Below are 57,671 nucleotides of genomic sequence, written 5' to 3' on the forward strand. Positions count from 1 at the left end.
TTTCTCAAATTGTTGCCACATCTCATCTTCAACTGCCTTGTCACCCGTTAAGGTCGGTTGCAGTTGTGAAGATTTATATGATATTGTTAAGCTTATCAAGTAATTTTTTAATTTTACGCTAATTACTTTCATGCAAGTAATTATCAAAATATAGTGCAATGTTCAGGTCTAAAAAAACTTCACTCAATCTCTGTCAATGCAATATTCCACCTTAGCATCAGTTGATTGGGATTAGTGTTCAATTATATTAATGTTAGCAGCATCGTGTTTTAGATGTAGTTTGAAGCAAATAGACAATCTGCAATACATTGGCGAAGAATAGCAACATTGTTTTTAGTAACTAGTTGTTCTTTCATTAATTCTATTTGTTTATCTAACCGATGAATAGTGGCAGAAAGTAGACGTTACAAAAGCCCAGAAAACCTAGTTAAATGATATACATTTAACGACTGCAATTAAGTGTAATTTTGATAGTTGGGGTCATCAGAATTAAGTTGAGGAAAAGCGTCAGCTATCTTTGTCATTTGCACACAGCAAAGGCAAGATGAAAGAAGTTTTTCTGTGTAGTTTCTTGTCTCCTCAATTAAATCTGAAGCGGAGGATAATTTGAACACAAAAGTTTTGCAAAGAGAATGGTTCTCTAATGTCAAAGCAGACATATTGGCAGGGACTTTAGTGGCGCTAGCCCTAATTCCAGAAGCGATCGCCTTTTCGCTAATTGCAGGTGTTGACCCAAAAGTGGGACTGTATGCCTCGTTTTTGATTGCCATAATTACATCCTTTCTCGGTGGTAGACCAGGCTTAATCTCTGCCGCTACAGCACCGATGGCACTGTTGATGATTAATTTAGTTAGAGATCACGGCATAGAATATCTGTTTGCAGCTACAATTCTCACCGGAATTTTCCAAATTATATGTGGCTGGCTGAAGTTAGGCCGCCAGATGAAATACGTGCCTCGGGCTGTAATGATTGGCTTTGTTAATGCCTTGGGGATTTCCATTTTTAGGGCGCAGTTACCACAGGTGATTGGTGAAACAATTCCTTGGCAAGTTTACCCATTGGTGGCGTTAACTTTGGCGATTATCTATATATTGCCTAGGTTTACCAAAGCTGTGCCGTCCCCCTTGGTGGCAATCATTATCGTGACAATAATTTCCATTTTCGGTGGGATCACAGTTCCTACAGTTGGTGACATGGGTGAAATTCCCTCAACTTTACCCTTTTTCCAGTTACCCCAAGTCCCTTTCAACCTGGAAACATTGGGAATTATTTTTCCTTATGTACTCAGTATGACTTTTGTCGCCTTGGTAAATACCTGGTTGGTGGTATCCTTAGTTGACGAGTTTACTGATACTCCTAGTAATAAAAACAGAGAAGCAGTAGGTCAAGGTATTGCCAACATCGCCACAGGATTTCTCGGCGGTATGGCGGGTTGTGCTATGGCTGGTCAATCGGTGATTAACATTAAGTCCGGCGGACGCACTCGACTATCAACTTTTTGTGCAGGACTGGTTTTAATTTTGCTGATTTTGGTAGCAGGCGACTGGGTAAGGCAAATCCCGATGGCGGCCCTAGTAGGGGTGATGGTGATGGTGTCCATTGGTACTTTTAACTGGAATTCTCTGCGGACGATAAATTTAGTGCCAAGAACGGAAACAGCCGTCATGGTAACTACGGTTTTTGTCACATTACTCACCCGCAACTTAGGGATGGGAGTGTTAGTAGGTATCGTTCTCAGCGCCGTTTTCTTTTCGCGCGACATTGCCAGAGTCGTATTTGTAGACTCAGTAATTAGTGCCGATCAAACCTACCGGACATATAGTATTGCCGGGCAACTGTTCTTTTTATCGGTAGATGAATTTCTCGAAGCATTCAATTTTCAAGAAAGCTTGCACCGTGTCAAGATTGATTTAACCCATGCCCATATTTGGGATCAATCGGCTGTGAATGCTATTGACAAGGTAGTGATTAAGTTTCGCCGTAACGGTGCAGAGGTAGATGTGGTAGGTATGAACGAAGCTAGTGCCACGTTACTGAATAAATTGGCAGTTTACGATAAGTCGGCCACCGCAGACAATTAAATTATCCCAGGGATTCCATTCCAATGAAAAGAATTTTGCTCTGCACAGATGGTTCTACCTTTTCTCAGAATAGTTATCAATATGCCGCTTGGTTAGCTTCCCGGTTACAAGCATCCATTGAAGTGCTGCATGTTAGTGATGTACGTTCCCAAAAAGTTGTTTCTAAAGACTACAGTTCTAGTTTGGGTTTTGATGCCTCTCGTGAACTTTTAAATCGCTTAGTGGAGTTAGAACACGAAAAAGCTAAAATCAACAATCAAAGAGCTAAATTAATCCTGGAAACTGCCGGAAAGTTCTTTGCTGAACAAGGGATTAGTGAAGTAAAACTCACGCATCACATTGGCTTTTTGGTGGATAGTTTCCAAGAATTTGAAGCCCAGGCTGACTTAATTATGATGGGTAAACGCGGCGAAAATGCTGAATTTGCCTCAGGACATTTGGGTGCAAATGTGGAACGAGTGTTGCGTTCTACTAAAAAGCCTTGCTTTGTGACATCACGCAAATATCAGCCAATTAACCGAATTTTATTAGCTGATGATGGCAGTAAGAGTTGCCAAAGGGCAATAGAGTTTTTAGTCAACTCCCCGGCTTTTAAAGGACTGGAGTTGCATGTGCTAAGTGTAGCTAAAAAACTACATGATGAAGCTGCCCAAGCCTCCTTAAAAGCTACCCAACATCAATTAATTCTAGGTGGTTTTACGCCAGTATGCCAGTTGTTACAAGGGGAAGCAGAACAGGCAATTATTAACTATATGGAAACTCAAAAAATCAACTTACTCATTATGGGGGCTTATGGACATAGCCGGATTCGACGTTTGGTCATTGGCAGTACAACATTACATATACTGCGAAATACTCATGTTCCTGTTTTAGTATTTAGGTAATCGCTTTTTTAAACCCTAATCAGCGTCTGCGGTTGTCGAAGCCGATGCAGGTGCATCTGACGAAATCAATGCTAAGGCAGATTCTAAAGCCTGGAAACGATTTTCCACTTGGTAAACTTGGGGAAATCGCCTTACAAGTTCCAACTTTTCTATGCGGCGTTGTGTTTTTCCTTGCGCCCCAACTAGAAAAACATGGCGACGTTGAGTGGCGGCATCTTCTACAATTGTTTCAATGGCCAATGCAGCCGTTACTCCCAATAGGGGGACATCACTCATATCTAACAGCAGCACTGTATAGTCTTTAACAATTGTCATGCGTTGGGAAATGACTTTTGCCGCCCCAAAACTCATTGGCCCGCCTAACTGAAACAGTAATATGCGGCCTCTAGCTTGGCTTAATAAAGTCTGTTCTTCTGGAGTCAGTCTCAGTTCATTTGTCGGTTCGGTACTCGCCTTGACGCGATCGCTTTGCAAATCTGTTAAATTTTTGACTGTGAGCAAGTTAGCCACAAAAACTCCCACAGCAACGGCTGTAATTAGATCGACTAATACCGTCAAAAGCATTACCGCATACATCAAACCTGTTGTCTTCAGGGAAATGCGATGCGCTCGTTTAATAAATCCCCAGTCAATAATATCAATACCAACTTTGAGTAAAATTCCTGCCAGTACTGCATGGGGAATTACTGTAGTTAAGGGACTTGCCCACAATGTAATGATTAACAGTACGAAGGCATGAGATATGCCTGATAAAGCAGAACGTCCCCCGGCTTGCACATTAGTTACTGTCCGCATGGTGGCCCCTGCACCTGGTAAGCCCCCAAATAACCCAGATATACAGTTACCAATACCTTGACCAATTAATTCTTTATTGGAATCATGCTGAGTGCGGGTAATATTGTCTGCTACTAGAGAAGTTAACAATGAGTCAATCGATCCCAACACCCCCAGCATTAGCCCATAAACCACCATATCCCTCAAATCGCTCAAGACAAATACTGGCATTTGGAGGGTGGGTAATCCTCTAGGGATGGCCCCAATGCGGCTAATATCGCCATTATTGCCCAGAAATATTACTGATACCAAAGTCCCCACAACTAAGGCTAATAAGGGAGCCGGGAGGATACGGTTGAGCTTAGGTGGTGCGGTAAACACAATTACCAATGACAGCAAACCCAAACCTAACGCTGCTGGTTTAGGATCACTGAAATAAGTAGGTAACTGCCCAATTATACCCCACACTCCGCCTCGACTCTGGTAACCAACCAAAGGGCCAATTTGCAATAAAATAATAATGATGCCAATGCCAGACATGAAACCTGAGATTACGGTGTAGGGCATCAGGGTGATGTATTGTCCTAGCCGTAGCACCCCAAAAAGAATTTGAAACAGACCACCTAAAATTACCACTGTAAAAGATATGGCTAGACCAGTTTCAGGATGTCTAGCGACTAACATCGTAAAAACTGTGGCCATGACTACAGTCATGGGGCCTGTGGGGCCGGAGACTTGGGAGGGTGTACCACCAAAAAGGGCAGCAAAAAAGCCCACAAAAATGGCACCATAGAGTCCGGCGATCGCTCCAGCACCTGATGAAACCCCAAAGGCTAAGGCCAAAGGTAGTGCCACAATTGCGGCGGTTAAACCGCCAAATAGATCGCCCCGGAGATTCCTGAAATGAATTTTATTCACAAGTTTCATGACTTGAATGCTGGAATACGATGAGTTATGGTCAGATGTTTTTTGACTTTTTGGTCAGTTATAAGGGCTTTTACTGTCACCCTGTCGAACAATACATATCATCTAAAACAGAAAAATGACTGCTATTTAAAGAGCATCAAACTTGAGTAATCCCATCTCACTTAATCCTTGGCGTAGTCTGTGCGCTTCTTCTGGGTTTTGCTGTTCGTGGAGTAGAATGGCATTTTTAAAAGCTGTTAAACTAGCTGGAACATTACCCACCTTCAGCTGTACTACTCCTAAATTTTGATAAGCTTGGGCATAATTGGGATTTAACTTAATGGCTCTTTGATAAGAGGCGATCGCATCGGTAAACAAACCCAATGTTTTGAAGATCATTCCCAAGTTATAATGTCCAGTGGCAAAATTCGGGTCTATCTTCAAAGCTGTTTCGTAGGCTATTTTTGCCCCATTAATATCGCCATTAGCCTTCAGTAAGCTACCCAAATTGTTGTATGCTCCTAACTTGAGTATGGGGTAAATTGGTAGCTTGATAGCAGCTTGATAATGCCAAATAGCTTGTGGGGTATCTTGTAAATGGTTGTGGGCAATGCCTAGATGATAGTGCAGTTCGTACAGCATCTCGTAGTTTTCCGCACTACCTTTAATGCCTCTTTGCAATAACTTCATGCCTTGGTTAATTTTGCCAGTTTCCACATATAAGGCCCCCAACTTACTGCAAACATAGGGATCATCCGGATGGGTAGCCAGAAAAGCTTCCATTGTTGTTTGGGCTTTGGCATATTTATTATTTTGGGCGATCGCAATTTTTTGATATCCTTTATGTAATATGGCCACCCCTTGTAAATAACCTATCTGCCAATTAGGTTCCTGGGTTAAAATATTGGCTACGCTGTCATCTACTAAAGCATGGTAAGGACGTTCAAAGCGAATATCGGGATGGTTGCGAAACAGTCTAGACACCAGAGAATAAGGAGATTGTTCTGCACCCACTTCTTGACGGACAAGGTTAAGTAAGAGATATTCTTCACTTTCGATGACTGACTTAATTTGCGGCACAATACTGGGGGTCAAAGTTTCATCAGCATCCAATACCAGAACCCAATCACCAGTAACATACTTTAAAGCGGCATTACGAGCAGCACTGAAGTCATTGCACCATTGAAAGTGATATAATTCTGCACCGAATTGTTGGGCAATATAAACAGTGCGATCGCTTGAGCCAGTATCTAGGATTACCATCTCATCGACCACATTTTGCACACTGCTGAGGCATTTAGGTAGTGTGGTTTCCTCATTTTTAACAATCATGCATAGACTAAGTTTCATATTGCCGAAAGACTATAGTTTCAGGTTGATGGTATATAGTAAACAAATTTAATTATGTGACAATATCAGCATCAGGTCATCGCTGTCACTTTTTTAAGTCAAAATATGACATTAATTAAAATTCTTATAAGATATTAAATCTACTTTTTTCATGTAACATAAAAACCCCAAACCTATTAATTTACCGTGACTAATTATTCAATTTTTGTAATGCATAACAGGAAAATCAGTAAATTATTTAATATATTTATTTTTGAAATATGATTTTTTTTTACGTAACACCTAATTATTAATTATTAATTATTAATATTTGCCTTGTGGAGAGAGATTAAATTTAATTGTGTAGTAAATATATCTCAGTTCGTAGTGAGTGCTTTAGCGCTCAAAATTAGGTTTTAAGGGCTAGAGCTACTTACTACATACTTGTATTTATTGATGTATCACTACTTATTTGTTACTACTTTTAAATCAGTTAAAGCAGTTTTTTCACGGCATCACTAAACTGTTCATAAGGAGAAACTCCCACAATAGTTTCTACTAACTCACCATTGTGGAAAATTAAAACGGCTGGAATGCTACGAAGACCAAATTTTTTGAAAATTGGTTTATTTTCATCAATATCTACCTTTACCACCTGGGCGCGATCTTTGTATTCTTCAGCCAGTTGATCCATTAACGGACTGACAAGACGACAAGGGCCACACCAAGTAGCAGTAAAATCAACTACAACAACTTTTTCTTCACTTAAAAGGGTATCAAATTCACTTTCTTGAACGTAAGCAACTAAGTCGGTAGACATTCTTAAATTCTCCAGTATCAAACTAAAATTTTCGTCAAAGACTAACTGTAAAAACTATACTTCCTTGCGCGTGTCGAAAACTCAGCAAACAATTTTAATTGAATGTGAACTATGACAAAAAATTTCCATACCATCACTTACTCGCAGGTTATCCACCTAAGCCATGCAATTGACACGGATATTCCCCAATGGCCAGATGACCCTGGTGTAGAATTTGCCACCGTTGCTAATATCTCACAGAATGGCTATTACCTGAGGCGTTTCAGCCTGGGAGAACATAGTGCTACTCATATGAATGCTCCTAAAAGTTTTCATATTCATGGTATAGGAATTGACCAATATCCTGCTCAGTCGCTGGTATTACCTGGGATAGTGATAGATATCTGCGAACAGGCCACAATTAATCCTGATTACGCCCTGAATGTTGCTGATGTACTAGATTGGGAGCAAAAATTTGGTGAAATTACTGCTGGTAGTGTAGTGCTACTTCATACTGGCTGGCAAAATAAATGGTTAGATAAAAATGCCTTTTTTAACCAGGATGCTCAAGGAATTATGCACTTTCCCGGATTTGGTAGCGAGACAACTCAGTTTTTACTAAATGAACGGCAAATTGCGGGTGTAGGCATTGATACTCACGGTGTAGACCCTGGGCAGGAAAATAGTTTTACTACTAACAGTTTGGTATTGGCACAACCGCGCATTGTGTTAGAAAATCTCACTAACTTAGAACAGCTACCACCTAGAGGTACTACTTTGGTGATGGGGATTTTGCGGTTGCGGGATGGTTCGGGTTGTCCTGTGGGGGTGTTGGCGTTGGTACCGTAAATGTGTTGTGTGACGAACCGCCCGCGCGCAGCGATGCCCGCAAGGGCTGTAGTACGCCAAGTACGCCAAGTATGATTTTGAGATATATGTGGCGTTTCTCAATTGTGTTTATTACCCTGTAGGGACGTGATGTGTTGCGTCTTACAGAGAAATTGAATTATGAAAACTCCTTTAACTTGTCTGAATTACATTAATGGACAATGGGTAAATGCATCTGGGGAAAGCAGTCTAGAAAGTCGTAACCCATCTGTTACTGATGAAGTTGTGGCTACGTTTCCCCGTTCGCAAGCTGTTGATGTAGACACAGCTGTAGTTGCTGCGCGTCAAGCTTATCGTAGTTGGCGACAAGTTCCCGCCCCAGCTAGGGCAGAATATGTGTTTCGCATTGGGGAAATATTACTCCAGCACAAAGAAGAACTGGCCCAGTTAATTAGTCGAGAAATGGGTAAACCCCTGACAGAAGCTAGGGGAGATGTGCAAGAAGGTGTTGACTGCGCTTTTTATAGTGCGGGTGAAGGAAGGCGACTATTTGGGCAAACGACACCTTCGGAAATGCCAAATAAATTCGCCATGACTGTGAGAATGCCTATAGGTGTTTGTGCTTTAATTACTCCCTGGAATTTCCCGGTGGCTATTCCTTGTTGGAAAGCTATGCCGGCTTTGGTGTGTGGTAATACAGTTATTCTCAAACCAGCTGAAGATACTTCGGCTTGTGCGACGAAATTAATTGAAATTTTTGCCGCCGCAGGTTTACCCGATGGGGTAATTAATTTGGTGCATGGGGTGGGAGAAGAAGCAGGGAAAGCTTTAGTTGAACATCCCGATATTGATTTGGTGTCATTTACCGGTTCTTCCGATACAGGTGCTTTTGTTGGTGCTACTTGTGGAAGGACTCACAAACGAGTGTGTCTGGAAATGGGTGGTAAAAATGCTCAAGTGGTGATGGAAGATGCAGACTTAGAACTGGCTTTAGATGGGGCGGTTTGGGGCGCATTTGGCACCACAGGTCAACGATGTACGGCTACTAGTCGCTTGATTTTACATCGTGATATTAAAGAGAAATTTACTACCATGCTCTATGAGCGTACCAGCAAGTTACGCCTGGGGGCTGGCGATGACCCGAATACTGAGGTGGGGCCAATAATTAATGCTAAACAACTGCAACGGGTGAGTCAATATATGGATATTGCCCGTGAGGAAGGCGCAAAAATATTAATTGGTGGGGAAATTGCCAGTGAGGGGTTACTAAAAAACGGTTACTTTTTTCAGCCAACTATTTTAGATAACGTTACTCCTAAGATGCGTGTCGCCCGTGAAGAGATATTTGGGCCAGTGGTGGCATTAATCGAAGTTACCTCATTTGAGCAGGCGATCGCAATTCTCAATGACACCAATTACGGTCTTTCTTCTTCAGTCTACACCCGTGATATTAATCGAGCTTTTACAGCTATGCGCGATATCGAAGCTGGTATCACTTATATTAACGGCCCCACTATTGGTGCTGAAGTACACTTACCCTTTGGTGGTGTCAAACAAACAGGTAACGGTCACCGAGAAGCTGGTACTACTGCCTTAGATGTTTTCACAGAATGGAAAAGTGTCTATGTTGACTTTTCTGGCAGTTTACAACGCGCCCAAATAGATAATCGCAGTTAAAAGGGAGTGGGGAGTAGAGAGTAGGGAGTGGGGAGTAGGAAGATAAAATAGAGAAATACAGATATTTCATTGGTGTTTATAGTCCTCCAAGTAAACTTTAGGACAACAAGAGAGTTACAAAATCTGTATTTTCGCCAGAATCACACCCAAATAAAAATGTGAGGTGTAAGATGACAATTACCCTAGATCATACTATTGTGCCTGCACACGATAAAGAAGCATCAGCACGGTTTTTTGCCAAAATTTTTGGATTAAAAGTTGAGAATACTGGTGGTCATTTTGCGGCTGTTCATGTTAATGACAACCTAACTTTTGACTTTGCAGATAGAGAAAATTTTGAATCTCATCATTATGCATTTCATGTCAGTGATGAGGAATTTGATACTATTTTCGCACGGATAAAAGATGCAGGTCTAGAATATAGCAGCGACCCCATGCATCAAAATAAAGGTCAAATTAACCATAGAATGGGTGGTCGTGGTTTCTACTTTTATGACATCGATGGACATAATTTAGAACTATTGACTAGAGGATAGTCTTATTAAGTTTGTAGTGAGGGCTAAAGCCCTCATCTTCATTTTTTAACTAGAAAATAAGCATTAGCATATTCAGGTAATTGCCTAATATGCCGATTAAATTCTTGTCGATTACGAAAAGTCCCTGCCAAAAAATCAAGTTGATAAAGATTAGGTAAAAACGCTCCACCTGTATCTGCAATTACTCCCATTTGTAAGTTTTTGCGTCCACCCGTATTATGTTCAATTACCACTACTCTACCTAACCCAATATTGAGGATATCTCCAGCAAAAGTTACGCCTGGTTTCACAGATATTTTGGACTCTATATTATGTCCATAGCCTTTAATCGCATCCACCTGTCTAAAATACCAGTAACGCTTTTGTGCTGTTGCTTTTAATCCCCGCACATAAGATATGCCATTATTTCGATCTACATTAAAAAAGGCCTGTGACCCATCTGTAAAATTAATTAGTATGGTTCCCTGCATCAGTGCTTCTTCTAAAGCGTCGCGGGTGAGATATGCCAGGGGTTTAACTCTACCATACTCTTTTCCTCCTGGTTCATAAATGCCCGATAACACATCTTGTTTGGTGTATCTTGTGTAAAACTCATCATTAATATTATCTTCTTTTAAACTATAAATTGGTGTATTAAAAGTTGATGTTTTGGTACGAGAACCTGAATGAGTAAACACAGCATATTTGGTCAGTCTGACTTGCTTCTGCTTTTGATTGTTGGGATTATGAGCAGACCATTTAATCACTCGGAAGTTAGTATTAATAAAATCAGCATTTTGTAATCGCGTCGGTCGATTGTTAGAAATATCTTCCCGCAGCACAGTAATCATAAAGTCTAAGGTTTTGATAACATCTTCTACAGAGACTCCTTGAGTACCTAACAGCCCTTTACGAAGAATATCTGGGTTATCTGAAGTGTGGTCTTGGAAATATTTTCTGGTATTACTCAGAACAGTTAATAAATCGCCTTGATTAAAACTGAGATTAGTAGTTGGTAGTTTAGACTGACTTAAAATTTGATTACCCTGAATACTGAACTTATATTTTTTCCATTCATCAATCACAGGATAAGTTACAGGTATTGATGCTACCAAATTCTCTGATGAAGGTGTATTGATACTCTGGTCAATTATTTGTCGGGCAATAAAAGGATTTTGCCAAATAGTGGAGAATGTGCGCGTAAATTGCGGAGAAATTAGGGCAAGCTGCGTTTGCGGAAGGGCTGAATTTTCAGATTGGGTGAATGATAAATTTTGTTCAGCCTGATTTTCGGGGCTGTGTTGTTGATGTTTTGAGCGCGTATATATGTGGCTACTAGCTAAACTAACAAATAACAAAGCAGCTACACCCAATGTGAAGCGGAGTTTTTGGCTGAATAAAGTACGCATAAGCTAAAAAATCAATTTCTAATAATAAATAATAGTTGCAATTGCTCAGTATTTACAGAATGCTAACTTGACAATGGGTTAGCTGTGTATACAATTGGGGCATCATACCTCTTTTATTTCGGAAGGGCAACCTGTTTTTTATAGGGAGTGGAGAGTTGGGAGTTGGGGAAGAGTTTTTTATTTTTTTATCAATACGTAATTATGACACAAATGGCATCAAATGTTACTGTCAGCTAACGCCCTTGGCAGTTTAATCGTTAATAATTATCAAAAAAATCTAAAAAAAATGTTAAATATACCTGTTAACCAACCCTTACCTAGTGAACCGTGCTTGGTAACTTCCTTACCTGGGGCTAAGGCTAAAGCAATTATAGAACGCGATCGAGCTGTCACTTCTCCTTCTTACACCCGTGATTACCCTTTGGTTGTGGCCCGTGGTGCAGGTTGTATGGTAGAAGATGTAGACGGTAATGTCTTCCTGGATATGACTGCGGGTATTGCTGTCACCGCCACTGGACACGCCCACCCACAAGTAGTGAAAGCTATTCAAGAACAGTCAGCCCAGCTATTGCATATGTCGGGGACTGATTTTTATTATGAGCCGATGGTGGAACTCGCTGAACAATTAGCGGTTCGCGCCCCCTTTCCTGGTGGGACAAGTAAATTTCCCGCTAAGGTATTTTTTACTAATTCTGGGGCGGAGTCGAATGAAGGTGCTATAAAACTAGCTCGATATTACACCAAGCGATCGCTCATTGTGGCCTTTTTAGGAGCATTCCACGGTCGTACTTATGGGGCTATGTCTCTGACTGGTTCTAAAACAGTGCAACGGGCGCACTTTGGCCCTTTAGTTCCTGGGGTGACTCATATTCCCTACGGTACTCACGCCAGTCTAGATTACTTAGAAACAAAATTATTTAACACCATGCTACCGCCCCAAGAAGTAGCCGCAATTGTTGTGGAACCAATTCAAGGCGAAGGTGGCTATATTGTTCCAGAAGATGGTTTTTTAGCAAGGATTCGGGAAATATGCCATCGCTATGGCATTCTCATGGTAGTTGATGAAGTCCAAGCTGGTATGGGGCGTACTGGTCGCTTGTTTGCTATTGAGCATTGGCAGGTGATGCCTGATATCATTACTACCGCCAAAGGTATCGCTAGTGGAATGCCTTTAGGGGCTATTTTGGCTCGTCCGGAGTTAATGACTTGGCCGCCTGGTTCCCACGCTACCACCTTTGGGGGAAATCCTGTAGCTTGTGCTGCTGGTATTGCCACACTCAAACTACTAGAAAGCGACTTGATGAGCAATGCTACCCAAATGGGTGAATTATTACAAGCTCGTCTTACCCAATTGCACGAGAAGTTTCCCAGAATTTCGCCGCCGCGCGGTAAAGGTTTAATGGTGGCGGTAGATTTATGGGACGAAGAAGGTAATCTTGATGCTCAACTACGCGATCGCATTATTCAAGAAGCGTTCTTACGGGGTCTATTATTGCTGGGTTGTGGTAAAGCCGCAATTCGTTTTTGTCCCCCTCTGGTTATTAATAGCGACCAAATTCGGATTGCCATAGATATTATCTCAGATGTTGTGGCATCAATGTGATCAATCAGGCGATGGCATCTAAATAGTAATACACGGTAAAATCTTATTTACATTGTAACGTTTAATACACAATTTCCGCCAAAACTTTCCCAAGTATTACACGGTCTTATGTTGTTTCCTTGGACAGTAAGGCATTAATTCCTCTCACCTTTCAAAAATCAGCGCACGTACAGTATTGATGTCAGATTTTGGGAATAATTTCAGTATGTTTCTCAAATATACGTAATTCTCAGACATTTTTCTGACTCTGCCTATGTTTAAATTGAGCGTCGAACAAGTTTTAGCCAGCATTGCTGCACTGACATCTGAAGAAAAAGCCCAACTTCAGATGCAGCTACCCAAGGTTTTAGCTACTCAACCTACAGATACACAAGCAGAGCAAAACCAAGTGAATACCGTGAGTGGTATCAGTATGGGAGGAGAAAATAATGCTTTAAATTTCTCTCCTGTGCAGAATCGAGATGGTAATGTGTCACTTTCTCAAAGCTTTACTCAACAAACTTCGCCCCAAAAACAACAAGCTTTAGCATCCTTAACACAACTCAAGCAAGCGATTGATGAAAGTGAAACCCTCGACCCCCTGATGAAAGCTGGTGCTACAGCCCAAGTCACCCAGGTGGAAGCAGAACTAAAAAAACCCGAACCTAATCAAGGTATTGTAGGACAAGCGATCGCTTCTCTCAAGCAGGGATTAGAAGGTATCCAAACTCTAGCAGGCCCGACGTTAACTGTGGCTTCTTTGATCGCTAAAGCTTGGGGGATTCCTATCCTATGAATACAGCAGACTCACCCCAATCTCAAGATAATCTGCTGCAAAATGTCAGTATCAATGGACAAGGAAATGTCCTGACTTTTGCCCCTGTGCAGCATGTTACGCAAATTGCTACCCAAATTATTCAAGTTTCCCCGGAAAAAGTTACCCAACTTCCCCTGAAGCTAGCTTCACCCTACAAAGGATTGATGCGGTTTAACGCCACAGACCGCGATTACTTTTTTGGGCGAGATAAATTGATTGCTAGGTTATTAAATGCCGTCAACAATAGCAGCTTTAGTGTGGTGCTGGGTGCTTCCGGGAGTGGGAAATCTTCTGTTGTCCGCGCCGGAGTTATCCCCGAATTACAAAAATCGTTAACTGTTGAGCAAAGATTTTACAATTTTATTTTTACTCCCCGGCAGAACCCCTTTGAATCGCTTTATCAATGTTTGCAAAACGAAGAAAAAGATTACAAATTTACCGAATCTCAAGCTGCGATCGCCCGACAAGTAAATTCACAAACCCTGCAAGAATTAATTCACACGCTGAAAAAACCTCATGAACGCTGGCTATTTTTTATAGACCAGTTTGAAGAATTATTCACCAATGGTAATGATACCAAAATACGTCAGTGTTTTATTGATGGACTGGTACAAGTTGCCAATGCTGGGGATAGCATGGTGCGGATTGTTCTAGCAATGCGGGCGGATTTTTTAGAGGAATTTAGTTTTTATCCCACATTAGGTGCGCTGACGAATCAAAATAATATTCATTTAGTCACAGATATGCACCCGGATGAGTTGCGTTTGGCCGTTGAACAGCCAGCCGCTTTGCATGGTGTGGTGTTTGAAACTGGCTTAGTGGAACGCATTATTAAAGATGTCCAAGGGCAAAAAGGTTATTTACCTTTGCTGCAATATACCTTAGATTTGCTGTGGACGATGGAATGTCAATTGATGGGGGCTAATAATCGTCCTCACATTGCCGACCGACACTTGAATATTACGAGTTATAACGCTATCGGTGGAGTCAGAGGAGCGCTACAAAAACGCGTCAATGAAATTTACAATGATTTAAGAGCCAATCAACAAAAAGTTACCCAACAAATTTTCTTGGCATTGGTAAATATCTCTGAATCGGAGTCGGGACGTAAACCAGTCAGCCGTCCGGCTTATCGTCGGGAATTTGCCAAAGATACTGAGACAGTGGAGACACTGACAACATTTATTAATGCCAATTTGCTAGTTAGTAGTCACGAAGCCACCAATAGCGGTGATGTTTTATCCTTAAGTCAGCAAAATGCTACAGTAGCGATCGCTCATGAAATATTACTGTACTCTTGGGATAAACTCCAGCAGTGGATTCGAGATCAAGAAGAAGCAATTATCTTAAGAAATTGGTTGGCTGATGAAACTAATCGTTGGCATAAAGTTCGCCAAATTGATGCAGAGAAAGCTAGAGAAGAACTGTTGCGGGGGACTCGTCTAGAACAAATATTTACCTTACGCGAAAAACAGGTATTTGCTCAACTGCGAGACTTGAACACCGAAGAACATGAATACATAGATGTGAGTATAGCCGAGCGCGATCGCTTCCGTAAAATTTAGCCCAGATGGTAACTATATTATCAGTGGTTCCCAAAACAAAACCATCTGCCTCTGGAATTTACGAGGAAACTTGGTAGTCAAACCTTTCCGGGGTCATCAAGCAGCGATTACTTCCATTGCCATTAGTCCTAAACTCAGCATCGACAATAATTCTGAGGCGTGGTTTATTGTCAGTAGTTCAGAAGATAATACCATTCGCTTGTGGCGCATAGATGGTCTTGCTATTGCTCAACCTTTTGTAGGTCATCAATATCCAGTTACTTCAGTAGCAATCAGTCCCGATGGACAGTATATTGTCACAGGTTCCCATGACAAAACAGTACGTCTTTGGGATATTAACGGCAAACCCATAGGTAAACCTTGGTTCGGTCATACAAGTGAAGTCACCTCAGTTGCTATCAGTCCCGACAGGCAATATATAGTTACTGGTAGTCAAGATGGGATAGTAAACTTATGGAATTGGGAAGGTCAGATAATTAATCAATGCTGTCAACCAGATAATCATGTACTACATAAGATAGAAGATAATTTAGAAACCATACTCCAAGTTGCAAGCGATAGGTTACGTCACCATCCCATTCTCATTGACACCAAAACCAATGCAGTCATAGCAGCCAGTGAAGAAAATCCTTAACTTTTCTACATCGACAGCTACGGGTAGTACCTCTATAAATATAGAAGTCAACTTTGTAATGTATCGCATTAATTCAGAATTGTCAGGCAAGGATACCCGTGCAAAAACTAACTTCATCCTACGAATATCAAGTTGGGGGTCGTCTCAGAGTTGATGCACCCAGCTATGTAGTACGGCAGGCAGACGAAGAACTTTACAATGCTCTCAAAGCAGGTGAGTTTTGTTACGTTCTCAACTGTCGGCAGATGGGTAAATCTAGCTTGCGGGTGCAGGTGGCTAAAAGACTGCAAGAGGATGGTATTGCTTGTACAACAGTTGACCTGTCAGGAATTGGCAACAGCAACATCACAACTGACCAGTGGTATGCAGATATCATTATGCGACTGGTGCGGAGTTTCCAGCTTTCTACTGAAATTAATGTCCGCAATTGGTTAGGAGAAAGACAAGACTTGTCTCCAGTCGGTCGCTTGGCTGAATTATTACAATCTGTTTTACCGGAATTGATTCAGCAGCCGATAGTGATTTTTTTTGACGAAATCGACAGTACTATTAGCTTGCCATTTAATACTGATGATTTTTTTGCCCTGATTCGTGCTTGTCACGAACATAAGCGTTTTACTTTTGCGCTGCTGGGAGTAGCTACGCCTTCCGATTTAATTACAGATAAAACTCGCACACCGTTTAATATTGGGCGAGCAATTGAGTTAAATGGGTTTAATCTGGCAGAAGTTCAAGCATTAGAAATAGGATTAGCGCATAAAGTAGAAAATCCCCAAGCAGCACTGAAGGAAATACTGGCTTGGACGGGAGGTCAACCATTTTTAACTCAAAAACTTTGTCAATTAGTTACACAGCATTGGCATTGGGAAACAGGAGAACAGGGAAGCCTTTCTGCCATAGAATCCCCTTTCCTCAAGAAACTGATGCAGGAGATATTGATCCCAAGTGAAGCGATCGCTGACCAAATCTCTGCTATAGTGCGATCGAATATCATAGATAACTGGGCTTCCCTGGATGAACCACCCCATTTAAGAACCATCCGCGACAGATTACTTTGCCACGAACAACGCGCCAGCAGATTATTGGGACTGTATCTGCAAATCTTACAAAACGGCGGTGTGCCAGCCGATGATTCACCAGAAAAAATCGAATTGCTTTTATCAGGGTTGGTTGTTAAAAAACAAGGTAGCTTACAAGTTTATAATCGCATTTATCAAGAAGTTTTTAATTTAGAGTGGGTAGAGAAGCAATTAAAAAAGTTACGTCCCTACGCAGATTTAATTAACGCTTGGGTAGCCTCAAATTATCAGGATGAAACCAACCTGCTGCGTGGACAAGCCCTCAAAGATGCTCAAACTTGGGCAAAGGGCAAGAGTTTGAGTAATATGGATTATCGCTTTTTAGCCGCTAGTGAGGAACTAGAGAAACGCGAGGTACAGAGTGCGCTAATTGCATCTCAACAAGCAAACCAAATCCTTCTAACCGCCGAACAGCAAGCGAAACAAACGATTCGCCGGGGAATGATGGGGTTATCGGTGCTGTCTGTTGTCGCTGTGACTCTCTTGGGAATCTCCGGGTTACTCACATGGCAAACCGCGCAACAAAAGCGACAAGTAAGTTTGGGCGAGATTAAAGCTTTAACTTTCTCCTCAGAAACAGCTTTTGAGTCCCATAATAACTTTGATGCTTTACTCGAAAGTCTCAAGGCTGGTATCAAGTTAAAGCAGATAGGCTGGGACAATGCAGATACAGATTTAAAGGTGCAAGTAGAAAAGAATTTACGTCAGTCTCTCTACTGGGTACGCGAACGCAACCGTTTAGTAGGTCATGGGGATGTAGTCACAAGAGTTAAATTTAGTCCTGACGGGCAAAAGTTCGCCAGTGCCAGTTGGGATAAAACCGTGAAAATTTGGCAGCGTGACGGTAAATTATTACATACCCTACGTGGTCATACGGATGCAGTGTGGAGCGTTAATTTTAGCCCCGACGGTAAGATGCTGGTCAGCGCCAGTCGAGATAAAACCGTAAAAGTTTGGCGTGTGGAGGATGCTCAAGAAATTGCCACCTTAAATCATCAAGATTGGGTGGCGTGTGTCGGATTTAGCCCTGATAGTAAGACAGTGGCATCAATGGAATGGAATGGGACAATGAGACTCTGGAACCTCCAAGGACAGGAATTAAAATCCTTTCCTACCCATAAAGCCCCAGTTGTTGGTGTCCATTTCAGCCCCAAGGGAAACATGATTGCTACCGCCAGCCGGGATGGTACAGCAAAGGTTTGGTCTTTAGATGGCAAAGAATTATTGTCTCTGGGAGGCCATAAGAATTGGGTCATGTATGTTAATTTCAGTGAGGATGGCAAAAACCTAGTAACAGCAAGTCGAGACAAGACCGCGAAAATTTGGGATTTACAAGGGGAAGAACTGGCAACACTACGCGGTCATAGTGATACCGTGGTAAATGCAGTATTCAGCCGCGACGGTCAAACTATTGCTACTGCAAGCTCGGATAAAACTATCCGACTCTGGAACCGCAAAGGTGAGGAATTGCAAGTTTTTCATGGACATACCGATGCTGTCTGGGGTGTCAACTTGAGTAAAGACGGAAAACTTTTAGCCAGCAGTGGCGAAGATGGGACTGTGAGATTGTGGAATATAGATAATGGGGAAGCAGGAAAATTCCAATCTTTAAGTTTCAATCTTGGTGAAGCTGCTGCGGGGAGTGTCAGTTTTAGTCCAGATGGTAAAACTTTGGGTACAACTAGTCGTTACACAATGGCGAAACTTTGGAACCTTCAAGGACAAGAATTAGTGACACTTAACGGTCATAGCGACACCTTAAGAAGTCTGCAATTCAGCCCTGATGGTAAAATTATCGCTACCGCCAGCCGAGATAAAACCGTCAAACTGTGGAATTTAAATGGTAAAGAAATAGCAACGTTGCACGGACATCAAGCAGATGTCAGAAGCGCAACTTTCAGCCCCGACGGTAAAACCATTGCTAGTGCTAGTTGGGATACAACAGTTAAACTGTGGAATTTGAATGGTAGAGAAATCATGACTTTGCGCGGACATCAAGCTGGTGTCAGAAGTGTCAGTTTCAGTCCAGATGACCAAATTATCGCTACCGCTAGTGAAGATGGAACGGCTAAACTCTGGAATCGCCAGGGACAAGAACTAGGTACCCTCAAAGGACATCAAGCAGGGATACAGGCGGTAAGTTTCAGTCCTGATAGTCAAGTTATCACCACAGCCGGTAAAGATAAAACCGTGAAACTCTGGAACCGAGAGGGTAAAGAACTATTGACTCTGCTGGGACATGGGGGTGAGGTGAATGCAGTGAGTTTTAGCCCCAATGGAGAAATTATTGCTACAGCCAGTGAAGACATGACAGTCAAGCTGTGGAACCGTAAAGGAGAAGTGCTGCAAACCCTTGCAGGTCTGGATACTGGGGTTAAAAGCCTTAGTTGGAGCCAGGATAGTCAGGTTTTGGCTTCTTCCGATTCCCTGGGTAAAGTCACTCTCTGGAATTTAGATTTTGATTCCAGTCCTGAGAACTTGTTGGCGCAGGCTTGTAATTGCGTGAGGGATTATTTACTCAATAGTGCAGATGTTAAGGAGCATGAAAGGGGTTTGTGCGATAAGCTCAGTACAGTAAAAGTATCTCAGTAAATAGCTCTTATATTGTAGAAAAGTGCTGAAAATGCAGCGACACGATATCTTAGAAATTGGAAATACTATAATCAATGCCCATGTCTGCTAAAGATGTCTTTCATGAGGTTGTGAAAATAGCTTTACAAAAGGACGGCTGACAGATAACTCATGACCCACTTTTGTTTAACGTAGGTGGGGTAAAAATGTCAATTGATTTAGCCTCTTTGTACTTTAGAGAATAGTTGGTTACGCTGTCAAAGAGGCATTTATCAGTATATGCAGCCCCACTAGACTAATTATTAGTGGCTAGATGTTATGTATCAACAGATTATGGGAATACTAAATAAACAGTAATAATTTCCCTCACTGTTTTCAAATAACTTAATTTAAATCAAATGTTCTTACTAACTCCAGCTAAAGCAGCTGTATATGTACCAAATTGTAACTTTGATATTGAGGATCAAAGTTACTACAAGCTCAATTTAGCCTATACAACATATAAAAATATTAATCTTATTCAGCAATGTAAGTATTTAGTTTGGAAGAAGCAGATAAATCCAGATAATATATTATTAAACTTTTTTTTAATTCATCATATAGAGCCTATTAATGAAAATGAGCATCGGTTATTTTTGCAGAAATACCAGCAGATTAATCACCAATCAAAGATTAGATTATTTTTTGATATATTTAAACTGGAAAATGTGGGCAGGCAATTAATAATAGATTTAAACAACTTGAATATAAATCATCAAATATTTAGTACTAATTATCAACCTTTTATTACTGCTATACCAGTAGACACATCATTTTTACCAATACATGATAAATCATCAAATGAAATCATTCGTACAATTTCAGAAAAATTGAGGTTTTCTTTAAACCAACATGATAAATTTGAACTTAAAAACATTCAAGCAATTATATTCAATAATAAGGAAATTACAGATCAAGAGCTTAGATTTATTGTTAAAAAAGGCGTTGAATATTCGGTTGAATATATTAATTCAGAAAAAATATGGATAAATTTAAAGTATACAAACTTTTCGCGCACAATACAGCCAGTAAAACAATTAGATTTAGAGGAACCTATTAATTACAAAGAACATAAACTAGTTAATATTAGAACAGGGCGTTCAGTTCCTAAAAAAGTTAAATATATATCGGATATTAGAGATATAGAAAATGTGTTTGACACATTTGATTCTTGTGAAGCTTTCGATAAAAGATGTGATAATTTACGGTTTTCTCAGAAAAAATTTTGGTTTGAGCAGACTAATATAGAAGATACTGTTGATCTCATTAATAATTTAGATGCAGTAGTTGATAAAAAATTAAAAATCATACAGTTCTCAGATATAAACCAGATACAATATAAATATAAAATAATTCATAAATTTAGAAAATATATTTTTTCAAATGGAGAGCTTCATCATACCCCAGCAAAAGGTTTACACCATTCAGGTGTATTCCGAATGCCTAAAGATATGACTCTTAAAGTTTTAGTATCTGTTCAAAAACTAGAAACTGAATCCTTGACCAAAATTATTCATAACATCAATAACAGAATAAAATTTTTATATAAAAATTTTGTACCATTAATAACTGAATATGATATTATTACATTTGATTATAATAATTTTAATTCTGTATTTTTTAAAGATGAAATTCAAAAGTTACAATCCAGCTATCTATTACATTTATTTGACATTAAAGATTTTCAATCAAATTTTATATATATGCAATTAATTGATAATACTAATAAAAGTATAATAGATGTTTTTAAAAAACAAAAATTAAAATTTGATATAGTTAATACATTTCAAGAAATTATTCTTGCTAACTCACTTTTAAAAATAGGTGTGCGAAATAGAGCTATTCCTTGGAAAATTAACCAAATTGATATTCAAGACCAAAATCATCTATTTGTAGGAATTGACTTGGGACACAATCATAAAGATAAGTTTAGCAATTTAACTTTAACTGCTATTGATAATAATGGTTGCTTAATCCGTACATACACAATTAAAAAATTAGCTAATAATGAAAGTATATCTTATCAAGAATTATTTAAATATTTTCAATATATTCTGAATTTATCAACTAATCAATATCAAGGTATCACTATACATAGAGATGGTAAATTTCAGGAAGATGTCGAGTCATACCATCGAGTCATGAGAGAAATTGGTATTCAAAAATATAATTTAGTCGAAGTTACAAAAAGTGGGAATCCATTAATTGGTTTTTACTCAAACATACAGGAGCAAACTACATATTTAGATGGTTTTGAAGGTTACTATATTTTTACAGATGAAATCTCATATTTAATTACAAATGATCAAGCTTTAAATACTAAGACAGCACCTAATCCTTTAAAAATTAGAAAAATATATGGTTACAAAAAAGTTACAGAAATTACAGAAGAAATTTATTGGTTGACTAAGGCTTACTCTATAAATATTTTTGAACCAACAAAGTTACCTATTACAACTCTTATAGCTAATAATTTAGCATATAGCAGAAATTTAATCCACTTCACAAAGGAGTAAACATTCATGCTAGTTATGGCAAGTCACTGAATGTTTTCGTACAGGAATTTACCCACTCAAGTATTTACATTATACTAATCTATTGGCATTGCCTTCTATTACCTTACCTCAAGCCGTTGCTTCAGAACTTTTGAACTGTGCAATAGTGTTTAATTCCGCTTCTTCTTCCTTGAGAACATGGTAAAGTTCCCAATTCTGTTGGAGGTTTAACCAAAATTCTGAACTATTGCCAAAAAATTTTGCTAACCGTAATGCTGTACTAGGCGTAACACCCCGCTTTTGATTTACAATCTCATTAATTCGCTGGTAAGGAACGTGAATTGCATCTGCAAGTTCTCGTTGTGATATTTCCATTGGTTCTAGGAAATCTTTGAGTAATATTTCACCGGGATGCGAAGGCTGTCTATGCTTTGGAACTCTCATCTCTTGATAATCTCCTAATGGTAGTCTACTATTTCAACTTCTGAGGGGCCTTGAGGTGTCCATGTGAAACAAATCCGGTATTGATCGTTAATCCGAATGCTATGCTGACCTTTACGGTCGCCTTTTAAAGCTTCTAACCTATTACCTGGTGGAACTTTCATATCATCCAATGAGAACGCTGCGTTGAGTTGATCTAATTTTCTCTGTGCAACTTCCCAACAGTTTATAGGGCAATGTTTTCGGGCTTCCTTTGAGTCATTACCATCAAAAATGTCTTCAGTCGCTTTATCCTTAAACGATACTATCATAACTAGCATGATGACACGGTTATCATGCTATCAGAAAATCAACTATAAATTTTCCGCGATCGCCTTACCGATTCACTACAACCTGATAATTATGGTAAATAAAACTATACATCTTGGTAGCATTGAGTGAAGTACCCGTCAGCAATGGAGCGAGTGCGATGTACGCAACCGTCACACAACCACTGACTTTTGCAGAGTTTCTTGCCTGGGATGATGGTTTAGGGAGAGAGTTTGAATTATTGGATGGGATCCTGTGCCATGAAGATTTAACGAGGTGAATGCTGATTATTTCTGCTGAAAATTAACACCTTCCGTCCCGACAGATTCTAGTCGTCTTCTTGCCAAAATCGCCCAACGGTAATCAAATGTCGTGTAACTAGAGGCATTATTCACACAAGTTGTAGATTGAGCGATCGCACCTTTGCTATCCTTTTGGATTTCCAGTACCTTGGCAAATATACAATTCGCTTCCCATCGCTGTTGATGAGTGGGTTGTTTTTCGTTCAGCGCGATCGCGTTTACCAAATTTCGCCCCGCCTCTCCATGACGATTCTGCTCTATTTCCACCCAACCGAGATTTGTTAGTAAGGAGTATCTGATCGGAAAATTATCAGCTTTAACTAAATCTAAACCGCGCAAAAAGAAGCTTTCCGCCGTCAAGTAATCTTCATCACCAAGATACAAGCGACCCAGATTATTGTAAGTCTCAGCGTTATTTCCAGGTAAAGCCTGCATATAATGAGTCCTAGCGTTGGGCAAATTTTCCAAATTCTCGAAAGTTTTACCCAGCAATAAATGAGCATCAAAATTACCAGAATCAAAAGCGATGGCTTGCTTTAAATCCTTTTTCGCTTGGGTAAATTCAGCTTTGCTAAAACTCTGCAACCCAAGTTGATAGTAGTATTTCCCTAACTGGGGTAATGAATTTTGCAAATAAATCGCCCCTAGTAATAACAATGCCGAAATACCGAAAGATACTTCACTACAGTAACGTTCAGGTAACTTCAGTTGATGCAACAGTTTTTGTAACTTCTCTCGCCCGGATTGGGTTAAACTGCCAAAAACTAGTAGTGCGATCGCCCCATTCCCCACTAATCCAAAAGTTGTTAGCAAATCCAGCCCACTGACAATAAATTGTGAACTGAAAGTGGCTAAAAAACTGACTACAGCCGTTAAATTAATAGTTGTTAGTCCATCCCAAATCGCATCAAAACGAGTCCAAGGATCTGGTTCATCCGATTCCAAAAACCACCACCAAGCTTCTTTGGGAGGATGGATACTGCTACACCAGTCTTGCAGTTGTCCAACTTTGACAATTTTGTGGGCTTGAACTTTCAGTCGTCTATCCAACTCCATGAGTTTCGTAACTTCATCTGGAGGTATTGGATTAGCTTTCGACATCAATTCTGCATGAACTGCATCCCGTGTCAATAAAACAGCTAAGACTTGCTGTTCAGATACATCTGATTTTGCTTCCTCAATTCCTAGTAATGCTTGCAGATATTCATTGAGGACATGACTGATTTGCAGTTTTTGAGTATCAATATTATTCATTCTCCAGTCCCAATTCTTGCAGTGTCATCGGGCCGACAATTCCATCCACAGCTAATCGCCCAGTTGCTTCCTGAAATTGCTTGACAGCTTGCTCGGTTTGGGTATCAAATATTCCTGTTATCTGGATATCAATTTCCGTAATTTTCGTCTTCAGCAATGCTTCTTGTACCTTAGTGACATCATCACCTTGTAAGGGAGGCGACTGAAGCCGTAGATTGCGTGAAAAGAAGAGTTCAAAACCATCTGTCGGTGAATTGGCTAAACGCGCTTCCGTTTGCGGCCCGAAACTACCATCTTCTGCTATTAGGTCGTGGGGATTATATTGATTCCATAACCTTTGAAATGCTCTAATCCCAATCCTACCTAAATTCCGCTTAGTTGCAGCCGGAAGTCGGTAATCGTAGTGGGGAAAGTCAAAATCCCGCCCCAACCGAATCCAATTATGGGGCTGAAAAAAACGTTCCCAGCTATCAGCATCTTCAATATCTAACGCCAGTCCACTTTCATGATTACTAGACCCTGGTAAAGCCGCAGCCGTAATCCCAAATAGCCTGCGTTCAAACTGTTTTCGTAGTAGGTACTGTTGAGCAACTGTGCGATAGACTGAGTTGACAACTAGTTTAGTACCCCGTTGCTTGATTGCTAATCGCAGCGATTCTTTAGCAGCTGGTTGGACAAAGGGATTGATTTGATTTCCAGTGACATCGATATTGAGATCGCTAAAGTCAACTAAAACATTGGGTGAAATTGAGTTCATCACGGCAATGATTTGCAGACTCAGACCTCTGACTAAACCTGTATTTCCTTTTTCAATTACATCTTTGACTTTTAGCATAGTTAATTCTCCTAGACAATTCTTTTGGCAAGAATAAATTACTTAACTTTGTAAGTCGGCAAATTTTATATTGATACAAACGCTGTTCTACACACTTATGCAATTCGTAGTTTATGCAAACAAGAACTGTGCAGTATTACCAGATGCCAGATTTAACCCGATGTTATCTAAAGTAAATCCCCTGACACCGCGTAACTCGGCTAATAAATCACCTGAACCAAATCCTGTATTTCCAGTCACGCCATCACCTAAATGGAAATAGGTATTGCGGCCATGCACCACTACATCGATCGCCTCGATACCTTCAAATTGCAATAAATCTCCGCCTGCACCACGCTGGAACTGATGGATCACATCACTGCCATCACCTTGACGATATATTACTGTATCAATGTGGCGATCGCTTCCCAAATACAGCGTATCGTTTCCCAGCCCACCTACGAGAATATCCGCACCTTTTCCAGCATAAAGGCTATCATTACCCTCACCACCACGGAGAATATCATCGCCACTGAATCCACGAATGATGTCATCACCACCCTGACCGTTAATTACGTCATCGGAGTTATTAAAACCGCGCACATCATTATCTAAATCATTAAGGAAAGTAACGGTGTTGCGATTCCAAATTCTGTTTTGGGTGGAGTCTGCATTGAAGATATCAAAACTGTCTTGCAGGGTTTCATCACCATCAAACATGATGTTACCAATCTGACCATGCTGACCACCAGAAATCGGCAAGTTATCCAGGTTTTCTAGAGCAAAGTCCTTGAGAATCACTTGGGTATCATCAACCCCTTCAAAACTGACAACTAAATCATCACCAGTTTGGGTAAGGAGCAAGTTTTTGGCAACTAAACCCTCTCCTGTAAATATGAGTTCATCAAAGGTTTCCCGCACTTCCAGCGAGGGATTGCTTCCCCGTCCTACTCCCTGAAACCCTTCTACCTCAATAGTGCGATCGCCACGGTTGACTTTAACGGGATAGATATTGCTATCCGCATTCGCCGTTGATGCAGAATTTTGGATGAAACTGACTCCGCCCATATCCCGCAATAGACCACCCGACTGAACGAAGATTGCACCACCCCGTCCTTGACCATTCTGAAAGCCACTACCACCAACAGCAGAATTGAAAAGAAATGAACTGTTCCTGACGTTGAAGGTGGCGTTGTTAGAGACAAAAACTGCACCGCCTAAACCTGCGCCGCCGCCACCTTGTCCACCCACACCACCGTTACCTGGACTGTCACCACTAAAGGTTGCCCTACCATTACCTCCATTCGCTCCAGCGCGTCCAACCCCAGCAAATGCGCCAGCTGCGCCCCCAATACCACCAGCACCACCGCTACCGCCGCTACTTGGGACTATACCTCCAATGGCGAAGAAACTTGGTAAGCCACCACTACCACCAGGAAAGCCATTGCTTCCAGCCGAGGAATCATTTCCACCCCGCCCACCGTCGCCACGACCAGCAAAACTATTACCCCCGACTGCCCGGTTATCAAAAAACACGACATTATTTGCTGTGACATTAGCACCTGGATTTAGAAACAGGCCTCCTCCAGCCCCTAAACCACCACCGCCACCCCGACTACCGTTGCCGCCTTGGGCAAGACCCCTATTAATCTGCAAATTATTAAATGTAACGGTGCTGTTATTAATGAGAAATAAGGAGGTGCGCCCCTGTCCATTGAAGCCAGTAAAGCTAGTCCCATTCCCCTGGAAGTTAATGTTATTGCCTGGTCTGATGACAATTGGGTTATTTAAGAGAGCAATGCTATTGATAGCGATGGTATCAGTTCCAGGTAGGGCTTCTGCGGCTGTGACCGCTTCTCGTAGGCTCAACTGCCCATCGGTGGAACTAACAACATCATTTAATGTAGTAACGGTGAAAGTTGCCATTTGCGTATCCTTGTAATTATCCAATTTAGGCAGAATAGGGAATACCGCCGCCTTTGTAGAAGCGGCGTTACATTTAGTTTTAATTTGTGGATTTTAAGAAAAATTAAGAGTAAATCACACCCCGATATTTTAAACTTCTCCGTGGTTGGGAAATTGTAGATATAACTTGATTTTTAATATAAAGTGCGCCACGATAAATTAGAGTTTGATCTGTTTGGATATTTTGGTTAACAACTGAACAGTTAATATTATAAGCAGCACCACGATACTTTAAATATACTTTTGATTTCGTCTCTTTAGATAAAGTATCATCGCATTCATAGGGTAATAATTGATAATTTATTTCCATTTTTATAATCCTCATTGTAAATGAATAAAATGCTAGTTTGCTGCAACATTTGATTTTATGTTTCAGCAATAATTTATTTATAGGATTTCTAGAAATTAATGTCTATGTATAAAAGTTAAGGATTTAGCACAGAATGGATTTACTTAACTTTTCGCCCTCTTTATCAGCCACAGGTGCGGTTTATTGCTGTTTCACCCAATTAAGTTAAGTCAGTTAAGTCCTTAGCTTTTCTGTATCGACAATTATTTGCTCTCATTCCATTATGGTAATTGTGAAGCAGAAGAAATCAAGCTTCAACAAGCAAAAATAACTCAAATTAGGATGTTAATGATGAATAGTCAATCTGTAAAAAATTCCAAGAACAACACCAAAATCAATATCCAAAATACTGTTAAGTACCCAGAACTTAACGACTCAGAATTAGAGGTTGTTTGCGGAGGTGGAAATTTGATTGGACGTAATAGGAGTTTTTCAAGTCATGTCAAGTAACTCAGTCATTGTAGTAGAGACTGAAGCGGCTTGACTGCAAAAGTACATGATGATGTGAACTCTGATAAATCAATAGGAACGGGAGTAAAGAATATGGGTAAAATTCCATACGCTGACACGGTGCAATCATATCAATTGACTTTGATTGATACAATCAATGCCTCTGTTTATGAGGAATTTACTTATCCGCACTTCCGTTCCTTATTGCAGAACTTGACACCCGATGTCCCTGTTGTGGGCATTGGGGTTAAGTTAGCAGGAAATCCCATTGGGTTAGCTTTAGCTCGTTATAGTCCACAAGTTTATGGGCAAATACTTTCTTTATTTGTTGTCCCTAGCCATCGTAGCCAGGGTGTGGGTACAGCATTAATGGCGCGGATGGAAACAAGCTAGAACCTCTTAATAGTCTGGGCTTACGCTATCAAAATCAAGTAATGGGCTGGATAATTACCCATCGTACTGCACCTGATACTATCCGCTATACCCAAATGTTTGTAAATCCCAAATCTCAACCTTTGAGCCGCAGTACCTTATTATTAGCTAGAGCAATTCAACTACAAGTAGAGAATCTTCCCCATACTAAAGGCACTTTTCGGGTGGATATAGACAATACCCCAATGGTGAAGTTTGTGCATCGTCGCCTCAAACCATATTTGGATGAAATTCGCTATGCCTGGAGTGTAACTAAGGTTTTGTCATGAAGTACCATTGGGTAAGACAACATAGTGGGGAAGACTGTGCAGCCGCCAGTTTAGCTATTGTCGCCAAACATTATGGACGCTGTTTAAGAATTAACTATATTCGAGAATTGGTAGGCACTCGGCAAGGGGGAACTACCATGTTGGGGTTGAAATATGGCGCACAAGCTTTGGGATTTGAGACGAAAGCGATTAAGGCCTCCCCCGACATTTTAGACGAACTGCACGAGCTAACTTTACCTGCCATTCTTTACTGGAAAGGTTATCACTTTGTGGTGTTCTACGGGCAAAAAGGGAGGAAGTTTGTAATTTCCGATCCCGCAATGGGTATTCGCTATCTCACCCGCCAAGAACTCCTTAAGGACTGGCAAGGCTATATGATGTTATTGCTAGAACCAGAACCACAGCGTTTTGCGGCTCAAGCTGAAGACCCAACTCCGATTAATCCATTTGCCAGTTTGCTGCATCGCCTCTGGCAACAACGGGGAATTTTGCAGATTTTGCTACCTTTAAATTTAGGGGTGGGATTATTAGCTTTGGCTACTCCATTGTTGCTGCAATTCCTCACCGACCAAGTTTTGGTAGAAAATAATAGTCAACTGCTGACTCTGGTGGCTGTGGGAGTGATGGGGTTAACCTTGGTCAATAGCGGTTTGACTTGGACACAATCGAATTTGGTGGCTGCATTTGCAGAAAAGTTGCAGAAAGAATTAAAACTGGATTTTGGTAAACAAGTGCTGCATTTGCCTTTGTCCTATCATGAAGCTCGTCGCAGTGGTACGGCAATTCGCCGTTTAGTTTTCCCACTTAAAAGGGATAACTCATAATACGAAAGAAAAATCACCCAAGGTTCATACAAAATTCATTTAACGGTAGATGAATGGTAAAGGTAGTATGAATAGACATTTCCAAAATAGTATATTTTGGAGATGTCTATTGAGAGAAAACTACAAGATTTTAAGAATGGGTGACCTGAGACTCGAACTCAGAACCAGCAGATTAAGAGTCTGATGCTCTACCATTGAGCTAGTCACCCAAACATAGAATCTCATAGTAGCATATTTCTGGCTGATTCACTAGTGATGCTGGGGCAAATTCAAGAAGGCTACGCTCTCACCTGGGGAAATTGCACGATAAAGGTGGTTTGACCATCTGCACTCTTTACATCGATAGAGCCACCGAGATTTCTCACCATTTTTTGTACTAAAGCCAGTTCCAATCCTGTACCGCTATATTTCCAGGGATCGTTTTTGGAAATGTGATAAAACGGCTCGAAAATCCTTGATAGGTCATTGGCGGGGATTTCTAAGCCAGAATTGAGAAAAGTCAGTTGTACTGTATCCCCTGTCAAGTTAACAGCTACGGTGATTGATTGACCAGCACGAGTGTATTTGCAAGTATGATTTAACAGTTCGGTAATTATCTGCTCTAAATCAGTGATGTCTGTTTCTAACAGTGGCATCCCCGACTCTATGATCAGATGTAATTCTTGTCTCTGACAACTGGTAAGTTCCCGAAAAGACTCCACAATGGGAGGTAGCCAAGTCTGGAGATCAATGGCAATTAAAGTCGGGGGATCAGGTTGGGTTTCTAGATAGGTAAGTTTTCGTAAGTCGTTAATTAACTTACTTTCTCTGCCACACTCGTTATGCAGAATCTGTAAAAGTTGTGGTACTATTTCGATATCTAAAACACCTTCTGGTGTGAGTACACTTTCCAGGGTTTGGACAGCCAGACTGATGCTGGTTATGGGTGTCCGCAATTCTTGCGATAAAATCCGCAGAAATTCATTTTTCAAACGTTCTCGTTGTTCTAATTCTTTAATTTGTGCTTCAGTTCTTTCATAAAGTTGTCCTTGACGAATTGCGATCGCACATTCACTAGCTACCTGCTGCACTAAACTGATTTGACTTTCATCAAACATCTCTTGTGTGGGTCTAATCAGCCAAATATTGCCCACAATTCCTTGATCATCAAATATGGGACAAGCTAGCTGTGTAACTAGCTGTAACTGGGGATGCCATCCAGGGACAATTTTCACAGATTGCCAATGCTCTTTTTGCAACAGTGTGGGGTAAATTTCGGGAAAGTCTGCAATCTTTTTGGTCGATCCCTTGTCGGGGGGTAAAGTTGCTTTGTACTCGTAAGCTATACTCACCACTTTGCAGCAATCGCTGTACAGTTCAATGTAACAATTCTCAAGTTCTAGTAATTTGGCTAATTCTTGAGTCGTTGTTTGCAAAACCTGTGTTGCTTGGCGATTATCGCGGATTTGTTCGGTAATGCAGCGTAACAGTGTTTGAAAGTTTTGTGCTTGCTGTAATTGGGCTTGATGCTGCTGGGACTGAGATGCTAATTGTGATTGGAGATGCTGTATTTGCTGATATAGTTCGGCTTGGTGAACTGCAATGCCGATTTGGGTTGCTAATTGCTTGATTAGGTCAACTTCAATTTCTGTCCACCCATAGGGTTTATGGCAATGTTGAGCAATTAATAGTCCCCACAAATTTTGCTGTAACAAAATCGGCACAACTAAATTTGCTCTTACTTGCCAAGCACTCCAAAAGTCTATTTGACAAGGATCTAAACCTGCGCCATAAATATCTTCAATAATTTGAATACAACCCAGTCCATGACGTTTTTTATATTGGGTGCTGAAGCCGGGATCGCAGAAGTTTTTGCCCAGCAATTTCACACTAGGTGCTACCGTAGATTCGGCGATGATTGTGCCACTGTTGTCAGGTTGAATATGATAAATCAGGACGCGATCGCAATGCAAACACTGGCGGATTTCTTTGACTGTCTGCTGAAGAATGATCTCTAACTCTTCAGACTCACTCAGGCGTTGGGCGATGGCTGCTAATAACTTCTCTCGTTCTGCCTGCATCCCCTTTGCTTGTTTTACCTGTTTGACAGGAGTAATATTACTACTGGTGCCAATTAGTCGGTAAATTTTCGAGTTAGCATCCCGTATTGGTGTTAAGGTCGTACTCCACCAAGTAGTAACTCCTTGAAATTGTAAGCATTGTTCATAAGAAATAGTTTTACCAAAGCTTACGCAATCAGAGTAATGCTGACGTACTCTAGCCGCATCAATGGGCGAAAGAATATCTTCTGGTTTTTTGCCCCTTAAGTCTTCAGAACTAATGCCTACCCATTGTTCATGAGTAGGATTCAGTGCCACATAACAAAAATCACCATTTTCTAAAACATCTACAACAAATATAGATGCCTGCACAGAATCGTACATACTCAGTAGAAATTGTTCACTACTACTGTGTTCGTTAAATTCTGTAGTGAAGAGAATATGAGGAGATGATTTTTTTTTCAACTCTACGGTGAAGTCAGTTGGATTTATAGTCATCAGAGAGTCCCTATCTACTATTACTGACTATTTTTCTAGACGCTTTCTAGTAACTTAGCTGTTAAAAACTGCTGTTTGGCGCCTAAAGCAAAGTATTATTTAGTCTTTTGATATCGATTTTTATGTGTTTATATTTCTTGTATGAAATATCGGTAGAATAATAACATTAACTTAATTTAGTGTTTAAATATAGAATTATATTATTTTGCTACAGTTTCACTATTATTTTTCAGGTCTTACGCAAAAATTCCCCAAAAGCTGGATTTATCTAAACCGCCAAGACGCCAAAACGCCAAGAATTGGTAGAGTGTGCGTAAGTCTTATTTTTTATCAGAAATGTTTTTAGATTCTTGCATATACTTACGTACAAGCAAAAGACATATTAATGAATTGTAATATTTATTAACAACAAGCCTACTCTCTCAATGGGAACAGCTAAAGACAAGTAACCTTTTGTTGAGTATGGATTCAGGCTTTTAATCACCCTAAAGATAATTAACACGTGGGGGGTTTCACCCCTTCGACGTAGGAGTTCATCTAGTTGTAACGAATTTCGAGATTGCAGAAAATCCGAGCTTAATTGCGGTAGATGATATACATCCCACCCATGTAGAGAGCGATGAGAATTAATCCATCCCAAGTGACATTGACATACATGCGGGAGCGACTAACGGCATGATAAATTAACCCGGCGATGGCAACTGAAGTCATAATCATGGCCACAATGGCCGTGAACAAGTGAACTGGATTAATCTGTAACCACAAATTACCTTGCAAGTACACCAAATCATAAATCCCTAGAATTGCCAAATTCCAGAGATTAGAGCCAAAAATGTTAGATACGGCCATTTCTACGGCATTCATCCGCATAGATTCCACCGACACCACAACTTCCGGTAGAGATGTCGCCCCAGCCAGCAACAATGCACCGATAAAACTTTGCCCCAAACCAGTCACCGTAGCCACTTGGTCGCCCAAAAACGCCAGCCAGACACCGAGAAGCACCGTAGCCACTGAGAAAAAAGCAAAATTCAGATATGCTCGTTTTCGCCCGATATGCTGGTATTGAAGAGCTTCTGCTTCTACCTCCAAAATAGCCGCCCGTCGTCTAGTTTCAAACAAAGCAATTGTCCGCGCGCTCACCCAGTAGAGCAAAATTAATAACAAACTGGGAATACCCACCCAAGCCAAAGTCAAATTAATTCCTGAAGAAGTCAACAACATCCCCGCCGCCGTTACCCCCAACATGGCACAACCGAGACTAGCCGCCAATCCATGACTCACAGGCGCACGCTTGAGTAACGGTTCTGGCCCACTAAAAATATCCAGTAGTCCCAAAATTAGTAAATTGAACATACAACTACCCAAAATGCCCCCCACAGCCAAATCTGGGGCATTCAATACAACTACAGCACTCACCCCTGTAGCCAATTCTGGTAAAGATGTAACACCTGATAAGAGCAGCGCCCCAACCCAGCTACGCCCTAAACCGGTTTTCTCAGCGACAACATCAGCACTGTGCGATAGCTGCATTCCTACAGCAATCACTAAGAGGAAACATACGAAAACTTGGAGGAATAAGAGCATGGGGATTGGGGATTGGGGGGAACTTAATGCACTACATATAATACTTAAAACCTTAAATACAAAAGTAATTACGAATTACGAATTATTTTGACTACTTTTAATGTTTTGAGGCTGCTATCTGCACAACCACTGATAAATCCACCCATTGCTTGAATTTGTTGGAGATATTCTAAAGCTGCTGGAGTAATCAGTTCCCCTGGCATTAAAACGGGAATCCCTGGGGGATAAGGACAGACGATTTCAGTGCAGATGCGATCGCTTGTTTGTTCCAAAGGCAAAGTTTCACTAACAGCAAAAAAAGCTTCGCGGGGCGACAGTCTCAATTTATCATCCCATACAATCCACTGTTTTCTTGTTGACAGACTACTAGTATTGCTTCCACTCCCCAATTTAGTAAACCCTTGAACTAATTTCTCTATATCCTCTGGGGTATTACCTAAACTAATAATAAAGGTGACATTTTGCCATGATGCAAATTCGGCTGTCACACCCAGTTGTTCATCTAAAATTTCTTCGGCATCAAATCCAGTGAAACCTAGACCGGAAACAGTTACAGTTAACCGTGTTCGATCTAAATTTGGCATTTGCAAAACTGATAATCCTGGAATTTGGCTAATTCTCGTTCTCGCTGTGTCTGCAAGTTGTAAGGTGCGAGACATGAGGGCGTTTCCTTGTAGGGCCATTTGTTGGCGTGCTGCATCTAAGGAAGCTAAAAGTATATAACTGGGACTGGTAGATTGAACCAGTTGTAAAGCCTTACTTACTCGGTCAATATTTATTCTCTGGCCTTGAACATGTAACATCGATGCCTGTGTCATAGCACCGAGTACCTTGTGAATAGACTGGACAGTTAAATCTGCGCCTGCGGCTAAAGCTGGGGTAGGTAATTGTGGATGAAAGGCAAAGTGCGCGCCGTGTGCTTCGTCTACGAGTAATGGGATATTGTACTGATGAGTAATGTGAGCGATCGCTTGGATATCTCCACAAACACCGTAATATGTGGGATACACTGTCAATACTGCCTTGGTATCAGGATGCTGTTGTAGTGCCGCTTCTACAGCTTCAGGCGTAATACTATGGGCTATATCTAAAACTGGGTCATATTCAGGATTGAGAAAAATCGGTATGGCACCAGAGAGAATTAACCCGGCGATCGCAGATGAATGCACATTGCGCGGCATAATAATTTTATCGCCTGTGCCACAGGTGGCGAGAATTGCCGCTTCAATCCCACAGGTAGAACCATTGACCAAAAACCATGTTTGTGAAGCGCCAAATGCGGCGGCTGCTAGTTGTTGGGCTTTTTGAATTACACCTTGGGGTGCAAACAAATTATCTAAATCTACTAGTTCCGTTAAGTCCGCACGAAAAACTTGTGTCCCCAGTAAGTCAGCCAAGGGTTGATAAATGCCCTTTCCTCGCTTATGTCCTGGTGTGTAAAAAGGAGCGTGAGCATTAGTTATACAAGCTTTTAAGGCATCTAATAAGGGTGTTTGGTTTTGATTAAGCATTATGTCAGCAAAGAACCGCCAATGATAAAATTTAAAGACGATGAAATTACCTAACGGCGAGCAAGCAGAGATTTCTGCCCAAAAGTTAATAGGTTATTGTCTAAACCCAGAACATCCCAGTGGGAAACATAAAGCCAGGATTTTCGCATCGATTCTAGGAATCACGCCAGAAAATGCGGATGTTTTGCGTGAGCTTGTGCAAACAGCAGCAGTTGCAGGTGAAGTTGTTCAGCAAAGTACTACACAATTTGGTCAACAGTTTAAGGTAGATTGGATAGTACCTGATACAAACGGAATCAGGCTGCGGACAATCTGGGAAATCACTACTAAAAATCCCTATCCACGTTTGATTACTGCATTTCTGAAGTTCAATGAAAAAAGTTAAACTTTTGGATAGTATTGCGACACTCAAGCCTATTCCCATTGAAAGATTACAACTAGTGGAAGAGGATTATACTTCTATGGACAGTTTACCCAGTGGGCAAGTGGGAACAATTGTAGAAGTGTATGAGCAAGAAGAATATCATTATTTAGTCGAGTTTGCTGATACCCAAGGCTGTGCATATGCAATGGCGACTTTGAGAGCAGATGAAATTTTAGTCTTACATTATGACTTGGCAATTGCTTAATTTTTAAATTAACTGACCAAGCAGTTGTGGTTCTTCATTACTTGTTATGCTAAAAACGTCTATAAATTAGCTCATATCCCTGACTGGGCAAGAAATACAGCTTTTAACATTGACGTTTGAGCTTTTGCGAGAAAATCTAGGTTCTAACTGCTTGAAACCCCTGATTTTTAAGGGAAATTCCTAATTTTAGTTTGAAGTTTAGCATAACACCTACGGAAGAACCGCAGTTGTGACCTGAAGCTTGATTTTGATAAACCAAATTCACCAACAGTCGGTACTGAGTTTGTCGGAACTTCAATTTGCTCTGACTTCCCCAGCCAATTTATCGCCCCTGTACAAGCTTCCCTTAGCAACAATCCCCACACTAAATTCTTTGATGGTGCGTTCCGGGGATATGTTCGTTGTCAATTGACACCAGCACTTTGGCAAAGTGATTACCGCGTTGTCTCCAGCATCACTGACTTGAATGCCTCTGTCAAAACCCTAGTTTCCTATGTAGTCCCAAATGGACAACCAGGCGCACTGATAAATTAACCACACGCGATCGTTAAGATCAAACCAACCCCCAGATGATCATTTGGGGGATTTCCATCTGCAAACACAGTTGCTAGCAATAGCGATAAATTAATAAAAGGATATTTAACCGGGTAATCGCTATTTGGGGAGATGTCATCAGTGGAAGTTGTCATCTAGCTTAAGAAAGTCGAATAATTAAAATTAGACATACCATGATTTACCCTACAGCGATTTCTATACCCGAACCACAAATTTCTAATCCTCAACCAAATCCACTCCCAACTCCCGAACCCACACCAGGGCCAGAACCAGTACCAACCCCCATTCCCCAACCCATACCAGGGCCAGTACCAGCCCCTATTCCCCAAACAGTTCCCGGAACAGTTCCCCAAACCATACCTGAACCTGTTTAAATTGACTCTGTACTTCACAAAATCTCAAATCGAAAATGCTAAGAGCCGGAATTGTCGGACTTCCCAACGTCGGAAAATCTACTTTATTTAATGCCGTAGTTGCTAACGCCAAAGCAGAAGCAGCTAATTTTCCTTTTTGCACGATTGAACCGAATGTCGGCGTTGTCGCAGTACCGGATGAGCGCTTAAATGTTCTGGCTAAAATTGCCAGTTCTGTACAAGTTATCCCGGCGCGTGTTGAGTTTGTCGATATTGCAGGTTTAGTCAAAGGTGCAAGTCAAGGTGAGGGATTAGGTAATCAATTTCTCTCCCACATCCGAGAAGTGGATGCAATTGTCCATGTAGTACGTTGTTTTGAAAATGATGATATTATCCACGTAGCCGGTTCTGTTGACCCAGCGCGAGACATTGAAATCATTAATTTAGAACTAGGTTTAGCCGACTTATCACAAATTGAACGCCGCATTGACCGCACCCGCAAACAAGCCCGCACCAGCAAAGATGCTCAGTTTGAAGTGGCAATATTAGAAAAATTAGCAGCCGCTTTAAATGAAGGTAAATCTGTCCGTCAAGTAAGTTTGGCTGAGGAAGAAGCCGAAATTATTAAAGGACTGGGACTACTCACCAATAAACCCATTATTTATGCTGCCAATGTATCTGAAGAAGAGTTGGCAACAGGTAATGAATTTGTGGAACAAGTGCGGCAAGTTGCGGATACTGAAAATGCCCAAGTTGTCATAGTTTCAGCGCAAGTAGAAGCTGAATTGGTAGAATTACCAGAAGAAGATAAAGCTGATTTTCTCCAATCTTTAGGCGTAGAAGAAGGCGGCTTGAAATCTTTAATTCGTGCTACCTACGCTCTATTAGGCTTGCGGACATATTTCACTTGTGGCCCCAAAGAAACCCGCGCTTGGACAATTAATGCGGGGATGTCTGCACCCCAAGCAGCAGGTGTAATTCACTCTGATTTTGAGCGGGGATTTATTCGCGCCGAAACTGTTGCTTATGATGCTTTAGTTACGAATGGTTCCATGAATGCAGCGAAGGAAAAAGGCTTAGTTCGCAGTGAAGGGAAAGAATATGTTGTGCAAGAAGGGGATGTGATGTTATTCCGGTTTAACGTATAAATTTGCGTATAACAGACATCTTGTTTGTTCTGGGCGGGCGAGTACGCCCACCCCACAATAATTTTTTTACTCCCCACTCCCCACTCCCTACTCCCCACTCCCTAATTTAACCGATGGGATGATTACCAGGATTTACAGCATGAATATGTTCACTACCCGATTGCGGTCTGCCCCTTTTATAACAAGCTTCTTCTGGTTTACCCCAACCTAATTGTAAAATCATTTCCAAAAAGCTAGAATTTTCCCACTTCCACAAACTTGCCCATTCGGTAATTTGAGCAATTCTTTCTACATCTGGTTTGAGAATTTTTTGATGTTGTTTATTATTATTAAAACTCAAATACAGATCCATCCCCGCAGTCACTTCATACCAAAATTCCAACATAGAATTTTTGGCATTTTTGAGTATTTCTAAGTCTTCACTGAGGGCGATTAATTCAGTATTTACTTCTGGGTAGTGGAGGCTTTTACCTTTGACTGTCATCTCCCGCCAGACAATACCTGAAACTTGGTGTTCCCTCTGATATTCGTGAATGGCAGCTTTAAAATCTTGATAGGCGGTGAACTTTTGTAGTCCGTCAGTTTGGATAAACTGGTCAATGACAGGGTTACCAGAGACTGTTACCTCTAATTTTAGGCGTTTACCTGTGAGGCAAGCTTGGCGTTCATCTGCCAAAATTTGGATTAGCTTCTCGGTAGTATAAACCTTTGACATCAGAACACACTCTATTAGTCATTAGTTATGGACTTGAGATTAACTCCTAACTGGTTGTCAGATGGTAGATGTTTCAGGCAGTTATTTAAATATTATCCTTTGTCATCAAGGGGAATGCAGTATCAGATAAAACTGAAATTAGGGCAGACCAATTTGGCCTACCCTCAAAGTTATTCGGCTAACTCACTACTAAACTCATTGAATGAACGCCGCTGTAACTGTACTGATTCGGTACGGGGCAACAAATCAAACACTTCTCGAAATTTATCGTCTATTTCTTCATAAGGTACTTGACCCTGCTTATTCAAAACTACCTTACCTGCCTGATCAAAGACTACAACTTGAGGAACAGCCCCAGAGTAGTAATATCCGGCTTCTGTGGGTTCGTAGGTTTGTTTGACAGGAATGCTATCCACATCAATGGGGATAATTTCTGCCGCCCGACCATAAAATTCTTGTACCTGTGAAATAGAAATGGCGTATTTTTTGCAATCAGTACTGTCATCCACATAGAAGGCTAAAAATACAGGTTTGTTATCTGCTAAAGCCTTGGCCAAACTTTCTTTAGGAGGAACCAGTGAACCATTACCAGCATAAATTACAAAAATGTTGCCATCATAAACATCATCATCAATACCAGCAAATGCAGGTTGGACACTTATCACTAATAGACAAGCAAGCAGTAACAAGCATTTGGACACCAACCGTCGCCAGTCAGCAATTTGTTTTTGTAAAAAAAGAAACTTTTTGCTATTCATCAAAGAGAACCTTGCAAGCTACTAATCGCTGTAAGTGTGTGCTGAATTCGGCTAACTGGGCTGGATATATAATTACACCCGCACTCTATTTTTTAAGATAACGCCTACTGGGATTATCTCTCGAAAGTGGGTAGCTTTGGTGGGGAAGTACGGGATGAGGGAGATGGGACTGGCTTTTTGGGCAAGGATTCGTTAAACTCACGCTTATTAAATTTGCAAATTAAAGATTATTAATTAGCAATTACTGGAAGATTGGGGAACGAATGTGGGAAAGAAAATAAGACTCATTGATAGACTGCGACTCGGTTTCGCAGTGTTAGTGGCAAAAAGTGTGACGTTTGTTGTGCGATCGCTCCGTCTGGGTGCTGCTAGTGTATTACCAGGCTCTATTGCTCGTCGCATTGAACCCCGAATTTTAGAATTACTGAGTCAGCAAGTGAAAAACGGGGTGATTCTCATTGCTGGTACTAATGGTAAGACTACTACAGCGCTACTTTTATGCACAATTTTAGAACGCAATGGTTACCGTATCGCCCATAACTCTACAGGTGCAAACCTGGAAAATGGCTTGATGACGGCTTTAATAGAAAACACCAACTTAGTGGGTGCGCTGAACGTTGATTACGCCATTTTGGAAGTAGATGAGAATATTGTACCGAAAGTTTTACAACCTCTCCAACCGAGAATCATCCTTTGTTTAAACTTATTCCGCGACCAACTTGATAGGTATGGGGAAGTAGACAGCATTAGTAAGCGTTGGACAAAGGTCATCTCTACCCTCCCACTAGAAACCGTAGTGATTCCCAATGCTGACGACCCAACTTTATCTTATCTCGGTCAACAGCTACCCCAAAAGGTTTTATTCTTTGGGATGAATGAACCAGAACACTATCTAGAAGCCATTCCTCACGCCGTTGATTCGATTTATTGTCCTAGTTGTGGACACTCTCTGGATTATCAAGGTGTGTATTTGTCCCATTTGGGAGATTTTACTTGTCCCAAGTGTGGTTTTAGTAAAAGTAAGCCCACACTAGAAAGCAGCCAATGGTCACAAATTTTGGTGGGTTTGTATAACAAATATAATACTTTAGCGGCTGTGACTGCGGCGCAAGAGTTAGGCGTTGATCAAGCAATAATTCAAGATACAATTAACAACTTTCAAGCTGCTTTTGGTCGCGCAGAAGATTTGGTCATTAACGGTAAACGAGTGCGAATTTTGTTATCCAAAAATCCTGTGGGGACAAATGAAACAATTCGCGTGGTGACTCAAAGCACTGATAAAACTACACTTTTGGTATTAAACGATCGCACACCCGATGGTACAGATGTATCATGGATTTGGGACGTAGATACAGAAAAATTAGTGGAACGTGGCGGGACTTTAGTAGTCAGTGGCGATCGCGTCTATGATATGGCCTTACGTCTACGCTATAGTGAAAAGTCGGCGCAGAGTCACCTAAATTTGATTGTAGAATCAGATTTGCGTCAGGCCATCGCCACGGCATTAAAACATACACCAGACAATGAAACTCTTCACATTCTACCCACCTATTCAGCCATGTTAGAAGTGCGAGAAGTTCTCACTGGGCGTAAAATTCTTTAATCGGTGAGAGTCAATCAGGTGTGCATAAATAAATTTAGGGGCTTGAAACCCTTTTTGCAGGCGAATTTCAGTATTTTTCTCCCCTGCCCCCTGCCCCCTGCTCCTCTGCCTCTTCGGTAATTACGGGGACAATAATCGCCTCTGGGTCAACTGATAGTTGACTTTGGGCTTGGTTACGAGCGTTGATGGCTTCTCGATAATTAGGCTTGTATTTCAACGCTTGATCATAAGATGCCATCGCCTCTTTATATCGTTGTAAATTTACTAAAGCATTACCTCTGCTGTACCAGCTTTCGGCATGGTTTGCTTGATAACGTACCGCCCGATCATAAGCTGCGATCGCTTCTTGATATTTCTGTAAAATATATTGGGAATTTCCCAAGTTATACCAAACTTGATAATTATTTGGTTTAATGGCTGCGGCTTTCTTATAAGATTCCACAGCTTCTTCATAGCGTTGGCTTTGATGTAACGCCCATCCCCGACTGTACCATGCTTGATAATCTTGGGAATTAGATTTAATTACTTGATTAAATGATTCAATTGCTTGGGGATAACGCCGTAATGTCATCAGTACATTACTTCTAGAGAACCAAGCAGGGTGATAATTTTGTCTATATTGTACAGCTTTATCGTAAGCGGTTAATGCATATTCGTAACGATTTAAATTCACCAGCGCATTACCCAAGGCATACCAAGCTTGACTATAATCTGTTTTCAATTCCACAGCTTTTTCGTAGGCGCTAATTGCATCTTCATATTGCTTTAAGCTATGAAAAGCTAACCCTTTACTATATAAAGCTTCGTAATAATCGGGTTTTAATTCTATGGCTTGGTCATATGCTTGAATTGCATTATTGTATTGCTGTAATTTACTAAAAATTTCTCCTTTAGCACTCCAAACCTCAGCGTATTCATTATCTAATTGTAAGGCTTTATCAAAAGAGGCGATCGCTTCTTGGTAGCGCTGTAAATTTTGTAAAGCAAAACCCCTACCACTCCAAGCTTCTACATAATCTGGTTGAATTTGGATGGCATTGTCGTATGCGGCTAAGGCTTCTGGATATTTTTTCAATTTAAATAATGTTTTGCCTTGACCGTTCCACCCTTGGGCATAATCTGGTCTAATATTTACTGCTTCTTCATAGGCTGCCAAAGCATCTTGATAGCGTTGGAGGTCAAATAGGGTACTTCCTTGTTTAGATAATGCTGTGGCGTTATTAGCATTAATAAAATTAATCACAAATATAGAAGCAACACCACTTGTTCCTACCAGAAATATGCCTAAAGCTAACTTTATTAATATGCCTTTTTTGATTTGCGGAATTTTTAACTTGCTAATCTGATTAATAGGCAAGGCAACATTAGTTGGTAAAGCTGGACTCAAAACTAAAGTCCCAGAAGCCGGTTGCTTTAACTCTTTAAGGCTTTGCAATGCAACCGTTGCTGAAGTATAACGTTGCCGAAAATCGTAACACACCATTTTGTCGATAAATTGGGCAAATTCTGGTGAGACTGTGGTTTGATTTTGCCAAATAATTTCATTACTATCAACATCAATTTCTAACTGATTTGGTGATAATCCTGTAAGGGCTTGAATAGCGATGATTCCCACCGCATAGATATCACTACTAAATTTGGGTGTACCCTGGGCTTGTTCGCCTGGCAGATATCCAGGAGTACCAATAGCCACAGTAGCTTTTGTCTGCCCTTCAGGGCTAACTATTTGAGTGGTGATTTGTTTAACTGCCCCAAAGTCAATTAAAACTAACTTGTTATCTGCTTGCCGTCTGAGTAAATTGTGGGGGTTGATATCGCGGTGAATTACCTGTTGTTGATGAACAAATTCTAATATTTCTAAAATTTCTTGAATTAGGTCAAGCACCTGTTCTTCACTTAAGGTGGTTCCTGGCGTTAACTCTTGACTCAAGTCATGGCCAGTAATCAATTCTTGTACTAGATAAAATTCCGCGTTTTCCTCAAAGAACGCTAAAAGCTGAGGAATCCGGTCATGAATCCCTAATTTATACAAAACCTGCGCTTCAGTATCAAATAAGCGCCTAGCTGTCTCTAAATTTGCTGGGTCAGTGGCTTGAGGTTTCAATCTCTTGACAACACACTGAGGTAATCCAGGCAAGTGAGTATCACAAGCAACAAAAGTTTCACCAAATCCCCCACCCCCTAAGTGGCTAATAATTTGGTATCTTCCAACAAGTGTCTTTCCCAGCATCTCGTTTGCCTAGTTGAGTGCATTGTGTCTGATTCCAATCTTGCCACAAATTAGCTGGAACAGGGAGGATGGGGAGATGGGGAGATGGGGAGATGGGGAGATGGGGAGATGGGGAGAAGATTCATCTAAAATTTAAAATTGATATGATTCCTGTTGGTGATAATATTCGTAGTCGTCATCAGCCAATAATCACTTATTGGTTAATTGGTATTAACATTGTCATATTTTTATGGCAATTAAAACTAGAATTTGCTGGGGAATTAGGCTCTTTTATCAATACCTGGGGTGTGATTCCTGCTCAAATGAGTGGGGCTATTACCCATGCAATCCACGTCACTCCGGCTGCTTGGATAGTGGTTTTTTGGCGTTCGGCTTCACTGTTTGCCCGGCTGTTTCTCCACGGTAGCTTTAGTCAAATTTTGGGAAATCTCATATTTTTGTGGGTTTTTGGCAAAACTTTAGAAAACTTTATTGGACATGGGCGTTTTCTGGGGTTATATCTGGTTGCAGGGATATTGACAGGAATAGCGCAAATTTTGCTGGAACCGAATTTGACAGTTCCCTTGATTGGCGCGAATGGAGCGATCGCAGCTATCTTAGGAGCATATGTAATGCAGTTTCCTCAAGCTAAAGTAGACACAGTTGTGCCATTATTAATAATATACATTCCTATAGAACTGCCAGCTTATTTTTATATTTTTTGGTGGTTTATCCAACAGCTATTTTATGGTGTAGGGAGCTTACACATGGCGCCATTTGGTGTTAATCCCCTTGGCTCTACTTACTGGGCGCAGTTTGTTGGGTTATTTATTGGTGGGGTTTATATGAAGTGGAGAAAATAATTTTACGTCTATTGGGTATTATACATAAAAAGTTATTTTTGTATATATCTTTTGGCTGAAATTCTTATATATCTTATGACAGATTGTCTTTTTGATTTTGAGAATCCATACTCAATCAGAGCTATAGGGTGTAGACAATTGGGAGTAAAGTTATTTAGTGTAATTTGTATTGAAGATGCCAGACGTTAATAGAAATAACAGCGAATTTACTAACGAATTAGCATCTCTAAGACAGCGGATTGCTGAGTTGGAAGCATCAGAAATTGAGCATCAGCAAAAGTACACAGCACTAGAAGAAAAACTAAAAATACTAGAAGCAAAACTGGCAGCAGCAGAACACCCTTATATTCAAGTTGCTGGGTGTGACATTCAATGGAATCTTGATGAAGGCACTTGCAAAGCTCTCAACTTACCAGTTGTCTTGATGTGGAGAGATACAACTCTGGCAGGATTCATGACAGGACTACAAACTATGGTGGGCAGTGAGCGTTTTGCTTTAGCTCTCCAAAGTGAAGGCCGTCGTAGTGTGGAAGCCGATTGGCAAATAATTGCTCAATTTCCAGATTTTGCCGAAGGCTTTGCCATGCTGGCCCAAAATGCTAAGGGGGCAGGTTGGGGACATTGGCAATTGATGGAATTGAACTGGGAAGAGCAAAAATGTCGTTTCCGAGTCAGAAATAGTTGGGAAGGAGCTTATCAGAAAGCCTTGGGTGTCTGTTGGGGTAGCGGCCTGATGGCGGGGAAGTTGGCAGGTTATTGTTCAAAATTATTTACCACTAATTGCTGGAGTCAACAAACAAGCTTTATTGCTAATGGAGACGAATTTGACGAGTTTATAGTCAGTCCTTCCACCGAGTCTCTTGAAACAGAAATTGCCAAGTTGCTATTGACAGATCAAGCCACAAGAGCCGATATGGCAGTGGCATTACAGCAACTCCAAAAAGAAATTCAGGAGCGCCAGCAGGTAGAAATAGCCCTTAGAGAAAGTGAGGAACGACTGAGGCTAGCCTTAGATGCTGCCCGCATGGGTTTTTGGGACTGGAATATGATTAATAATCAATTAATTTGGTCAGAAAATCATCAACTTTTGTTTGGTCTAGTTCCAGGCAGTTTTGCAGGCACTTATGAGGCATTCATCAAGTGTATTCACCCAGAAGATCAGCAATCTGTCCAACAAACACTCACTAATGCTTTGGCGCAAAAAATTGATTACATTGATGAATTTCGGGTGATTTGGCCAGACCAAAGTATACATTGGATTTTTGGCAGGGGACAATTTATTTATAATGACCAAGGTGAAGCAGTACGCATGATTGGGGTGTGTACTGACTTTACTCAACACAAGCAATCAGAAGAAAGTAATCGCCAATTAACCACCAAGGTTCAAGAACAGGCAAATGTTTTAAATGCAATTCTCGCTACTTCTGTTGATCACATTTATATTGTTGATCGCAGGGGTCGCTATCAATATGTCAGTGATGGTGCGGCTACTACATTGGGTTTCAGCAATCAGGATGTTCTGGGTAAGACTGTAAGAGAATTAGAGGTAGACCCAGATTTGGCTCATCGCGTAGAAAATCAATGCCAAATTGTCATGGCGATTGGACAACCAATTAAGGATGAATGTGAATTTATTTTCGCAGATGGATCGAATTTTTATGAATACATCATTACGCCATTACGCAATACCGACCAAATTATTGAAGGTGTAATCATTGTTTCACGAGATATTACCATTCACAAACAGATAGAAAAGTCATTGCGTGACAGCGAAGCTAAATTTCGGCGGTTGTTTGAGTCCAATTTGCTGGGTGTGGCTTTTTGGAATGTGGATGGCTTGATTACTGATGCCAATGACGCTTATTTACAGCTAATTGGTTATACTCGTGAAGAATTTAGCCGCTTAGGTAAAATTAATTGGCGACAACTTACCCCCCCAGAGTATCAAGATATAGACGATCGCGCCATCGCTGAGGTAACAGCTAATGGAGTTTCCCCAATTTACGAAAAAGAGTATGTCCAGCGCCACGGTAAGCGAGTATCCGTTGTTTTGGGATTAGCTCTATTCAATGACTCCCAAGACAACGGAGTAGCTTTAGTATTAGATATTAGCGATCGCAAACAAGCAGAAAAAGAACGCGATCTCCTGCTGCAAAGAGAACAGTCAGCACGTCAAGAAGCAGAAATTGCTAACCGAGTTAAAGATCAGTTTTTAGGGGTTCTCTCCCATGAACTCAGAACCCCACTTAATCCCATATTAGGGTGGTCAAGATTGCTCCGCTGTCGTCAGTTTGATCCAAAAACTATTGAAATAGCCTTGGAAACTATTGAACGTAATGCCAAATTACAAACCCAATTAATTGAAGATTTATTGGATGTTTCACGCATTCTCCAAGGCAAATTGAGCCTCAATATTTGTCCAGTCAATTTAGTTATGGTGGTAGAAGCTGCCGTTGAAACGGTAAAGTTGGCAGCAACCGCCAGATCAATTGAAATTCAGACTATACTAAATCCTGGGTTGCGACAAGTGATGGGTGACTCCAGTCGCCTGCAACAAGTTGTTTGGAACTTGCTATCCAATGCCGTAAAGTTTACACCCATTGGTGGACGGGTAGAAGTTCGCCTAGAGGAAGTTGATTCCCAAGCACAAATTCAAGTTAGTGATACAGGTAAAGGAATCACGCCGGAATTTCTGGCTTATGTGTTCGATTATTTTCGTCAAGCTGACAGTACAACTACACGCAAATTTGGTGGGCTAGGCTTAGGTTTGGCAATTGTGCGTCAGGTTGTGGAACTACATGGGGGAACCGTTGCCGCAGCCAGTCCAGAAGAAGGATTAGGGGCCACATTTACCGTCAGACTACCATTTTTGCTCAGGAGTGTAGAGGTAATGTATCCAGATAATAACGCTGAACTTTTGATGGCTGATGCTTCCTTGGTGGCGGGTATACAAGTCTTAGTGGTAGACGATGAGCCGGATATCCGAGATTTAATTACTTTTATTTTGCAAGAATATGATGTCAAAGTCACCACCGTCTCATCAGCACAAGAGGCTTTAGAAACTTTGTCTCAATGGATACCAGATGTTTTAATCAGTGATATTGGTATGCCAGAGACAGACGGTTATATGCTCATGCGTGAACTAAGAAAGCGATCGCCCGAACAAGGCGGAAATTTACCTGCGATCGCTCTCACGGCTTATGCTGGGGAAATGAATCAACAGCAAGCATTCGCAGCAGGATTTCAATTGCATATCCCCAAACCAGTTGATCCCGACGAATTGATGCGGGCCATCTGCTTTGCCGCAGCGTTACGCTATCGCTAGTTTAATTCATCGGGGCTAATTATGAGTTACAGCCGCAATTCCCCGTGCAAAAATATCCACACAAGTCTCAATATAATCCTCACCGCTGTAGTCGTTTTGTTGATGATTGACACTGCGGCACAGCATTCCAGCTAGTAGCATCCCTGTAAACATATCCACTACAGGAAATAAATCAATCTCAGATCTGACAATGCCACGTTGCTGACTAGATTGGAGATAAGCTAACAGTTTGTCTTTTAAAGGCTTGGCGGCTTCTTTAATCACTTGCTTCGCCGCCTCAGGATGACGTTTAGCTTCACCAATGAAAGTGCGAATTAAGTCTTCGTATTCTTCCAGCATAGCGTTGTAAAGCTGGGCATAGTTCCTCAAGTCAACACCAAGATCCTGTGTCCAAGCTTCAGGATGCGCCAGAGCTTCTGTTTGGAGGGCGGAAGCATTTTCAATTACTGCTTTCAACAACTGTTCTTTGCTGGCAAAGTGACGAAATAATGTCACCTCATTCACATCAGCAACACGGGCTATTTCACGAGTTGTGGCTCCTTGAATACCTAAACGAGCAAATACCTGCGAGGCAGCTTCTATTAAACGTGTACGGGTTAAAGCGGATGAGCGGATAGTTTTATTCATTAATTGTTTGCAAGTACTTACTTACAACTTATGACATGCTGTAAAGGGTTTTGGCATCTAAGTAAAACAAGTTTACACATTTTGCTCTATTGTGGACAAATCTAAAGATGAGCTTTAATACGTAGAAATAGATAGCTTTTTACTCATTTTGGTAACGGGAACAAATATCCCACTTCTTAACTGATGAGGCACTCTTTTGATAGCAGTAAAACCCATTCGCACATAAAATCCTTCAGCATATAAGCTGGCATTTGTAATTACCTGATCCACGCCTTGCTCAGCTGCTTCATGACAAAAATGTTTAACTAAAGTTCGCCCTATGCCTTGACCTTGATAATAAGGATGTACATATAAACTAATAAGTTCCTCAACTATAAAACTAGCAAATCCCGCAATCATGTCATTATCAATAGCAACCCAAAAAGTTGCGACTTGCATACTTTTTAAAATTTTTTTACCATTGGGCTTGTGAAGATAATTCCGCCAAGCTAAAAGCTGTTTGTTACTGTAAAAAGTTGGAGGTAGAGCTTTAATAGCAGCAATATGAATGGCGCTCAATACCCAAGCATCTGTTTCTTGGGCCAGTCGCAGAGATATTTCGTTAACAGTCATAGTTTCTATGATCAACGCGTTACCTGACTGGGACTCATGCCACAATTTTCATGGGCAGAGTAACGATGAATGTTGCCCCTTGTCCAATACCTGGACTTTCGGCGCGGACTATGCCTCCATGTAATTCTACCAAGTGACGCACGATCGCTAGTCCTAATCCTAGACCGCCATGCGATCGCGTGGTTGAACTATTAGCTTGACGGAAGCGTTCAAATACATAAGGTATAAATTCCGGCGCGATTCCCCCTCCTGTGTCGCTCACCCAAATTTGGATTTGGGAATCAATACGTTTGAGTTGCACCGTGACTATTCCTTGGTTGGGTGTAAATTTAACGGCGTTGGAGAGCAAATTCCACACAATTTGTTGTATACGGTTAGCATCACCCATGACTATCCCCGCGCCAGGATCAAATATACACTCGATGCGAATTTCTTTAGCGTCAGCTGCGGGGCGAACAGTATCAACTGCTGCTTCTACAACTGGTATTAGTTCTACAGGCTGGGTATTCAGGCGCAGAGTTCCCCGAATAATCCGCGAGACATCTAAAACATCTTCAATTAATTGTGCTAAGGATCTAGTATTGCGGTCAATTGTTTCTAAAGCCCTAGCTGTGGTAATTTCATCAAATTTACGACTCCTAAGTAGTTGTGTCCAACCCAACATGGCATTCAGGGGAGTCCGGAGTTCGTGAGAGAGTGTAGCTAAAAACTCATCTTTCATCCGGTTTGCTGTTTCCGCTTCAGCACGTGCTGCTTGTTCGCTGGCTAGTAATTGTTCCCGCTCTTGTTCTACTTGCTTGCGATCGCTAATATCAATCATGAACCCATGTAGCACCTGGGGTTTATCTCCACTCCGCACCACATTCACGATTTCATACAGCCACACCACCCTGCCATCAGCCGCTAACATTCTGTATTCAAATTCGTAATTATCGCGTGACAGCGACAATTCATGGCAATACTTTATTGCCCATTCACGATCTTCTGGATGGATGTGTTCTTCCCAAAAATTATCGGTATACCATTCTTGCAAGGGATAACCCAGAATTTCTACAGTTTGTGGCCCCACATAAGTAAACTTACCTGTGGTAACGTCTGCTTCCCAAGGAATTACGCGTACCTTTTCTGTGAGTGTCCGCAATCTTTCTTCACTTTCTTTGAGAGCCTTTTCTGCTAGCTTTTGAGTTGTAATATCTGTTACCAGCGCCACAAAGCCTTCTACTTGCCCTTGTGTCCCAAACTGCGGCACATAAGTTGTACTCACGATATGGGATGAACCATCTTTGCGGAATATTTGATTTTCAAAGGTTACTTGTTGCCCAGAAAATACCGCTTCTATATAAGGAATCAGTGCCTGATAAACTGATTCTCCTAAAACTTCTTGAATATGTTTACCATAAATATCTGCGGCGGAAAAGCCAAACCAATCTTCGTATCCTTTATTATTAAAACGATAGCATTGCTGGGCATCAACATAAGAAATCAAAACAGGTACAGCATTGGTAATTAGCCGCATTTCATCTTCTCGTCGCCGTAGTGCCTGTTCTGTGCGCTTGCGATTGGTTAAGTCTAAAACAAAACTAATAACTTGCTGTTGATTATTTTCTAATAAGGTAGACCCTACCAAAACCGGAACACGACTACCGTCTTTACAAATATATTCTTTTTCAAAGGGCTGACACACACCTTTAGTTCTCAAGTCTGTGATGCAGGATTCGCTGATTTCTAGATATTCTGCTGGTGTCATCTCGCGCCATCTGACTCGCCCGGCTAGCACATCCTTTTGTGAATAACCCACCATGCTTAAAAAGGCATCGTTAGCTTCAATAATTGCCCCGTTGATATCGGCTATAATTACTCCCAGGATGTTGGATTGTACCAACTTTGTAAACTTTGTTTCACTTGCCTGTAGTTTTTGCATACTTGCTTCGAGGCGCTGTTTAGCACGACGTAACTCGGCATTCAGCAAACTAATAAGTATGGTTACCAACAAAAATACGCTTAATCGTATGATGTTATCGGTAGTAGCAACAGAATAGGACAACACAGGCTCTATGAAAAAGTAATTGATGGCTAAAGTTGAAATAAATGTAGCCACCAACCCTGATTCGATGCCACCATACCAAGCACTAATAGCTACGGCAGCAAAAAACAGTGGGAAAATTGTAGGGAACAGCTGTGAGTATAGTAAAAATGTCAGTAGTGATGCACTACCAACAGCTAACAATGCCACAGCGTAGGGTGCGAGCCGGGGGCGGATTCCTTTCAACGTGGCTTCTCCTTTGGTGCAGCTAGCTAAAGCGGGGTTTTAGAAATTTAGCTAAACTATGCGTTCTCTCATCACCTATTTTGCACCGAGACAATCCACAGCTAACAATTATGGGCTGTTAATCTATCTAAAGAGGTAAAGAGGGGAGTGGGGAGTGGGGAGAAAGCAATGGGGAAAGCTCACGACAAAAGTAGAACTAAAGCCGTTTGGGAAAATAGACACTTTTTGTTATTAGTTATTAATCAAGCAAGTAATACAGTTTCAGGACTTACGCAAAAATCACCAAAAACCTTAATTTATGGAACCGCCAAGACGCCCGCGCGCAGCGATGCCCGCAAGGGCTGTAGAACGCCAAGAATCCATAGAGTGTGCGTAAGTCCTAAGTTTACGAAATCAATTGCTTATAAAACCCTGATACTCAGACACTTTACTCCCTACTCCCTACTCCCTACTCCCTACTCCCTACTCCCTACTCCCTACTCCCTATTATCAAAAATGGCTCGTACACCCACATTAACTTTTGATCGCGGTACATTAATTTTGCATCCACCACCACGGGGTAAGGGTTGGATGGATTACGCTACATGGGACGATCGCGTGGAAAAGTTTCGCATTCCGGCGCTGCGATATCGGGCTGTGGTGGAAGCTTTACAAGCGGAAGATGTCTATTTTGTGGATGAAGCGAAAGAATTTTATCCTGTGGATTTGATTGCGAGTGTGGAAATGCAGCCTTATGCCCACCAAAGTGAGGCGTTAACGGCTTGGAAGTTGGCAGGAAGGCAGGGGGTTGTGGTGCTACCTACGGCGGCGGGAAAGACTTATTTGGCGCAAATGGCCATGCAGTCTACACCGCGGACGACTTTAATTGTGGTGCCGACTTTGGATTTAATGCACCAGTGGTATGCTCATTTGGTGGCGGCGTTTCCTGATGCTGAGGTGGGTTTGTTGGGGGGTGGTTCGCGCGATCGCACGGCGATTTTGGTGGCGACTTATGATAGTGCGGCGATTCATGCGGAAAGTTTGGGTAATCTCTATGGGTTGATTGTGTTTGATGAGTGTCATCATTTACCAACGGATTTTGGCCGGGTGATTGCTGAGTATGCGATCGCGCCTTATCGTTTGGGTTTATCGGCGACACCGGAACGCACTGATGGGAAGCACGCTGATTTAAATATTTTGATTGGCCCGGAGGTATACCGCAAACGGGCTGAAGATTTGGCGGGAAATGCGTTAGCTAATCACGAAATTGTGCAAATTAAGGTGAAGTTATCGCAGCAGGAGCGAGAAAGATACAATCAGTTAATTCAAACCCGCAATGATTTTTTACGTCAATCGAAGATTTCTTTGGGGAGTATTCAAGGTTGGCAAATGTTTGTCAAAATGAGTGCGCGATCGCCTGCGGGAAGAAGGGCGATGTTGGCGCATCGTGAGGCGAAATCTATTGCTTTGGGTACTGATGGGAAGTTAAGGGTTTTGGCTGATTTGTTGGCGACACATTTTCCAGAAAGAATTTTGATTTTTACGGCTGATAATGCGACGGTTTACAGTATTTCGCAGCAGTTGTTGATTCCGGCCATTACTCATCAAACTCCGGTGAAGGAACGCCATGAGATTTTAACTAAGTTTCGGAAGGGGGAATACAATACTTTGGTGGCTTCTCATGTGTTAAATGAGGGTGTTGATGTTCCGGCGGCTTCTGTGGCGATTATTCTTTCGGGGACTGGTTCGACTAGGGAGTATATTCAGCGTTTGGGTAGGGTTTTAAGAAAGGGTAATGTGGCTAATAAGCAGGCGATTTTGTATGAAGTGGTGGCTGAGGATACTAGTGAGGAGGGGACTTCGGCGCGGCGTCGGGGGGTGGAAAGAAATAACGTAGACGCGCAAGCGGCTTCCCGAAGGGTACCGCCAAGTAGCCAAGGACGCAAAGAGAAGAAGGGGAATTTGCAGGTTGTGTATGGAGGTGGAAAGGGTAGAAGTCCTAAGGCGGCGGAACAGTTGGAAATAAATTATTCGAGCGATAAGAAAGATGTTACCAACGGAGTTACTAAGTCATCGTCTGAATGGGGAGGAGATAATTCCCAAGAGGTTGAAGATTGATCACAAGAGTTTGGAGTTGGGGAATGAGTTGATTGGTTGTTTTCAGGAGGCTGTGGGGAAGTGTCAAGGGGTGCTGGAACGTCAGCTTCTGGATTTGGAGGGGGATGCAACTGATTATCGGGTGAAGCGGGGGTTGGCTTATATTCTCAAGAGTAGTTTTTGCACTTTTGAGGTGGTGAGTCCTCTAGAACCACCTATGTTAAGGGAACGGGTGTTTGCTTTGGCGGCGCAGTCAGTTCCCAGTGGGGAATCTACGCAAGTTACTTTAAATAAGATTGCTGCTGAGTTAAGTCAGGAACTAGAACGTGAGGTGTTGCTGGAACAGGTGCGTGATGGTTTATATGCTGATTTGGCGGAGAATAAGATTTTAACTAATTTTGATGCGCCTTCTCCTGTGGATTTGTTAAATAGATATAACTTGTCTCAGGTGCAGGGAATTTTTTATAAGGCGAGTCAATTAATTTTAAATGCCCATCGTAATGTTCCGGGGGAATATAAGCTGTTATTTCGTTATTTAAAGTTGTTTCAATTGATGGCTTATATTGAAGGTGATGCTGACCACGGGTTTACAATTACGGTGGATGGCCCGACGAGTTTATTTCATCCGAGTACGCGATATGGGCTGGCGATCGCTAAGTTAATTCCAGCTTTATTACACGTGACTAAATGGAGTTTGGCGGCAACTTTGCAAACCCGCGATGCTTATACTAATACTTGGAAAACTGGACGTTTTACCCTCAATTCGGAATGTGGTTTAGTATCTCACTACTCTAAGGGTAAGCCTTACGATAGTATGCTAGAGTCATCTTTTGCTGATAAATGGGATGCACTAAAAACAGATTGGGTGTTAGAGCGAGAAGTTGATTTAGTGCCGATTCCTGGTAGTGTGATGATTCCCGATTTTCGGTTAATACATCCTGATGGTCGTGATTTCTTATTAGAAATTGTCGGTTATTGGCGACCAGAATATTTACAAAAAAAGTTTTATCAGGTGCGGCGTTCTGGATGTGACAATTTAATTTTGGCTATTTCTGAAAGATTGAATTTAGAAAAAGCTGGAGTAAAATTAGATAATGTGCCGGCGAAAATAGTTTGGTTTAAAGATAAGCTATTACCGAAGTCTGTCTTAGCAGCAATCGAGGAAAATGTATGAAAACTATTGAAACAATTGCCACAGTGACTAAAGACGGTAAAATTACAGTCCAGTTACCGCCTGATATCCCAGCTGGTGAGCATCAAGTGGTAATAGTAATTGAAGACAAACCTGTGGCTGAGAAAGTAGCGATGAAGGAAAAGCGTCCTCCTTTCAATTTTCCAGTAGATCATTATGGTTCTTGGCCTGAAAACCTTTCTTTAAGACGTGAGGATATGTATGATGATTGGGGCCGCTAACTCTGTATTTCTGGATACGAATATCTTGGTGTATGCAAATGTATCCGAGTCTTCTTTTCATCAAGCAGCACTACAAAAGATTCAGAATCTTTATGATACAGAAATTGAGTTATGGGTTAGTCGCCAAGTTTTGCGGGAATTTATTGTGACTCTCACCCGTCCACAAGCATTCACAAATCCTCAACCTATTACCCCATCTTCCGCACCCTAAACTGTCACACAACGAAAAATGGTCGTTTGGGGGTTTGGGATTAGCGATCGCCACCTAAGATTTCGACCTTTTTGTATAAAAAACATCCTAAAATGAATTCAAAAATACGAAATTACCGATTGTGACACCGGGGGGTGCGGAATGTGGGATTACCACAGTCATTGAGCGTGTTAGGTTTTTTCAAACTCAATTTCGAGTAGCTGAAGATAGTCCCGAAGTAACAGAAAAACTTTTATCGTTGATGGAAGAAATTCCTATAGGTGGTAAGCAAGTGCATGATGCAAATATCGTCGCTACAATGCTAGTCTATGATATTCCGCAGTTACTCACCCACAACACCGGTGACTTTACCAGATTTTCTAATTTGATTTCTGTTTCGCCTTTACAAGCATAAGAAATTGTGTATTTAAAATAATTGTTGAAAACTGTTTTATTTAAATAAAGGTGCGTTAAACAAACTGTAACGCACCCAATAATTATTCCACAAATTTTGGTCGTGCCTGTCCTGTTGATTTTAATTTTGACTTTAAATTCACCCAATCTTCCTGCTCAATTAAGTTAATAAATTCGTCAAGATTGTGGCGATATCCTTGTAATGCACTCAGTAAGGATTGGCGATTATATTGTGCCATCATTAATCCTAATTCTGAATTGCCACCTCCCACACGACTGGTATCACGAAAACCTGAACTAGCAAGATTTTGGGCTAATTGCAAAACTGCGGGATCACTTTCACCCATGCAAGCCGCAATCAAGGATGCACTCACCATGACGGGTAAATGGGAAATCCAACTCACTGCTTGGTCATGTTGTTCAGGCTGACAATAATATAGATTAGCCCCAAGCGATCGCACAATTTCTTCTACAACCGCCATCGCTGTCTGTGGCGTTGTCTCATCCGGTGTTAATACGTAAGGTCTACCCACAAATAAGTTATGTTGTGCTGCTTCTATCCCACTATCTGATGTCCCAGCCATCGGGTGACCACCAATAAAATTTTTCCATAGGGGAACAATGTCCTTGACTATGGGGGCTTTGACTGAACCGACATCAGTTACCACCGTAGTAGCAGGTAGATGATAAATCAGCTGCTGCAATTGGGGAACAATAAGGGCGATAGGCGTACAAATAAATACAACTTCTGCGGCTGCTAACAAATTCATGTCCACAGATGCTACATCGACGCTACCTAAAGCCATAGCTCTTTCACAGGTAGATTCCCGGCGACTGACTCCTAAAACATGATGACCTTGCGATCGCAAATCATAACCCAAAGAACCACCTATCAGTCCCAGTCCTAAAATACCAATTTTCATTTTCGATTTTGACAGTTTATTTATTACTTATTTTCTACATACTTTGCCAACTATTCATGTTGGTGTTTGAGGGGTAGCATTCATGACTGTAGAGGAATTGCTAGAAAAATACGCCACAGGAATTATTGACTTTAGTGGTGTTGAGCTTGTGGAAGCCAACTTGAGTGGTGTCAAACTCAGTGGTGTAAATTTCAGTTCGGCAGATTTAAGCATAGTTAACTTGAGTGGCGCGAACCTCAGTGCTGCTAACTTGAGTCATGTCAAGCTCAATGTGGCCAGATTGAGTGGCGCAAATTTGGACAGCGCTAATCTGAATAATTCTAGTCTCAATGTTGCTAATTTAATTCGTGCCGATCTCAGTCGCGCTCAATTACGGGGCGCATCCCTAGTCCGGGCTGAGTTAATTCGGGCTGATCTCAGTCGGGCTGACTTGTTTGAAGCTAACTTGAATAGTGCTGATTTGCGAGAAGCTACACTGCGACAAGCCAATCTGCGTCACGCCAACTTCAGTGAAGCTAGTTTGAAAGGCTGTTCTTTGGTGGGCGCTAACTTGGAAATGGCTAATTTAAACGCCGCCGATTTAAGTCGTGCTGATCTGAGTGGAGCCAATGTGCGTGATGCTGAACTCAAGCAAGCCGACTTGCGTCATGCTAACCTCAGCGGTGCAGATTTAAGTGGTGCAAATCTCCGTTGGGCTGATTTACAAGGTGCGAATCTTCGTTGGGCTGATTTAAGTGGCGCTAAACTGAGTGGAGCTAACTTAATGGGTGCAGACTTGAGTAATGCCAATTTAACCAATGCAAGTTTAATACATACTAATTTAACTCAAGCTACTTTAATTAAAGCCGAATGGATAGGTGCAGACTTATCTGGTGCTACTCTCACTGGAGCAAAACTGTATTCCACATCCCGATTTAATTTAAAAACCGAAGGTATTACCTGTGAATGGGTTGATCTTAGTCCCAATGGCGATCGCTCGATTATCCAAAAATTTGATGCGACAGATCCACGGGAATTTTTTAATGAAACTGCGCCGACAATCCAGATCATGGTTGATACAGCCCTAGAACATGAAGCTAATTTTGCCTTAGCTGCGGCTTATTACCAAATTGCTCAGGAATATCGGGGATTGAAACAACCCCCCAGCATGGAAATTGGCCGTCGTCGCACTGTCTTGACTTTTCGATTAGACAGCGATGAAGCCTTATTCCCTACAGCTTGTATGGCAATTTTGCCGTTTCTAGATGCTATTAATACCCATAAAAATATTTATACAGTCATGGAAATGATGGCGACAGAGGATATATTTTCTCTGGGATTAAAAGCACCTGATAGAGTAATGGAATTAACAATGCTCATCCAGCAAGCTATGAGTCAGGTTGAGAAAATTAGACAAATGAAACGAAATTTGGAATTAGCTGGAAAATTAAATTTCTGTAGAACCCCAACCCAGACTATATTAACTAATTCCAGCGCTCAGACTTTAATTATCTATGATCACCCTAATTTTGGTAAAAAATTTATTCATCCTGCTGATGGTAATGTAACATTTTCAACTAGCATGAGCAGTGAAATTACTATATCTACACCACCAGCGTTAAATATGGTGGTGGATTTCCTCAAAAGCTTCCACTATATCAGTCAATATTAAAGACAGGTAATGGTATTAGTAATAAGCAACAAAATTTGGGAGAAAGCAAATGCGCGATCGCTTTAATAAAATGATGGGACGGACTCGCTATGTGGTTTGTCGCTTGTTTTTGCACTTAGCCGGGTCTGATGTCGCACCAATTCTCGGAGTATTAAATAGTAGCGCCCGCGAAGCCATTGATGCGGACGGTGACTTGAAGGTTTTGGGAGAAGGATTAGTAGAAATTTGCGAAACTCTGTTGCGATATGATGAGTCTTGGCTTTCTGCTGCCAATGAAGGTGAAGTATTTTGGGATGAAGGGGATGCGGG

Annotated in this window: 48 protein-coding genes, 1 tRNA gene and 1 pseudogene (1 of these 50 running past the window's edge); 29 read left to right on the forward strand and 21 right to left on the reverse strand. The window is 41.3% G+C overall.

Annotated features, from left to right (window positions below; all coding sequences use genetic code 11):
* Nucleotides 1–606 precede the first annotated feature (606 nt).
* Both ACM0OS_RS06690 and ACM0OS_RS06695 read left to right on the forward strand, forming a co-directional pair.
* A complete protein-coding gene (locus ACM0OS_RS06690; protein ID WP_414542387.1) occupies nt 607–2,082 on the forward strand; it encodes a SulP family inorganic anion transporter in 1,476 nt (491 codons plus the stop codon).
* 23 nt (nt 2,083–2,105) lie between these two features.
* Nucleotides 2,106–2,966, forward strand: coding sequence for a universal stress protein (locus ACM0OS_RS06695; protein ID WP_414542388.1), 861 nt, complete (start codon nt 2,106–2,108; stop codon nt 2,964–2,966).
* A gap of 15 nt (nt 2,967–2,981) precedes the next feature.
* Here the strand turns inward: ACM0OS_RS06695 and ACM0OS_RS06700 are convergent, their stop codons facing one another.
* The 3 genes from ACM0OS_RS06700 to trxA form a co-directional block, all read right to left on the reverse strand.
* Nucleotides 2,982–4,667: a SulP family inorganic anion transporter gene (locus tag ACM0OS_RS06700; protein ID WP_414542389.1), complete on the reverse strand. Its 1,686-nt coding sequence runs from the start codon at nt 4,665–4,667 to the stop codon at nt 2,982–2,984.
* Nucleotides 4,668–4,793: 126 nt separating this feature from the next.
* Entirely contained in the window at nt 4,794–5,996 is a 1,203-nt protein-coding gene (locus tag ACM0OS_RS06705) for a glycosyltransferase (RefSeq protein ID WP_414542390.1), read from the reverse strand.
* A gap of 472 nt (nt 5,997–6,468) precedes the next feature.
* On the reverse strand, nt 6,469–6,795 hold the full coding sequence (trxA, locus tag ACM0OS_RS06710; RefSeq protein WP_414542391.1) for a thioredoxin: 327 nt from the start codon (nt 6,793–6,795) through the stop codon (nt 6,469–6,471).
* A 111-nt stretch (nt 6,796–6,906) separates the two neighbouring features.
* On the opposite strand from trxA, the gene ACM0OS_RS06715 reads away from it, so the two are divergent.
* The 3 genes from ACM0OS_RS06715 (at nt 6,907) to ACM0OS_RS06725 (ending at nt 9,815) form a co-directional block, all read left to right on the forward strand.
* On the forward strand, nt 6,907–7,623 hold the full coding sequence (locus ACM0OS_RS06715; protein WP_414542392.1) for a cyclase family protein: 717 nt from the start codon (nt 6,907–6,909) through the stop codon (nt 7,621–7,623).
* Between the two features lie 159 nt (nt 7,624–7,782).
* A complete protein-coding gene (locus tag ACM0OS_RS06720) occupies nt 7,783–9,279 on the forward strand; it encodes an aldehyde dehydrogenase family protein (RefSeq protein WP_414542393.1) in 1,497 nt (498 codons plus the stop codon).
* 170 nt (nt 9,280–9,449) lie between these two features.
* Entirely contained in the window at nt 9,450–9,815 is a 366-nt protein-coding gene (locus ACM0OS_RS06725; protein ID WP_414542394.1) for a VOC family protein, read from the forward strand.
* Between the two features lie 38 nt (nt 9,816–9,853).
* Here the strand turns inward: ACM0OS_RS06725 and ACM0OS_RS06730 are convergent, their stop codons facing one another.
* A complete protein-coding gene (locus tag ACM0OS_RS06730; RefSeq protein ID WP_414542395.1) occupies nt 9,854–11,203 on the reverse strand; it encodes a hypothetical protein in 1,350 nt (449 codons plus the stop codon).
* 286 nt (nt 11,204–11,489) lie between these two features.
* Here ACM0OS_RS06730 and ACM0OS_RS06735 point away from each other — a divergent pair, with 286 nt between their 5' ends.
* The 6 genes from ACM0OS_RS06735 to ACM0OS_RS06760 all read left to right on the forward strand — a co-directional run bounded on the left by ACM0OS_RS06735 (nt 11,490) and on the right by ACM0OS_RS06760 (nt 22,006).
* Nucleotides 11,490–12,806: an acetyl ornithine aminotransferase family protein gene (locus ACM0OS_RS06735; protein ID WP_414542396.1), complete on the forward strand. Its 1,317-nt coding sequence runs from the start codon at nt 11,490–11,492 to the stop codon at nt 12,804–12,806.
* A 253-nt stretch (nt 12,807–13,059) separates the two neighbouring features.
* Nucleotides 13,060–13,581: a hypothetical protein gene (locus ACM0OS_RS06740; protein WP_414542397.1), complete on the forward strand. Its 522-nt coding sequence runs from the start codon at nt 13,060–13,062 to the stop codon at nt 13,579–13,581.
* A complete protein-coding gene (locus ACM0OS_RS06745) occupies nt 13,578–15,167 on the forward strand; it encodes an ATP-binding protein (protein WP_414542398.1) in 1,590 nt (529 codons plus the stop codon). The genes ACM0OS_RS06740 and ACM0OS_RS06745 overlap by 4 nt, the downstream gene beginning before the upstream one ends.
* A gap of 70 nt (nt 15,168–15,237) precedes the next feature.
* The gene (locus ACM0OS_RS06750) at nt 15,238–15,801 is read left to right on the forward strand and encodes a WD40 repeat domain-containing protein (RefSeq protein ID WP_414542399.1); all 564 of its coding nucleotides are present in this window, start codon (nt 15,238–15,240) and stop codon (nt 15,799–15,801) included.
* Between the two features lie 98 nt (nt 15,802–15,899).
* A complete protein-coding gene (locus ACM0OS_RS06755; RefSeq protein ID WP_414542400.1) occupies nt 15,900–19,472 on the forward strand; it encodes an AAA-like domain-containing protein in 3,573 nt (1,190 codons plus the stop codon).
* A gap of 377 nt (nt 19,473–19,849) precedes the next feature.
* Complete coding sequence (locus tag ACM0OS_RS06760; protein WP_414542401.1) at nt 19,850–22,006, forward strand: hypothetical protein; 2,157 nt, start codon at nt 19,850–19,852, stop codon at nt 22,004–22,006.
* Nucleotides 22,007–22,114: 108 nt separating this feature from the next.
* Here the strand turns inward: ACM0OS_RS06760 and ACM0OS_RS06765 are convergent, their stop codons facing one another.
* From ACM0OS_RS06765 to ACM0OS_RS06790, 6 genes are all read right to left on the reverse strand, one after another.
* Nucleotides 22,115–22,429, reverse strand: a complete 315-nt coding sequence (locus tag ACM0OS_RS06765; RefSeq protein ID WP_414542402.1) for a HigA family addiction module antitoxin — start codon at nt 22,427–22,429, stop codon at nt 22,115–22,117.
* Nucleotides 22,430–22,443: 14 nt separating this feature from the next.
* Entirely contained in the window at nt 22,444–22,737 is a 294-nt protein-coding gene (locus tag ACM0OS_RS06770) for a type II toxin-antitoxin system RelE/ParE family toxin (protein WP_414542403.1), read from the reverse strand.
* 285 nt (nt 22,738–23,022) lie between these two features.
* Nucleotides 23,023–24,291 carry a tetratricopeptide repeat protein gene (locus tag ACM0OS_RS06775; RefSeq protein WP_414542404.1) on the reverse strand — a complete coding sequence of 423 codons (1,269 nt, stop codon included), beginning with the start codon at nt 24,289–24,291 and terminating at the stop codon, nt 23,023–23,025.
* Nucleotides 24,284–25,126, reverse strand: a complete 843-nt coding sequence (locus ACM0OS_RS06780) for a peptidoglycan-binding protein (protein ID WP_414542405.1) — start codon at nt 25,124–25,126, stop codon at nt 24,284–24,286. Before ACM0OS_RS06780 ends, ACM0OS_RS06775 begins: the two co-directional genes overlap by 8 nt.
* Nucleotides 25,127–25,237: 111 nt before the next feature.
* Complete coding sequence (locus tag ACM0OS_RS06785) at nt 25,238–27,031, reverse strand: hypothetical protein (RefSeq protein ID WP_414542406.1); 1,794 nt, start codon at nt 27,029–27,031, stop codon at nt 25,238–25,240.
* Between the two features lie 103 nt (nt 27,032–27,134).
* On the reverse strand, nt 27,135–27,395 hold the full coding sequence (locus ACM0OS_RS06790) for a DUF4278 domain-containing protein (protein WP_414542407.1): 261 nt from the start codon (nt 27,393–27,395) through the stop codon (nt 27,135–27,137).
* 567 nt (nt 27,396–27,962) lie between these two features.
* Between ACM0OS_RS06790 and ACM0OS_RS06795 the strand changes: the two genes are divergently transcribed.
* Genes ACM0OS_RS06795 through ACM0OS_RS06805 form a run of 3 tightly spaced genes read left to right on the forward strand, consistent with a single transcriptional unit; the run spans nt 27,963 to nt 29,394 of the window.
* Entirely contained in the window at nt 27,963–28,262 is a 300-nt protein-coding gene (locus ACM0OS_RS06795; protein ID WP_414542408.1) for a GNAT family N-acetyltransferase, read from the forward strand.
* A 41-nt stretch (nt 28,263–28,303) separates the two neighbouring features.
* Complete coding sequence (locus ACM0OS_RS06800) at nt 28,304–28,570, forward strand: hypothetical protein (protein WP_414542409.1); 267 nt, start codon at nt 28,304–28,306, stop codon at nt 28,568–28,570.
* The gene (locus ACM0OS_RS06805; RefSeq protein WP_414542410.1) at nt 28,567–29,394 is read left to right on the forward strand and encodes a cysteine peptidase family C39 domain-containing protein; all 828 of its coding nucleotides are present in this window, start codon (nt 28,567–28,569) and stop codon (nt 29,392–29,394) included. The genes ACM0OS_RS06800 and ACM0OS_RS06805 overlap by 4 nt, the downstream gene beginning before the upstream one ends.
* A gap of 137 nt (nt 29,395–29,531) precedes the next feature.
* Here the strand turns inward: ACM0OS_RS06805 and ACM0OS_RS06810 are convergent.
* From ACM0OS_RS06810 to ACM0OS_RS06825, 4 genes are all read right to left on the reverse strand, one after another.
* Nucleotides 29,532–29,603 (reverse strand) — tRNA-Lys (locus ACM0OS_RS06810).
* A gap of 69 nt (nt 29,604–29,672) precedes the next feature.
* Nucleotides 29,673–31,931 carry a GAF domain-containing protein gene (locus ACM0OS_RS06815; RefSeq protein ID WP_414542411.1) on the reverse strand — a complete coding sequence of 753 codons (2,259 nt, stop codon included), beginning with the start codon at nt 31,929–31,931 and terminating at the stop codon, nt 29,673–29,675.
* A 576-nt stretch (nt 31,932–32,507) separates the two neighbouring features.
* Nucleotides 32,508–33,518, reverse strand: a complete 1,011-nt coding sequence (locus tag ACM0OS_RS06820; RefSeq protein ID WP_414542412.1) for a sodium:calcium antiporter — start codon at nt 33,516–33,518, stop codon at nt 32,508–32,510.
* Between the two features lie 68 nt (nt 33,519–33,586).
* Nucleotides 33,587–35,029 carry an aminotransferase class I/II-fold pyridoxal phosphate-dependent enzyme gene (locus ACM0OS_RS06825; RefSeq protein ID WP_414542413.1) on the reverse strand — a complete coding sequence of 481 codons (1,443 nt, stop codon included), beginning with the start codon at nt 35,027–35,029 and terminating at the stop codon, nt 33,587–33,589.
* Between the two features lie 40 nt (nt 35,030–35,069).
* Here ACM0OS_RS06825 and ACM0OS_RS06830 point away from each other — a divergent pair, with 40 nt between their 5' ends.
* From ACM0OS_RS06830 to ychF, 5 genes and pseudogenes are all read left to right on the forward strand, one after another.
* Entirely contained in the window at nt 35,070–35,414 is a 345-nt protein-coding gene (locus tag ACM0OS_RS06830) for a DUF6883 domain-containing protein (RefSeq protein ID WP_414542414.1), read from the forward strand.
* Complete coding sequence (locus tag ACM0OS_RS06835) at nt 35,401–35,658, forward strand: DUF4926 domain-containing protein (protein WP_414542415.1); 258 nt, start codon at nt 35,401–35,403, stop codon at nt 35,656–35,658. The genes ACM0OS_RS06830 and ACM0OS_RS06835 overlap by 14 nt, the downstream gene beginning before the upstream one ends.
* A gap of 231 nt (nt 35,659–35,889) precedes the next feature.
* Nucleotides 35,890–36,192, forward strand: a pseudogene (locus tag ACM0OS_RS06840) (alkaline phosphatase D family protein); the annotation flags it as partial.
* Between the two features lie 194 nt (nt 36,193–36,386).
* Nucleotides 36,387–36,587: a hypothetical protein gene (locus tag ACM0OS_RS06845; RefSeq protein WP_414542416.1), complete on the forward strand. Its 201-nt coding sequence runs from the start codon at nt 36,387–36,389 to the stop codon at nt 36,585–36,587.
* Between the two features lie 35 nt (nt 36,588–36,622).
* Entirely contained in the window at nt 36,623–37,714 is a 1,092-nt protein-coding gene (gene ychF / locus ACM0OS_RS06850; RefSeq protein WP_414542417.1) for a redox-regulated ATPase YchF, read from the forward strand.
* Nucleotides 37,715–37,820: 106 nt separating this feature from the next.
* Here ychF and ACM0OS_RS06855 read toward each other — a convergent pair whose 3' ends face one another.
* Both ACM0OS_RS06855 and ACM0OS_RS06860 read right to left on the reverse strand, forming a co-directional pair.
* A complete protein-coding gene (locus ACM0OS_RS06855; protein WP_414542418.1) occupies nt 37,821–38,429 on the reverse strand; it encodes a hypothetical protein in 609 nt (202 codons plus the stop codon).
* 170 nt (nt 38,430–38,599) lie between these two features.
* Nucleotides 38,600–39,187 carry a thylakoid membrane photosystem I accumulation factor gene (locus ACM0OS_RS06860; protein ID WP_414542419.1) on the reverse strand — a complete coding sequence of 196 codons (588 nt, stop codon included), beginning with the start codon at nt 39,185–39,187 and terminating at the stop codon, nt 38,600–38,602.
* Nucleotides 39,188–39,452: 265 nt separating this feature from the next.
* On the opposite strand from ACM0OS_RS06860, the gene ACM0OS_RS06865 reads away from it, so the two are divergent.
* Entirely contained in the window at nt 39,453–40,790 is a 1,338-nt protein-coding gene (locus ACM0OS_RS06865) for a MurT ligase domain-containing protein (RefSeq protein ID WP_414542420.1), read from the forward strand.
* Between the two features lie 67 nt (nt 40,791–40,857).
* Here the strand turns inward: ACM0OS_RS06865 and ACM0OS_RS06870 are convergent, their stop codons facing one another.
* Nucleotides 40,858–43,020, reverse strand: a complete 2,163-nt coding sequence (locus ACM0OS_RS06870) for a tetratricopeptide repeat protein (RefSeq protein ID WP_414542421.1) — start codon at nt 43,018–43,020, stop codon at nt 40,858–40,860.
* Between the two features lie 143 nt (nt 43,021–43,163).
* Here ACM0OS_RS06870 and ACM0OS_RS06875 point away from each other — a divergent pair, with 143 nt between their 5' ends.
* Together ACM0OS_RS06875 and ACM0OS_RS06880 are read left to right on the forward strand one after the other, a co-directional pair.
* Nucleotides 43,164–43,862 carry a rhomboid family intramembrane serine protease gene (locus ACM0OS_RS06875; protein WP_414542456.1) on the forward strand — a complete coding sequence of 233 codons (699 nt, stop codon included), beginning with the start codon at nt 43,164–43,166 and terminating at the stop codon, nt 43,860–43,862.
* Between the two features lie 175 nt (nt 43,863–44,037).
* Nucleotides 44,038–47,187 carry a PAS domain S-box protein gene (locus ACM0OS_RS06880; protein ID WP_414542422.1) on the forward strand — a complete coding sequence of 1,050 codons (3,150 nt, stop codon included), beginning with the start codon at nt 44,038–44,040 and terminating at the stop codon, nt 47,185–47,187.
* A 15-nt stretch (nt 47,188–47,202) separates the two neighbouring features.
* Here the strand turns inward: ACM0OS_RS06880 and ACM0OS_RS06885 are convergent, their stop codons facing one another.
* The 3 genes from ACM0OS_RS06885 to ACM0OS_RS06895 form a co-directional block, all read right to left on the reverse strand.
* Nucleotides 47,203–47,814: a TetR/AcrR family transcriptional regulator gene (locus ACM0OS_RS06885; RefSeq protein WP_414542423.1), complete on the reverse strand. Its 612-nt coding sequence runs from the start codon at nt 47,812–47,814 to the stop codon at nt 47,203–47,205.
* Between the two features lie 114 nt (nt 47,815–47,928).
* Nucleotides 47,929–48,426: a GNAT family N-acetyltransferase gene (locus ACM0OS_RS06890; RefSeq protein WP_414542424.1), complete on the reverse strand. Its 498-nt coding sequence runs from the start codon at nt 48,424–48,426 to the stop codon at nt 47,929–47,931.
* A gap of 34 nt (nt 48,427–48,460) precedes the next feature.
* Nucleotides 48,461–50,695: a PAS domain S-box protein gene (locus ACM0OS_RS06895; protein ID WP_414542425.1), complete on the reverse strand. Its 2,235-nt coding sequence runs from the start codon at nt 50,693–50,695 to the stop codon at nt 48,461–48,463.
* A 495-nt stretch (nt 50,696–51,190) separates the two neighbouring features.
* Between ACM0OS_RS06895 and ACM0OS_RS06900 the strand changes: the two genes are divergently transcribed.
* From ACM0OS_RS06900 to ACM0OS_RS06920, 5 genes are all read left to right on the forward strand, one after another.
* Nucleotides 51,191–52,792: a DEAD/DEAH box helicase family protein gene (locus ACM0OS_RS06900; RefSeq protein ID WP_414542426.1), complete on the forward strand. Its 1,602-nt coding sequence runs from the start codon at nt 51,191–51,193 to the stop codon at nt 52,790–52,792.
* On the forward strand, nt 52,722–53,945 hold the full coding sequence (locus tag ACM0OS_RS06905) for a DUF790 family protein (RefSeq protein WP_414542427.1): 1,224 nt from the start codon (nt 52,722–52,724) through the stop codon (nt 53,943–53,945). Before ACM0OS_RS06900 ends, ACM0OS_RS06905 begins: the two co-directional genes overlap by 71 nt.
* The gene (locus tag ACM0OS_RS06910; RefSeq protein WP_414542428.1) at nt 53,942–54,184 is read left to right on the forward strand and encodes a hypothetical protein; all 243 of its coding nucleotides are present in this window, start codon (nt 53,942–53,944) and stop codon (nt 54,182–54,184) included. The genes ACM0OS_RS06905 and ACM0OS_RS06910 overlap by 4 nt, the downstream gene beginning before the upstream one ends.
* Nucleotides 54,165–54,395 carry a type II toxin-antitoxin system VapC family toxin gene (locus ACM0OS_RS06915; protein ID WP_414542429.1) on the forward strand — a complete coding sequence of 77 codons (231 nt, stop codon included), beginning with the start codon at nt 54,165–54,167 and terminating at the stop codon, nt 54,393–54,395. Before ACM0OS_RS06910 ends, ACM0OS_RS06915 begins: the two co-directional genes overlap by 20 nt.
* A gap of 121 nt (nt 54,396–54,516) precedes the next feature.
* On the forward strand, nt 54,517–54,789 hold the full coding sequence (locus tag ACM0OS_RS06920) for a type II toxin-antitoxin system VapC family toxin (RefSeq protein ID WP_414542430.1): 273 nt from the start codon (nt 54,517–54,519) through the stop codon (nt 54,787–54,789).
* A gap of 82 nt (nt 54,790–54,871) precedes the next feature.
* Here ACM0OS_RS06920 and ACM0OS_RS06925 read toward each other — a convergent pair whose 3' ends face one another.
* The gene (locus ACM0OS_RS06925; RefSeq protein WP_414542431.1) at nt 54,872–55,711 is read right to left on the reverse strand and encodes a prephenate/arogenate dehydrogenase; all 840 of its coding nucleotides are present in this window, start codon (nt 55,709–55,711) and stop codon (nt 54,872–54,874) included.
* Nucleotides 55,712–55,793: 82 nt separating this feature from the next.
* Between ACM0OS_RS06925 and ACM0OS_RS06930 the strand changes: the two genes are divergently transcribed.
* Both ACM0OS_RS06930 and ACM0OS_RS06935 read left to right on the forward strand, forming a co-directional pair.
* Nucleotides 55,794–57,362, forward strand: a complete 1,569-nt coding sequence (locus ACM0OS_RS06930) for a pentapeptide repeat-containing protein (RefSeq protein WP_414542432.1) — start codon at nt 55,794–55,796, stop codon at nt 57,360–57,362.
* Between the two features lie 49 nt (nt 57,363–57,411).
* A protein-coding gene (locus ACM0OS_RS06935; protein WP_414542433.1) for a DUF1517 domain-containing protein crosses the window boundary here: on the forward strand, nt 57,412–57,671 show its 5' portion. Its footprint extends 334 nt past the window's final position; the window shows 260 of its 594 coding nt (coding positions 1–260); its start codon is at nt 57,412–57,414; its stop codon lies beyond the right edge, outside the window.

Origin of the sequence: Nostoc sp. CCY0012, from assembly GCF_963920855.1 — a bacterium.
Classification (GTDB): Bacteria; Cyanobacteriota; Cyanobacteriia; order Cyanobacteriales; family Nostocaceae; genus Cyanocohniella.

Excerpts from the sequence above, each read along its gene's own strand:
- ACM0OS_RS06860 (WP_414542419.1), bottom strand. The coding sequence starts at position 39,187 with ATGAATAGCAAAAAGTTTCTTTTTTTACAAAAACAAATTGCTGACTGG.
- ACM0OS_RS06930 (WP_414542432.1), top strand. The coding sequence starts at position 55,794 with ATGACTGTAGAGGAATTGCTAGAAAAATACGCCACAGGAATTATTGAC.
- ACM0OS_RS06855 (WP_414542418.1), bottom strand. The coding sequence starts at position 38,429 with ATGTCAAAGGTTTATACTACCGAGAAGCTAATCCAAATTTTGGCAGAT.
- ACM0OS_RS06765 (WP_414542402.1), bottom strand. The coding sequence starts at position 22,429 with ATGAGAGTTCCAAAGCATAGACAGCCTTCGCATCCCGGTGAAATATTA.
- ACM0OS_RS06740 (WP_414542397.1), top strand. The coding sequence starts at position 13,060 with ATGTTTAAATTGAGCGTCGAACAAGTTTTAGCCAGCATTGCTGCACTG.
- ACM0OS_RS06825 (WP_414542413.1), bottom strand. The coding sequence starts at position 35,029 with ATGCTTAATCAAAACCAAACACCCTTATTAGATGCCTTAAAAGCTTGT.
- ACM0OS_RS06725 (WP_414542394.1), top strand. The coding sequence starts at position 9,450 with ATGACAATTACCCTAGATCATACTATTGTGCCTGCACACGATAAAGAA.
- ACM0OS_RS06885 (WP_414542423.1), bottom strand. The coding sequence starts at position 47,814 with ATGAATAAAACTATCCGCTCATCCGCTTTAACCCGTACACGTTTAATA.
- ACM0OS_RS06785 (WP_414542406.1), bottom strand. The coding sequence starts at position 27,031 with ATGGCAACTTTCACCGTTACTACATTAAATGATGTTGTTAGTTCCACC.
- ACM0OS_RS06705 (WP_414542390.1), bottom strand. The coding sequence starts at position 5,996 with ATGAAACTTAGTCTATGCATGATTGTTAAAAATGAGGAAACCACACTA.
- ACM0OS_RS06915 (WP_414542429.1), top strand. The coding sequence starts at position 54,165 with ATGATGATTGGGGCCGCTAACTCTGTATTTCTGGATACGAATATCTTG.
- ACM0OS_RS06745 (WP_414542398.1), top strand. The coding sequence starts at position 13,578 with ATGAATACAGCAGACTCACCCCAATCTCAAGATAATCTGCTGCAAAAT.
- ACM0OS_RS06735 (WP_414542396.1), top strand. The coding sequence starts at position 11,490 with ATGTTAAATATACCTGTTAACCAACCCTTACCTAGTGAACCGTGCTTG.
- ACM0OS_RS06820 (WP_414542412.1), bottom strand. The coding sequence starts at position 33,518 with ATGCTCTTATTCCTCCAAGTTTTCGTATGTTTCCTCTTAGTGATTGCT.
- ACM0OS_RS06845 (WP_414542416.1), top strand. The coding sequence starts at position 36,387 with ATGATTTACCCTACAGCGATTTCTATACCCGAACCACAAATTTCTAAT.
- ACM0OS_RS06720 (WP_414542393.1), top strand. The coding sequence starts at position 7,783 with ATGAAAACTCCTTTAACTTGTCTGAATTACATTAATGGACAATGGGTA.
- ACM0OS_RS06905 (WP_414542427.1), top strand. The coding sequence starts at position 52,722 with ATGTTACCAACGGAGTTACTAAGTCATCGTCTGAATGGGGAGGAGATA.
- ACM0OS_RS06760 (WP_414542401.1), top strand. The coding sequence starts at position 19,850 with ATGTTCTTACTAACTCCAGCTAAAGCAGCTGTATATGTACCAAATTGT.
- ACM0OS_RS06800 (WP_414542409.1), top strand. The coding sequence starts at position 28,304 with ATGGGCTGGATAATTACCCATCGTACTGCACCTGATACTATCCGCTAT.
- ACM0OS_RS06780 (WP_414542405.1), bottom strand. The coding sequence starts at position 25,126 with ATGCTAAAAGTCAAAGATGTAATTGAAAAAGGAAATACAGGTTTAGTC.
- ACM0OS_RS06775 (WP_414542404.1), bottom strand. The coding sequence starts at position 24,291 with ATGAATAATATTGATACTCAAAAACTGCAAATCAGTCATGTCCTCAAT.
- ACM0OS_RS06700 (WP_414542389.1), bottom strand. The coding sequence starts at position 4,667 with ATGAAACTTGTGAATAAAATTCATTTCAGGAATCTCCGGGGCGATCTA.
- ACM0OS_RS06890 (WP_414542424.1), bottom strand. The coding sequence starts at position 48,426 with ATGACTGTTAACGAAATATCTCTGCGACTGGCCCAAGAAACAGATGCT.
- ACM0OS_RS06925 (WP_414542431.1), bottom strand. The coding sequence starts at position 55,711 with ATGAAAATTGGTATTTTAGGACTGGGACTGATAGGTGGTTCTTTGGGT.
- ACM0OS_RS06730 (WP_414542395.1), bottom strand. The coding sequence starts at position 11,203 with ATGCGTACTTTATTCAGCCAAAAACTCCGCTTCACATTGGGTGTAGCT.
- ACM0OS_RS06695 (WP_414542388.1), top strand. The coding sequence starts at position 2,106 with ATGAAAAGAATTTTGCTCTGCACAGATGGTTCTACCTTTTCTCAGAAT.
- ACM0OS_RS06875 (WP_414542456.1), top strand. The coding sequence starts at position 43,164 with ATGATTCCTGTTGGTGATAATATTCGTAGTCGTCATCAGCCAATAATC.
- ACM0OS_RS06805 (WP_414542410.1), top strand. The coding sequence starts at position 28,567 with ATGAAGTACCATTGGGTAAGACAACATAGTGGGGAAGACTGTGCAGCC.
- ACM0OS_RS06790 (WP_414542407.1), bottom strand. The coding sequence starts at position 27,395 with ATGAGGATTATAAAAATGGAAATAAATTATCAATTATTACCCTATGAA.
- ACM0OS_RS06715 (WP_414542392.1), top strand. The coding sequence starts at position 6,907 with ATGACAAAAAATTTCCATACCATCACTTACTCGCAGGTTATCCACCTA.
- ACM0OS_RS06870 (WP_414542421.1), bottom strand. The coding sequence starts at position 43,020 with ATGCTGGGAAAGACACTTGTTGGAAGATACCAAATTATTAGCCACTTA.
- ACM0OS_RS06815 (WP_414542411.1), bottom strand. The coding sequence starts at position 31,931 with ATGACTATAAATCCAACTGACTTCACCGTAGAGTTGAAAAAAAAATCA.
- ACM0OS_RS06830 (WP_414542414.1), top strand. The coding sequence starts at position 35,070 with ATGAAATTACCTAACGGCGAGCAAGCAGAGATTTCTGCCCAAAAGTTA.
- ACM0OS_RS06900 (WP_414542426.1), top strand. The coding sequence starts at position 51,191 with ATGGCTCGTACACCCACATTAACTTTTGATCGCGGTACATTAATTTTG.
- ACM0OS_RS06835 (WP_414542415.1), top strand. The coding sequence starts at position 35,401 with ATGAAAAAAGTTAAACTTTTGGATAGTATTGCGACACTCAAGCCTATT.
- ACM0OS_RS06880 (WP_414542422.1), top strand. The coding sequence starts at position 44,038 with ATGCCAGACGTTAATAGAAATAACAGCGAATTTACTAACGAATTAGCA.
- trxA (WP_414542391.1), bottom strand. The coding sequence starts at position 6,795 with ATGTCTACCGACTTAGTTGCTTACGTTCAAGAAAGTGAATTTGATACC.
- ACM0OS_RS06910 (WP_414542428.1), top strand. The coding sequence starts at position 53,942 with ATGAAAACTATTGAAACAATTGCCACAGTGACTAAAGACGGTAAAATT.
- ychF (WP_414542417.1), top strand. The coding sequence starts at position 36,623 with ATGCTAAGAGCCGGAATTGTCGGACTTCCCAACGTCGGAAAATCTACT.
- ACM0OS_RS06770 (WP_414542403.1), bottom strand. The coding sequence starts at position 22,737 with ATGATAGTATCGTTTAAGGATAAAGCGACTGAAGACATTTTTGATGGT.
- ACM0OS_RS06795 (WP_414542408.1), top strand. The coding sequence starts at position 27,963 with ATGGGTAAAATTCCATACGCTGACACGGTGCAATCATATCAATTGACT.